The following is a 55448-nucleotide window of genomic DNA, read 5'->3' as shown; positions in this document are numbered from 1 at the left end:
TGTTTTTGCACCAGCTTCATGTGTCCCGCCGTCTTTCGTTCTAACATTGTTAACAAAAGATAAGATGGTTTCAGAATATCCGTCATTAAATTGAAAAGCGAAATCTATCTCAATCCCGTTTTGAGCACCTTCAAAAGAAACGACATTGTGAAGCGAATCCTTCTCCTCATTAAGGTAAGTGACGAATGCTTCAATGCCGCTTTCATAATGAAATACCTCTTTAACAGAATTCCTTTCATCATTCAGCTCTATTTTTAACCCTTTTAATAAAAAGGCAGATTCACGTAGACGTTCACATAGTGTCTCGAAATTATATGTTGTGGTGCTAAAGATTGTTGTGTCCGGTTTGAAATGAATCGTTGTACCGGTTTGATTAGTTGTACCAATCTTTTCAAGCGTTGTTACTGGCTTGCCGCCATTTTCAAAACGCTGCTCGTAAACAATACCGTCCCGCTTGATTGTTACCGTCAACCATTCGGATAAAGCATTTACGACAGAGGCACCTACACCGTGTAATCCACCACTCGTTTTGTATCCGCCTTGACCAAACTTTCCACCTGCATGTAATACCGTTAAAATTACTTCGGGGGTAGGTTTTCCCATTTTATGCATTCCGGTAGGCATACCTCGGCCTTTATCCTTCACGCTTATGCTATTATCTTTGTGTATCGTCACAATGATATGGTCCCCGTAACCGCCTAAGGCTTCGTCGACGGAATTATCAAGGATTTCGTATACAAGGTGATGAAGACCTCTGCTGTCCGTACTTCCAATATACATACCAGGACGTTTACGTACAGCCTCGAGACCTTCTAATACCTGTATCGCATCATCGTTATATTCAAACGTATTTTTTGCCACCAAAAACATACCCCTTTCACTACTACTACCAATAAATCACGTTATGTATGAATTTCCTTTTATCTACACGGATTTGTTGTTTGTTCACAACAAATATTCGTTTATATATTATCATACATTTGAAACTTGTCTATGTTCTATTGTATAGGGTTCTTAGACTTTAGCCAATATAATCTGGCGCAAATTGTCATTAAATGAATAAAAATCCTTGTTTTTTTATAAAAACAAGGACGCGTCTGACCTATTTTGTTAAAGCGTGTTCCACTTTAATGCAACGATCCATAATGACAGTATAGCCCTTTTCTTTCAACAGTTCGTAGGTTTTTTCATCAGCAAGTCCAAGTTGTGCCCAATAAACGTCTGCATCTACTTGTAAAAATTCCTCTGCAACTCCATATAAATGCTCAGAACGACGGAATACATTGACAATATCAATATGCCCTTCCACTTCTTTTAAAGTGGGAACAGCCTTCACGCCTAAGACTTCATTTACAGTAGGATTAACTGGAATAATCTCGTATCCTGCATCTTGCATTGCTTTTGATACCATATAGGATGTACGTGCAGGGTTATCAGATAATCCAACTACAGCAATCCGCTTGCTCTTTTTCAATATCTTTCCGATTTCTTCTCTGCTAGGTATTTCAATATTCATTTTTTGTCCCCTTCCTTTTCTAAAAAAGTTAATTCTTACTGTTATACCCGTTTAGCCTAGTTTTAACAACGTATAACAACCTGATATTAGTACTTACTCATAAAAAATTCGCGATAACTTGCAATAAACCCTTTGCTTCCTGTTAAATTTAACATATATTAAAGATAGGGATTATTACATAAAGGGGTTTAATGAATGACTGAACTATTAATTATTATACTTGCATACCTCATCGGTTCCATTCCTTTTGCACTTGTAGTGGGTAAAGTAGGTTATGGAATTGACATCCGTGAACACGGAAGTGGGAATTTAGGTGGTACTAACACGTTCCGTACATTAGGTGTAAAGGCAGGAATGATTGTAACGATATGCGACATCTTAAAAGGGACACTCGCTGCCTCGTTGCCTTTCTTACTTGGAGCTGACATTCATCCGCTTCTTGCTGGCGCCTGTGCCGTAGTCGGACATGTTTATCCTATTTTTGCGAAATTTAAAGGCGGTAAAGCAGTAGCAACCTCAGGTGGAGTTCTATTGTTCGCCAGTCCGCTTCTGTTCGGCTTAATGTTATTTTGCTTCTTTCTTTTCTTGTTTTTAACGAAATATGTATCTTTATCTTCTATGTTGACCGGAGTGGTAACCACCATTTATAGCATTGCTTTTGGAGACCTTCCACTTATTATTGCGGTGTCATTACTGACAGCATTTGTCATCTTTAAACACCGGGAAAATATTGGTAGAATCATCCAGAAGACAGAGCCGAAAATCACTTGGTTAAGTTTAAAAAAGAAGAAGGCATCTTAGAGCATTCGATTTTTTCTCGGATGCTTTTTTATATGTCATTAATGCTTTGTTACCACTTCTTTTACAGCATTTTGGACCTCATCATCCCAAACTACATGTTTCTCAAAAGTTCCCTCTTCAAAAAATAAGGGAAACCTTTTTTTGAACCAATCTTGCATGGGGAGTTCAAGGGCTTCGGATATTGCCACCCATTTTAACTCTCCTTCTGGTGGAGATGTTAAAAGTTGTCCACTAAAAGTATATGTTAGATAATTAAACACCATATATCTTTCATCTTCCAACTCGTTTACATATTCATCTAGACCCTTATAGATTAAGTTACTTACCTCCAAGCCAGTTTCTTCACGAACTTCTCGAATAGCGCCTTCTGTTAGACTTTCAGGGAAATCCACTTTCCCGCCCGGTCCTATGAAGCCAGGAAATCCTTTATCTTTCGGCCTATTAATTAAGAGAACTTTATCTCCATCCACTACAAGACACATCGTATACATGTTAATCTTAGTCATCTCATCTATCCTTTTTTTCTAACAATTCTATGATTCTTTTATTCTGCTTTACCAATTGTCCAAGGTAGGAAATGATGGTTCCTATCCCAATAGCAATTCCTATAAGTAATACTGTATGAAACATTGTTTTTCCTCCTTTGGAATCTTTATATTCAAGGAGCCACAAGCTCTACTTTAATCCGGTCAGGATCTTCAAAAAATGCCGCATAATAGTTTTCCCCGCCAGCATATGGATGTTTGTCAGCATAAAGCATATTTACTCCACGAGTCTTTAGTTTTACACTTAATTCGTCAACATGATCCCGTGATGCTGCATGAAAAGCAAGATGATTTAGGCCTACCCTGCACCGATGATAAGGAACATCGAGAAATCTTTCTTCCGTTTGCACAAAAACTATGTATGTATTTTCTATTTTCCAACTCTGTCCGCTTTCCCATTCTTGATAGGGCTCATATCCCAATTCTTCGAGCAGCCAACCCCAGAATTCTTTCGTTTTCTTCAGGTCCGACACATACAATTCTATATGATGAAGCATTCCTGTCATAAATTTACACCTTCCACATGTAAAATAGTGATATTCGGCCATATTGCCTGCCAATTTTTCTGTTTCAAGCGAGTTTCATAAATGCTGGCATGTTCTGCTGTCTTTTTATAAAGAGGTGTAGGCTTTACCTCTAAGTTTATAAGATCTTGAATTCCGCAAGGAGCAGCTAATTGCAATTGATTGTCTCGGTCTAATTTAACTCCTAATGCCGTGGCAGTTTCTGGAAACTTAGACATTGCTTCCGTGGAATTAGCATATGGCGGCAAATTATTAATGACGTGCATCCTTGCTTGGTTTTTAACGGACCATGGTTCAACGGGGCATAGTTCTAGCAGTCTTTTTTCAAGCTGCTTTTCCTTTTCCTCTGTTATATCATTTTTATCATAATAAATAACATCTATGTCCGGCAAAGGAGTCCTACTATTATGTCCGTGTAATGTATCCCACACCTTTGTTCTGACAAATCCAGCACATACCCACCAATCAGGTAGATTAAGGGCTTTTGCCGCTCTCAATATATCCATCATCCATTCATCCGATTCAATAAGATTCAGTACATCATTTTCAGTATGTAACAAGAAAAATGCCTCCTTTTACGGTATACGAACATATATTCCTATTATACAAACGAAGCACTATTTTAGCAAGACTTTCCAACTAGACGTTTTCTACTTGCCTCCAAGATGCTTCGTGCAATTATATAGTTCGCATTCCCACAGTCCTTCACGAACTTTGACAGTGGAAACAGAGGTATTCTCAAGATGATCTTCCATTTTAAGGTCTTTCACCAATTCTCTTAAAACATGTCTTATATAGGACCCATGACTAACCACTAGTACATTCTGGTCTTTATGTTTTTCAGTTACCTCTTCAATGAATGAAAGGGCTCGTTTTATTACCATTTCCCTTGATTCTATCCCCAAGTCCAAATCACGCCAATTTTCTCCCCATTTTTCAATTCGTTCAGGTTCTGTCGTGCCTTCAATTTGACCACCGTTCACTTCTTGGAGTCTGGAGTCTAAGAACACCTCGTCAACTTGCAAATTCCTTGCCACAATTTCAGCAGTTTGCATTGCTCTTACTAGATCACTAGAATAGATAACATTCCAATCTTCATTTTTTATCCTATCTGCTAGACTTTCTGCATCCCTAATACCATCTTGATCAAGTGGAATATTAGAACTTCCTTGTGCTCTTCGTTCCTTATTCCAAGCAGTACTTCCGTGTCGGATAAATCCTAGTTTCGTCATTACAACACGCCCCTTTAAAATAAATTGAATGAATTTTTAGTTTAATTTATATTATATGAAATAACAACTTTTTTCACACAAGAAAGAACACCCTAGAAAAGGTGTCCTTATTTAAAATATATTCTTAGCAATAACGGCGTATGGTACTGTCTAATTGCTCTTTAAAGCCAGGAAGGTCCTGGGTTGTTACACGCATTTTTACAAACGTCTCATCCATTTCCAGTGCTTCCGATAGAAAACTGCCAAGACCTCTAACTTTACGATCTACTTGCAGAACCAGCTCTACTGAATTTCCAGTATTATTTGAAAAGATCATTTCAATTTCATCCAACTTTCCTCTGAAAGATCCGGAAGTTGGAACAAATTCGAACTCTTGAATGAATGGATAATGAGTTTTCCATCTATAAGGAGCAGCTTCACATTCTACTTTTCTTAAACGAAAACCTAATTGCTCAGCGGCACTCATGATTGTTGAGACTAGGGGAGATGGTTGAACATGGACCACATCTTTATCTGACGGATCCACTGCATTTTTAATATCCAACCCTGTTTGTAACCACACTTTAGTGTTGCCCATACTTACAGGTGTTTCATATGGCAATGTCAATGTAAAAGGAATTTCTTTCTTTTCATTAACACCAATCACAAACGAATCCACGATTTTCTTTTTTTCTAGTACTGCTTGTTTATGAACCTTGGTATCATTTGATTCTTTAATATAGTTAGTTAATAAAGTTAAGTAAATTTCATCAATCTTTTGCTCTATAGAACCACCAGTGATTTCTACTATCCCTTTAATTTCCTCACCAGCTACAAAACTTGATTCAGCCAATTTAGTATCTACCTTTGCTGCTCCAATTCCTACACTAGCTAATGCCTTGTTAAAAAAAGACATCCCTACTCCTCCATTCAACATGAAATTTTATTAGACGTTAATACTACGATTGAAAAAAGGAAAAGGTTTCAAAAAGAAAGATTATTTAATTTTCAGAATAAAAGATATACACTCACCACTTTTATCATGTAAAATTACACTAACTTATATAAAAGGAGGCCACTAATTTGAAAAGATTTATGCTAATAACTTGGAATGTAGTGACTGGTTTATTTGTGTTATTACTTACCTTCTGGTTGGCAGGGCCAGGAATATCAGAAACAGAAACTTCACAATACAATCTTTGGTATTTACTTATACTTGGAATATGGCTTATCGGACTGGGCTTGCAATTTAAGCATAAGTATAAGACCATGGGTGTTATCGTAACTCTATTCCCCTTGATGTTTTATCTTGTCATTACCTTTAGAGCTATAGTTTACTAGGGTTGAGCATTAATGTAAGAATAGAGATTGTTATTCAAGATTAGTTAGTACGTTCCATCAACCAACAATCTCTATAATCTCCTTCATGTAAAATATGTTCACGTAATATTTTTATCTTTTTGAACCCACATTTTTCATAGCATTTAATGGCTCTTTCATTAGATGTCATCGGGTCCATAACTATCCTTGTGGCCCCTTTTTGTGTTATTAAGTAATTTACCATGGAGGAAATGAGCTGGGTTCCTATTCCTTTATTCCAGTAATCTGAATCACCTATAAACTGATCTAAGCCATAAACCCTCTCCATTTCAAAGTATTCTGCTAATGTGCTAGTAACCTTATTAATTGGATAATATTGAATATAACCAATGTTATTTCCTTGATAAACGGCAATACACCTAAGGACTTCATCGTCTCTATTGAAGAATTTCCTTAGGATATCTTCCATGTTAAATATTACATTTCGCCCCTCATAGAACTCCAACACTTTTGGATTGGACAACCATTTTAATAAATATTTTTCATCCTTGCCTTGTTGCAGCTCTCTTATAAATAATTCTTCTTTTTGATCAATCAATACTATAACACCTACCCTTAGCAATAAGTTTTTCGGAACCAGTAATGAATTTCATGTTCTAAGCATTCCAGCAGTTCCTGATCAGGATTCATTAGCTTCAACCGAAAATAAAGAGTCTTCATGAAATTGGTCACGTTAATCTTACTCCGGTAAAAAGGCAGTGATTGCCCACTCTTTTCCTGTTCCTTGATTAAAATTGATGAGAGGGATTTTATTCAGTTAATAAACAGCTTTTTCTCCATCCCTTTTTCTAACAGTGCCTCTATAGCAAAAATAAGCCGCTCGTCTTCCTCATCTTGGTACACGACATCCTTTAGAAGGCAAGTTTCTATTGCTTTTAGCACATCAGAAAGTAGACTTATATGAAAATGCTCGTGACTTACCAGAGCAGACAACATATCTGCTCCATGTGCGATACTGTGCGCCCATCCCTTATCTTTTACGAATCCACGGGTATCTTGTTCTTTATCTAGATATACAAAAATTGCTATCTTTATTTCCTGCACCTTCTTAGCATCAAGAAGTGTCCCATCATCGTTCGCTAAAATTAGTGCAACAACCAAAGAAGAGAAGGATCGGGTAAAAACAGAGTCCCCTTTTTCTTCCCCGATTTTATAAAAAAGATGCTCCTCATCCAAGCATATTTCTAACATTTTAAGCAACTTACATTGCGGGATTATTCCACCATTAATCAATTTAGCAAAGGTAGTGTAAATCAAATCATCACGAAGAGTCGGGTCAGTTGTGCCGATGTGCTTCATCATGGAATCTATCAATTTGTCTCTATAAGTTGTATCTTCTAGTATCTTTTTATCCTCAATTGTTAAAAGCACATGCTTGAGGGTTTCTACTTCAATAACCATGATATCTGCCTTCCTTCTCATTTATGTATTTGACAATAGCAGGCAAACAACCGAGATCTTCTATAATAATGTCTGCATCCACTTCATCCCAATAGGAATCCTTTTTCCAAACTGTCGTCATGCCAACAGCTTTAGCAGCAGTAACATCATTCTCGGGATGATCCCCAACAAAAAGGCACTCCTTCATCGATACTTGAAGAAACTCTGCAGATCTTCGAAAAATTTCAGGATTAGGTTTCTTTATCCCTTCCCGCTCCGAAACAAGAATGGATTGAAAAAAGTGTCCAATACCAAGTGCTTTTAGGTTGTTCATCTGGAAAACTTCTAAACCGTTCGTTATCATTCCCAATGAAAGGTTATCTTTAGAAAGTTGCTGAAGTGTGTTTTCTGCATTATCAAAAGGGGTACAGTGAAACGGAAAGTGATGGATATAATCATCCAAAAGTTCTTTCCAAGTCAGTTCCTCAATTAGAAATTCATCAATAAGCTGCTGATAGACTTTATCTTTCCAGACATACCCACGTGCATCCAACTCGATAAATCTATCAATATAGGTATTTTTGTTAATGTGAATGAAAGCTTGGTTACACCTTTCATACTGATCAACAACGAACTTATTTAAAGAAACTTCCCTATCCAAAAGCGTGCCATCAAGGTCAAATATTACCGCCCTAATCAAATTTTTTCTCTAGGGGTTGATTCAATCTCTAGTACCTTTTCATTGATTAGTTTTGCCAAAATATCATAACCTGCTTCCCCAAAATGCAACCCATCATTTAAAATGCCAACCAAGAGTTCCTTATAATTTTGTCTATTGTACATTTCTGTGTAGAAGTCAATCAAATAACTGCCGGTTCCATCTGAAACACGTTTTACTGCATCTGCATATTTAGCCAGTTCGCTATTTTTCCTGTTTGGTTGTAACTTTTCATCTACTGGAGGAGGAGTGATGAGTATCGTTTTATCTGGTCCAATTAATTGGGTAATCTTTAATAAGTTCTCTTCATATGTGTTTAAAGCTACCTTTTTATGTACTGCAGCATCATTCGAGCCAAATAATACCGTCACTAAATCTGGTCTATGAGTTAATACATCCTTTTCAATCCTTCTTAATGCGTCCTTGGTGGTATTAGCAGATATCCCTGCGTTTAAAACCCTGAATGTAGGGAGTTTAAAAGAAAGTTTTTCAGTAAGTCTGGGGTTGTCCTTTCCTTCGTGCCTTGCAGTCAAACTATCACCGAAACAGATGAGTGTTTTCATATGTATTATTACCACCCTTAGAAATTTATTAATAGTTTTATGTTACCATATAATAGAAAAAACAAAAGTGGAGGGTATAATGGATAATGATATAATTAGTAATCTATCAATGGAAAGCCTGATGATCAATGTAATTATTGGTATTGTGGTTGGATTAATCATGAGTTTTACTTTGAACAGGGTTTACAAAAAAAAGAAAAAAGTCGATAAAGGATTTGTGCTAAGCTATTACAAACTTAGTTATAGACGAAAACTGATTCGAAACCTCTGGCAACTCCCACCTTCTTTAATAGTATTGATTGCTATCATTATTATCTTTGATATCCCCAATACTGCTTCTGTTTTATTAATGTCCCTGTTTATCTTAGCTGGTCTTATTCACTGCCTTCTTCTGTATAGAAAGTGGAAACAAGAAGAAAGGAACACTAAAATTAAGTAATCAAATTAGACTGTTGAATAATTTCCTTTTTAAAATAAATTCCATCATCGACATTCCTACATTCTCCCCTCAATTATGAAAAATAAGAATATATACCCAACTCCCAAAATTGATTATATGCTCATTATTATTAAATAAAAATCCTTTTTTGGAAAATACTTCTTGAGACGTAGAATGGGCTACGTCTAGAGCGCCATAACAAGTTGAACAAAAAATAGGATCCGGAGTTTAAACCCGAATCCTAAGAAAATGCCTATGAAAATTTAGATATGTTTTTCTAAAAAGTTCAGGATTGCCCTGAAAACTTTAATTTCATTTTCCTTCTTAGAGAAGCCGTGTCCTTCATCATCAAGAACAAGATACTCCACTTCTCTGCCTTTTTCCTTTAAAGCATCCACAATCTGATCGGATTCTTTCTTGACCACTCGCGGATCGTTTGCACCTTGGATAATTAACATTGGTTTTGTCATGGTATCAAGGTAGGTGATTGGAGAATCAATTGTCAGTCGTTCTTTATCCTCTACAGGATCTCCTACCCATTGTTTCATGATCGGTTTCCAGTGTTCCGGCACAGAGTCAATGAAGGAAAACAGGTTACTGACACCAAATATATCAATGACAGCTTTAAAATATTCTGGATGTCGCCCATGAAGAAGTAACGCCATGTATCCACCATAGCTGCCGCCCATAAGGAATATTTTTTCTCTTTCTGCATAGCCTTTTTCAATTATCCATTCTAATCCATGGATGTTATCTAGCCGAGGTCCGTGCCCCCAGTCTCCCTCTACCATCTTCATATAGGCTAATCCGTAGTTGGAGGAACCGCGGAAATTTGGTGCAAAAATACTATACCCTTGATTTACAAGGAATTGGAAATAAGAACGGAAGAATTTTCGTTCAGATGCCTGTGGACCACCATGCGGCCAAAGGATCACATGACCATTTGACATCTCTTCTTTTGCCTTAAAGAATAAAGCCTCAATCTCTAATCCATCAAAGGATGGATAAGAAAGGATTTCAGGTTCACAAAGATCTTCATCCGCTACTGCTGGCACACGATTATTGGTTAAAGGGATCCACCCTTCATGTTCCATTTTAAATATGTTTGCTGGCTTTGAAGCAGTCTTCCCTAGTAAATAGACCGATCCACTTTTACTGATTACCACTTTATCAATAATGGAGACTGGTATGTTTACTTCGTTCCAAACTTTCTTCTCCAAACAATAGGTATAGAGCTTGTCCTCCACTCCTTTTGCGGAAACAAGATATAACTTATTTCCTGACTTGTCTAGATACATGTTGTTAAAATGCATCTCACTATCCGATACTCTTGTAAACTTCTTAGTTTCAAGATTGAAGTGCGCGAGGTATCCATTATCATCCTCATAATCAGTAACAAGATAAATGGAGTCGGATTCAGTAAATATAGCGCTGTCCACCGTATGATGGCTATCTGTTTCCGGAGTTAATTTAGTGGCTGTTTCTCCTTGATGTAAATATGCCTGTGTATGAGTGTTGGCATAATGTCTTAGGGTAATGAAGCTTTCTTCATCTTCTGAGACGGCTATTAAGTAAGTCGACGCATCGGTCCCCTCTACCAATAACTTTTCCACTTTTGTCTCTAAGTCATAGCAATAACAATTTAAGTATGTCTGATTTCCTTTTGTGCTCGTATAATAAATTCGTTTTCCGTCTTTGGAGAAACTAGGGTTCATATGTCGGTGCTCTTTCTCCACTCTTACATCCTGCAATTCCCCGCCGCTGCTAGGTAGTGCATAAAGCTGTGTCAACTCATTCCCATCTTGATCAAAACTAGCTAATATGTATTTTCCATTGGGATCGTACTTTAACCCATGGCAGCTTTGGTCATTAAATGTAAGCGGGTATGGATATTGATTAGGCAGGTCCATCGCCCATACATTATAATGTCCCGTCAGATTCGTACTGTAAACTAACTGTTTCTCATCAGGACTCAAAGTGAAATCTTCAATATTAAAAACTTTAAAGAACTGTTCTACTTCCGGTTTTTTGAACGTAAGCAAATTGATTTCCCCCTTTTTATATGTATTCTTATACTATTTCGAGATACAAAACAAAATTCCTTTAATTTTTTGAACTTTCGACATATTTTGATGAAATTCGCGAAAACTATGTTATATGGTGAAAGAAGAAAAAGATATAAGGGGTTAGTTCAATGAATGAAAAAGCAAAGTATTTAGTCCCCATCCTTATTATATTAATCTTGGGGACAGTTTTTTCTGTTTTATCGTTTAAACACTTCAGCAATTTCAACGGGAGTGAGAATCAAGAAGAAACCATTGCAAAATCGGTTAAGCTACACCAGGCTACAAAGGAAGTAAAAACAGAAAAGGGTTTCCGAACTGAAGCAACCATTTCAGCTGTTGGGGATTTACTCATCCATAGCACCGTGTATAATGCAGCGAAAACCAGAGAAAGCAGCTATGATTTCAATCCAATGCTAGATAGGGTCAAATCATACCTACTTGAAACCGATATCTCCATTGCAAATCAAGAGACCGTCATCGGAGGGACTGAAATAGGATTATCCAACTACCCTAGCTTTAACAGTCCATTTGAAGTTGCTGATGCCCTTCAAGAAGCTGGCGTTGATATTGTGAGCATCGCCAACAACCATACATTGGACCGTGGAGAAAAGGCAATCATGAATGCCATTAATCATTATGAAACAATTGGGATGGAATATGTCGGTGGTTATAAGAGCAATGAAGATAAAGCCCGATTACGGACTATGTCTAAAAATGGCATTGAATTCTCATTCTTGTCATACACTTACGGAACAAACGGGATTCCCGTTCCGGAAGGGAAAGAGTTCTTCGTTAACCTGATTGATCGTGAGGCAATAAAAAAAGATGTGGAAGAAGCCAAACAAAATTCTGATGTGGTTGTAGTTGCAATGCATTGGGGAGTAGAATATATTCTTTTTCCTAACTCCGAACAAGAAGCACTTGCAGACTTTTTATCTGAAATTGGGGTCGACATTGTAATTGGACATCATCCCCATGTATTGCAGCCAATGAAGTTCATGGACAGACCCGATGGCGGTAAAATGTTTGTTGTCTATTCATTAGGTAATTTCTTGTCTGGCCAAAAAGATGACTATAAAGATATAGGTGGAATCCTTCAACTTCATGTCGAAAAGACGTTGGATGGTAAGGAGAGCAAAATCGATATTAAAGTGGATAATTTTATCCCTACGTATGTTTCCCAAATCAATCCCACTAAATATCATGTAGTTCCATTGAAGGACGCAGCTTCCTACGGATTTCCCCAAGCAGAGGTTAAAAATGAGGAAATGATGCAGCATATGTATCAATGGTTAGAAGAAGATGAAATAAATAACTGATTCCACAAGCATCGATTCTATATAATAGGGTCGGTGTTTTTTCATTTTCTCTTAAAGTGGTTTCGTTTGGTTGCATTCGTGGAATTCAGGTATAATAAGGTTGTATATACATATTGCGTTTATGCGAAAGCATCTTTCCTTTTTTCAAGGCAACGTAATACAATCAAAGAGACAAAAGGAGTTGCTGTTATGAATATTCATATGTCAGATCAAGCATTAGAATGGTATAAAAAAGAGCTGCACTTAGAAAATGGCGACAACATAAAATTCCAAGTTCGCTATGGAGGATGCAGTACCGTGCAAAAGGGGTTTTCTTTAGGGATTGTAAAAGAAGATCCAGATCAGCCTGTTGCAACCATTGAGAAAGATGGAATTACGTTCTTTGTGGAAGAAAAAGATGCATGGTATTTTGACAGCCATGACCTTCACATTAAGTTTGATGAAGAATTGAATGAACCTAAATTTGACTACGAATGAACATAAAAAAGAATTAGGGCTATATAAGTCCTAATTCTTTATTTATGCTCGAAGAATCGAAGAACTTGTGTCCATTGACCTTCTTTTTTCAAAATCTCCAGCTGGGTATCTCCGATTAAATCAAAATGAGGATACTCTTCCCTTTTATGTATCCATTCTTCCTTCAAGCCATATTTCCGCCCCCAATTGATGAGCTTTTTCACATCACAACAACCGGCTTTTGTTACTGTGGTAATGCCCTCAAAACGAGGATGAATCCAATAGTGTGTTAGGAAGGCAATCTCCCCTCTTTTTACTTTTTCTTTCCATTCTTGAAGCTCCCCACGTTTAATTCCGAAAGCCATGTTTTACTCTCCTTGTTTTTTAGCGTTTTCGTATGCAGCATGCCACTCCGGATATTTCTTGCGAATAATAATAGGTTTAAAATTTTCCTTTCTCACACACACATGTGAGGAACTTCCCAAGAGTGCGATTTCCTCTTGTGGTCTAAGTATTTTATATCCATAGACCACGCGAAAGCCATCATATGTTTCAATCCAAGTATGTATTGTAGCAACCTCACCATAACGAAGCGGCTTTTTATATGTAACATTTATATCAATAACAGGCGAAATAACTCCGTCCTGCTCCATATGTGCGTAGGAAAAGCCTAAATCTTTGATTAGCTGTGTTCTGCCTAGTTCCATCCAAACAAGGTAATTAGCATGATACACAACCCCCATTTGATCTGTCTCCGCATAACGTACTTCAATCTCTTTTTTAGAAATTAGCATCTCTACTCCCCCATTTACTTGGCTTTACTTGATAATGATAACATAAAAGAATTTTTTTCCACATCAAAAGGCTAAAAAAAGACGGGCATAATGCTGCCCGTCCTTTCTTCTTTACTTAAGACCGTTTTCGCGAGCACTCGCTTCGTCTTTAATTTCAGACCTAAAAGCAGCAATGCTTTCTTCACGACGGTGGTTTTTTGCTTCAATGCGAGCTCTTTCCTCCGCATTGGCAAATTGCATGGAATCATGTGCTTCTTCAATATTTTCAATTGTGTTCTGCACCATGCTTTGTAGTTTTTCTACATTATCACTGCGATCATCCGGGTTTGCACGATGTTGTTTGAATTGGTCCATAACAAAACGCCTCCCTTTATCGAATGAATGGTACTACAAGCTATATTCTTTACTCTGAAAGCATAAATAACACTTGAAAAAGTTGGATGTGTTATTCACCCTTTGTTTGAATTACTTGAGCGTGTTTACCTGATGTATCTTGCATTTGGTTGCCTTTATTTCCGCCAGCCTCACGTGATTTTGTACCAATATGTGTTGGTTCCATCCGTTTGCTGACTCTTTTTGGATTACTCATTAAAACATCCCTCCTACCTTTACTATCTCAAGGTAGAGGGATATTCATAACAAGAAATATTTGAAAGTTATTCAGCGGCTTTGTTTAGCATTTTTTCTTCTAGGCGGTCTTCAATTTTTCGGAGTGCCTCTTCATCTTTTAATAACAGCTGCTTGTTTTCTAAAACAAGTTCTTCAAATGAACGTTTACGGATTCTTCTCATCGTCTCACCTACTTATTTATTATTGTAATAGTATTAATGTCCAAAATACTCTAAAATTATGATAACTTTCTGCGAAATTAATTAGAATTTCATGAAAATTTGAAGAGGTCATTCTTTAGAAAGTAGTTATGGAGGATAGTTAGTAGTTATATAACCGAATTCAGAAAATTAAAAACTGGTATAAATGCCTATTTAGTTCAGTCGAATATATGTTCTTGTTACTTTAATGTATTTACGGTACAATTTAAAGAGAGAATATTTTGAAAAGTGAGGGTTATGGATGAAAATGACAACTTCTATTTATGAAGCTTATCAATACAATATGGAGTTTTTCTGTTCATTTGCAATGAAGGCCGAGACTGAATTAATCAAACCTGTTTCAAAAGGCAAGTGGTCAATAAAAGAAATCATCGGACATATTTACTTCTGGGATTTATTTCTTTTGGAAAACATGGTACCTGAAATGAAAGACAACGGTGTTTTACCAGACTTTCCAGACCATGATTCTTACAATGAAAAAGCTATGGAATCGATTAAATCCTTTAAAGACACTAATTCACTTATAGAGGCATTTGTGATCACAAGAAATAAGTTAATGGACAAAATGGAGAGTTTGGACCAAGAAGTTACTTTCACCATCGGGAAGAATAAGCGCAATTATACTCCCGAATCGTTCCTGCGTATGTTTGTGGAACACGATATGCACCATATAAAACAAATTAAAAGTCTTGCAGACTGACTTGGAGGTGAGACATGAAAAAGAAAGCGTGGATGATTATCGCATGTATCCTTACCTTCCTTTTCTGCTTTACCTTACTATTTAAAGAAGGCATCATTTTGGACTATTTAGGAATCAATGTGTCTCTTCCTTTTACTAAAACGTTAGATATCCCTTCCACTTTATCTGAAACTGATCAAAATGAAAACAGCATACCAGATCAGTTAGACATTGTTTATACTGCAAGAAAAGAGGTAGAGCAGCGTACACCATATAAAAGTGTGTATTATGACGGAGGTTATCCACCAGATACAGAAGGTGTTTGTACGGACGTTGTTTGGCGAGGCTTGATGGGGGCAGGAATAAATTTAAAAGACCTTATGGATAAAGACATTGCCGAGTATACGGACTTGTATCCAAGGGTCGGTGGTACTCCTGACCCGAATATTGATTTTAGACGTGTTCCAAATCAATCTGTATTTTTTGAAAGACATGCACGGTCTTTGACGACGGAAGTTATTAAGGGGGATATTGACAATCTAGAGCAATGGCAAGCTGGAGACATTGTCGTTTTTCTTGGTGGAGATTTTGATCATGTTGGCATCGTTTCTGATAAACGAACGAAAGATGGTATTCCATACATTATTCATAATACGTATCCCTTTGCTTCTGAAATTAAGTTAACAGCTTTTAAATCGCCGATAACCGGTCATTTTCGCTGGAATTATTAAAAAGAGGTTGCACAGATTTTTCTCTGTCCAACCTCTCTCATTAATTCATTTTCGCAACCTGTTCTTCCATCAATTCATATGTCATGGGTCCTAAGTGCATGTAGGAAATGACACCCTCTGAATCGATAAAGAAAGTAGAAGGCATAGTCAAGACTTGATAGTGCCTAAAGATATCTTCCTCATCAAGAAGAATTGGAAAAGTATATCCCCCCTCTTCTACATATTTCTTAACTGAATCTATACTCGGCTCACTGGTAGTCAAGTTAACAGCAAGCATCACGACATCCTCATTTTCTGTATGGAACTTTTGCATTTCTGGCATTTCAGCTCGACACGGTCCACACCACGTAGCCCAGAAGTTCACAATGACTTTTTTTCCTTCATAATCAGAAAGTTGAGCTGTTTTTCCTTCTAGTGTACTAAGTTCAAAGTCCATTGCTTTGTCCCCTGGTTGAGTGCCAGTAGCCGGATCTTTTTCTCCAAAAACCTGAAAGATAGCGTAGCCAATTAATGCAACAAGAAAGGCAATTGCTATTATTTTTTTTACCATCTACATTCCCACCTTTATAAAATTGCCATTATGCTGTAATAGCTAGAAATGATAATGAAAATACTTGGAATCAGAATAATTACAGAAGTTTTGATATGTATATTTGATTGATGTAGTTTCCAAAATAAGAAAACTATTGTGATAATCATTGCTAGATAAAATCCCCTAGTCCCCCCTGTAAAAAACAGCAGTCCATAGGGATTTGTCCAAATGATGGACGGCCTGAATATAATAATACTGAATTTAAAAATAAGGATCCAAATGAGCAACCCCGTTGTTAGATGATTTTCCACCGTTTTAACGATTTCCGGTTTCTTTCTAAGGTAGATAGCAATATAAAGATATGCTACCAGACACGAAAAAAGAAGAACCAGATACGACTTCTTTATTAACAGCGGACCTAATTGAATAGCATCCATTTCTTACTCCTCTACATTGTATTACTATCATTTAATCATACGTAATGATGTAATTTCCATTAACCTATGTCAATTTTATAACATTTAAATCAAAAGAAAAAGCTGGCCTCGGTTAAGAGACCAGCTTATAAATTGAATTACGCTTTTAGCTTGTCGCGCAATACCATACGCAGGATACCACCGTGACGGTAGTAGTCGATTTCTACTTCGCTATCGAAACGAACAAGTGCTTCAAATTCTTTCTTGTTGCCTTCTTCGTCTGTAGCAGTAACTTTTACAAAGTCACGTGGTTTAACTGTTTCATCAACAGCTACTTCAAACGTTTCTTTACCAGTCAAGCCAAGTACTTCTGCACTTTCGCCATCTTTGAACTGTAAAGGTAGAACTCCCATTAGAACAAGGTTACTACGGTGGATTCTTTCGAAGCTTTCCGCGATAACTGTTTTAATTCCAAGTAGGTTTGTTCCTTTAGCAGCCCAGTCACGGGAGCTTCCCATACCATAGTCTTTTCCAGCAATGACCATAAGGCCAGTGCCTTCTTCTTTGTACTTCATGCAAGCATCATAAATGCTCATTACATCGCCAGTTGGCCAGTAAGTCGTCCAGCCGCCTTCAGTGCCAGGAGCGATTTGGTTACGGATACGGATGTTTGCAAACGTACCACGCATCATCACTTCATGGTTACCACGACGGGAACCATAAGAGTTAAACTCACGAGGAGTAACACCGTTTGCTTGTAGGTATTTACCTGCAGGTGTATCTTTACCGATGGAACCAGCTGGAGAGATGTGGTCAGTTGTTACAGAATCTGCAAACTTTCCAACTACACGTAGGCCAGAAAGTGGCTCTACAGTACCTGCTTCAGCAGTTAACCCTTCAAAGAATGGTGGGTTTTGAATGTAAGTGGAATCATTATCCCATGAGTACAATGCTTCATCAGAAGTCTGGATTTCATTCCAGCGCTTGTTGTCATCAAATACATGCTCATATTCTCTACGGAATAGCTCTGGAGTTACCGTTGATTTAACAACTTCTTTTACTTCTGTCATAGAAGGCCAGATATCCTTGAAGAATACATCGTTTCCATCTTTGTCTTTTCCGATTACATCATTTTGAAGATCAACATCCACATTACCAGCAAGCGCATATGCCACAACTAGTGGTGGAGATGCAAGGTAGTTACCTTTTACAAGCGGGTGGATACGTCCTTCAAAGTTACGGTTACCAGAAAGTACAGAAGTAACAAGCAAGTCATTTTCTGCTACTGCTTCTTCGATTTCGTCCGCCAATGGACCGGAGTTTCCGATACATGTCGCACAACCGTAACCTACGATGTTAAAACCTAATTGATCTAGATACGGTTGAAGTCCGGAATCGTGAAGATAACCTGTAACAACCTTGGAACCAGGTGCTAAAGATGTTTTCACGAAGCTTGGAACTTCTAATCCTAATTCCACCGCTTTTTTCGCAACTAAACCAGCAGCGATCAAAACGTATGGGTTGGATGTATTTGTACAGGAAGTAATGGATGCAATCGCAATAGATCCTGTTTTCATTGTCGTTTTCTCACCGGAAGCTAATGTTACTTCTACTTCTTTAGCGATGTCAGTAGGAGTTAGACCATAGCCTTGGTTCCCTTGTGGAGCTACTAATGCGTTACGGAAAGTTTCTTGCATCATGGATAGTGGCACAAGGTCTTGTGGACGTTTAGGTCCGGAAAGGTTTGGTTCGATTTCCCCAAGGTCAATGTCTACTACGTCTGTGTAGATAGGATCAGCGTCAGGGCTGAAGAACAATCCGTTTGCTTTGGAATACTCTTCTACCAATTTGATTTGCTCTTCACTGCGTCCTGTTAGGCGCATGTAATCAAGAGACTCTTCATCAACTGGGAAGAATCCACAAGTTGCACCGTATTCAGGTGCCATGTTGGCAATTGTTGCACGGTCTGCAAGTGGTAATTCAGAAACACCAGGTCCGAAGAACTCAACGAACTTACCAACCACACCATGTTTACGCAATACTTGTGTTACTTTTAATGCTAAGTCAGTTGCAGTAGTTCCGTTAGGTAGTGCACCTGTCAATTTAACCCCAACAACCTCAGGAACAGGGAAGTATGAAGGTTGGCCAAGCATTCCTGCTTCTGCTTCGATACCACCTACACCCCATCCAAGAACACCGATACCATTAATCATCGTTGTATGAGAGTCAGTACCAACAAGCGTGTCAGGGAAGGCTACGAACTCGCCGTTTTCTTCCACAGCATGAACAACGTTAGCCAAGTATTCTAAGTTAACTTGGTGAACGATACCAGTTGCTGGTGGAACTGCACGGTAGTTGTCAAATGATTTCTTTGCCCAGCTTAGGAACTTGTAACGCTCTGCATTACGTTCGAACTCAAGCTTCATGTTGAAGTCTAGAGAATCAGCCGTACCAGCTTTATCCACTTGTACAGAGTGGTCAATTACAAGGTCAACCGGGATTTCAGGATTAATTTTCTGAGGATCTCCACCAACATCAGCCATTGCTTTACGTAAAGAAGCAAGGTCAACCACCGCTGGAACTCCTGTAAAGTCTTGAAGAATGACACGAGAAGGTTTGAATGGTACATCCACGTCCTTCTGCTCGTCTGTTCCCCATTTTGCTAAGTTTTCAACGTGCTCTTTTGTGATAACACGGCCGTCTACTTGGCGTAGGACGGATTCTAATAATACTTTAATGGAGTATGGTAAACGTGACACGTTACCAATGTTTGCTTTTTCAAGCGCTTGCAAAGAATAGTAATGATACGTTTTCCCGTTAACATCAAAAGACGTGCGGGCATTAAAAACATCTTGCTTCGTCATATGTATTACCCCCTGCTACTCATAGTTTAATAGGACCTCGCTATGAACAATTAATAGGCATTGAAAAACAAGCTTTCTTTTAGTGGAAAGCGTTTGCGAATGTTTTTCTTTGAGACAATTTTCGAGTTGTTTCTCCCACCGAATAGTCCTTACAATATTATCTTAATACAACATTTCTCATAAGTAAATATCAATAAAGTTATCAAATCACATAAGTTACTCTTATCTTTCATAATATTCCACAAATACATGCTGTTGAAACCTCAGGAGAAACTATAAATGGAGGTGAAGCAAAATGGCAAAAAGAAAATCGAATCATGTCATCGAAGGTATGAATAGCGCTAGCGGACAGGGCAAAGGTGCCGGGTACAATGAGGAACTTTCCAATGAGCCTTTGACAGAAGCTCAGAAGCAGAATAATAAAAAACGTAAGAAGAATCAGTAATAGTACTTATTTGAAATCAACTCCAATTTGGTGGGGTTGATTTTTTAATTATTGGTTTTGGTATCATTGGTTGATATCATTCTTACGAAGCAGTAAAGAAGATGACTTGGTATAGTTCTTTTAGTAATTACAGGTCCAAATGTAAATGTCCGAAGATTTTCGTTTTTTGACCGAAGTTTTCTCAAAAGTGACCGAAGATTCTGCAAAGTTGGCTGAAGATTAGCCAAAAGTGACCGAACCAAATTTCAAAGTGGCCGAACTCCCCTTTAAACTGTCCAAACACCTCTAAATTCTATTGTATTTTGACCGAAGATTGATTAAAAATGACCGAACGATTTTTTACAATGAAAAATGAGCCTGTTTTTCTCTTAAAATCATTATTTCACCGCTATTTTCACACTAAAGATCACAAGTCTTGTCTCTTGTCTGGTTAAAACATATATTCACCTCTTTAAAACTAAAAAAGCCAATCTAAAACCCTACTCCCGGTTCTAGATTGGCCCACCTAGCCTAACCTTGCCAAACAACTCTCTACTCCAACGTATTCCCTTCGCCTTGCTGCATCAGGCGTTGAAGGTCTGCCTGAAATTGCATTAACTGCGGGCGTTGTGTTTCAGAAGCTACCTCTAATGCATTGTTGATCTGTTCCATTGCTTCGTTTACTTCATTTTCTAATCGTTTGAAATCATGCCCGTAATTTGGGTCATTTCTGACAATCGCTTCGTACACATCTCTCGCTTGTTCTGTTCCTTGTTGCGCTGCTTGGAAAGCTTGCTGTTTATCTTTATGATATGGCATATCTTTTCGCTCCTTTAGTTCGATGTAAATAATAGCTCTACCTATACTGCCCGTTTAAATGAAAAATATACCTCAGACAATTGAGCATAAACCTGTCCTTTTTTCAAAAACTATAAGCAAAGGAGGAGATATATCATGAACAAAAACAGCCACAAAGATATGGTCAGAAACCAGCCTAAAGATAATCAATCAGGTCAACCCGCACCTTTAAGCGGATCACATAAAGTAAAAAACCGTCAGCATACCCGCCAAAAGCATAATTCTAGTCACGATATGTAAGCTCGATTTTACGAAAAGCTTCCACAATCTTAGGTATTTCCCCTTGTGTGATAGTTCGGAAATCCAAAATCACGTGCTGATCTTGGAGCCGAACCACCACACTTGGGGTTCCCTTTCTTAATTCGTCCGCCAAAGTTTGAGACGAAAGTATATCTGCTTGCACCCTAATAGCGATGGATGGTATTTTCACTTCTGGCATCGTCCCACCGCCTACCATGGAATCCACTTCCACCAGCTCCCAATGAAACATTTCCAGTGAGGTAGCAGAATCAAGAAAAACCATGGCCCTTTCTCTAACCTCTTCAATCGTTAATAACATATCTCTTACCACTGGAATATCTTTTGCTTTATTGTTTGCATATGCTTGTAATGTTCCTTCTAGCGCAGCAAAGCTCATTTTATCCACTCGAAGAACTCTGGCTAGTTGATGCTTTTTTAACTTATCGATATATTGTTTTTTTCCGGCTATGATACCTGCTTGTGGTCCGCCTAACAGTTTATCACCGCTAAACGATACGATGTCCACGCCAGTTTCTAACACTTTTTGTACAACTGGTTCCTCTCCGATACCCTCCTCTGTAAAATCAAAAAGGACTCCACTTCCCAGATCTTCGTAGACAATCAAATTTTCTTGAAACTTCTTTAATTCAACGAGTTGTTGTGTTGATACGTCCTGAGTAAAGCCAACTATTTTAAAATTGCTTGTATGTACTTTTAACACCATGGCAGTTTCATCAGATAGAGCTTCCTCATAATCTTTCGAGTGGGTTTTGTTAGTGGTTCCTACCTCGACAAGCACTGCACCGCTCTCTTCCATTATGGAACTGATTCGAAAAGAACCTCCAATCTCCACAAGCTGGCCTCGTGAAACAATTACTTCTTTTCCTTTTCCAAATGCATTCAAGATAAAAAACACTGCTGCTGCGTTATTATTTACTACCATGGCAGCTTCCGCACCTGTTACCTCTTTAATTAAATCCTCGACAATATCGTGCCTTGAGCCCCGTTTTCCTGAATCAATATTAAATTCTAGATTGGAGTAATTGGAAGCCACTTCAACAACTCGGTCTATCGCCTCTCTGCTCAACCTTGCTCGTCCCAAATTTGTATGTAATATTGTACCTGTTGCATTAATTACAGATAGGAGTCGTGGTCTACATTTTCTTTTCACCATTTGATCTATTTCATCCCAAATGTAAGAATTAATATCTTTTTCTATCTGCTGACCGCTAATTACTTTATTCCTAACCGCATCTAAGGCCTGTCTAATTATAGAAGTAAGTAATGTCTCATCAAGATTGTATTTTTTGCATAAAAAGTAAAATGTTTTATGTTTTTGCAATTCATGAACTGGAGGGATATTACGTAATAAGTCTTTCAATTTATTCACCTTTTCCGTTAAATCATATTCTTATTATACCGTATTAAAAAAGTAAAAGAGAAGGGTTCCCCCTCCTCTCTTACTTGCCTTCCAATTGAGCGATGATGTCTTCCGCTTTCGGAAACACACCTGTTTCTTTTTTAGAATAAATTGTTTCTCCATTTACCGTCACTTCAAATTTTCCACCAGAGCTTGGAATTAGCTCCATAGAAGAGATATCCGTTCGGAAATGGGAAAATAACGATTCCGCGAAACTCGCGGCTTTTGGCGCGTAGTTTCACTGCATGCAAAATTCGATAGATACTTTGAAATTGCTCATGAGTTTTCCTCCTATGCAAGTTTTACTACGATGACCAAGATATTCCTTCTTGGTCACTATTATTATCATAGTACATCTACTATCTTTTCGCAAAATTCAAATCTTTATCACTGGTAAACCACTCATTAGACGAATATACTTAGTACTAGACAGGAGGTGCCATAATGAGTGAACACGAAAAAATTCGTTTAACATCACTATCGACGAAAGCTGGTTGAGGATGCAAACTTGGTCCTAGCGACCTCGCGCAAGTTTTGCGCGATTTACCTGCAAATAACCACGATCCAAATTTGTTAGTAGGCTTTAGCACTTCTGATGATGCAGGCGTATATAAAATTACGGATGAGATTGCCATGATTCAGACGCTCGATTATTTTACACCGGTTGTGGATGACCCTTACATGTTTGGACAAATAGCTGCCGCGAATGCATTGAGTGACGTTTATGCGATGGGTGGCACCCCAAAAACAGCACTTAATATTGTCGGATATCCCATTAAGAAACTGGGGCCCGAAATTCTTCACTCCATCCTATCTGGGGCATTGGATAAAGTGAAGGAAGCAGGTGCCGTTATTGTTGGGGGACATTCCATTGATGACCAGGAACCAAAATTCGGCTTATCAGTTACAGGGTTTGCCCATCCAAACCGTATCTGGAAAAATACCGGTGCACGCCCAGGGGATGTACTTGTCTTAACAAAGCCTATTGGGGTAGGGATCATTACTACCGCCATTAAACGAGGAAAAGCTACAGATGAACAAGTTTCTCTCGTGACGCAGACAATGGCTTCTCTAAACAAACATGCTGCAGAAACATTAACAGAATTCAATCCGAATGCCGTGACAGACGTTACTGGTTTTGGACTTCTCGGACATGCAAGTGAAATAGCACGCGGAAGCGGCATAAGCTTACATATCGATCTGAAGAAAGTTCCTGTTTTATCGGGAACATATGAGTTGGCTGAAGCTGGAGTAGTCCCTGGTGGATCTAAGTCCAACCATCAATGGTTAGATAATGAGGTTTATTACCATGATTCCATCTCTTTTCATGAGCAGCTGGTGTTGTGCGATGCCATCACATCCGGAGGCTTGCTTGTCAGCATGCCTGAGGCGAAAGCGTATCAGTATGTAAGGAAGCTAAAAGAGAACGATGTGCAGGCTGCTATTATAGGAACTGTCACAGAAAAAAGAGAAAAATGCATTTATGTAAACAAAAACGGTGCCAACTGATTACATTCAGTAGCACCGTTTTTCATTATAACCAATACCTCACAGAGTCTTCTCTTTTCGTAATCTGTAAACCGTCTAACAATTCCATATAAGGAATCAAATACTTACGGGACAATCCAAGTTCCTCTTTTACTTCGCTCAGCTCTATTTCCTTTGAAAATTTCTTCTTTAGTTTAGAGATAGAACTTTCTATGCTTTGTACACTCACTAAATGCTTTTCATCCAACTCGTACACTTTTTTCCTCCTGATTAAATAATGCTGAAGGTCGCGCAGTTCTTTTTCAGGAAGACCCGCCTCTCGTCCATATTGCTCATAAGGTTTAGGAGTAAGACCGTCCTTCTCAATACCAGTTAAGACCTGTTCCATTCTTTTTTTCCAAGAAGCTGGAAAGTGGGGTTCAAATCCAGCATCATACAATAAACTTTCATCTCGTATTAATTTGCCGACATCTTGTAGTGTTTGAAGGACATGTTCTACTAAATTCTTAGGTATCGAATTTGAAAAGTTAGAAAGTATTTCCGCTTTTGACACTCCTGCTTTTAATGGATTGGCCACATGGAAAGAATGGATGTAGCTGGTTACTTGATGCAAAGTGGCATTTACATTTTCTAAACCTGTATAATATTTATCCTTGATCTTAATCAGTTTCCCAGATTCCAATAAAGAATCCAACTCCTTATTGCTCAATCCTGTTTCTTCCTGTAAATCTTTAGATTCTAACAGTTTGTTTTTGCTTAGAGCTTGAGTGACCCTTTCTTCTGGGCTCCCTTCTTTCACTTTTTGCAGTGTTCGTATTGTGTTTTCTCCAAACTTATATCTGGAGCCTTTTGCTTGAATAACCCAGCCTCCGCCAACAGTTTCTACTGGGGTAGGTCTTCTGACAATGAGCTTGTCGCCTCTTTTTGCCGTTACTTCTTCTTCTAAACGCAACTGGCATAGCACTTCTTCATTTGAATCTTGATATTCATTTCGATCAAAAAAGATGATCTTCCCCATTACTTCAGCTGTACCGATATGTACTTTTAATACACTTCTTTGTTTTATCGGATATTGCAGCTTCTTAATGAATGTTAAACTAACATCAATGGTATCTGTTGTTTCGTAAGTCTGGGAAAGAACGAGGACATCCCCTCTGTTGATTTCCTCAGCACTGATATTTGGAAGATTAACCGCAACCCGTTGGCCAGCCTTTGCCAAATCAACCATTTTATTATGTACTTGCAACTGCCTTGCTTTTACTGGTACTCCTGAAGGAAGAAGCTGTAGCTCATCTTCTGTTTGAACCATCCCCTCCATAATCGTTCCGCGGACAATCGTCCCTTGTCCTTTAATGGTAAACACCTGATCAATTGGCAATCGGAAATCTCCAGATTCTTGCTTATGTTGTAAGTTTTTTAACTGACCAAGGAGTGTTTCCTTCAACTCATCAATGCCTTTATTTTTTGTACTATCCAAAAAGACTACTGGTGCATGATGAAAAACAGTTCCTTCTAGCTCATCAAGTATCTCTTCTTTTACCAGTTCCAATAATTCTTCTTCCACTTTGTCTTTTTTTGTTATGGCGATTATTCCTTTTTGTATCTGCAGAAACTTAACAATTTCTAAATGTTCTTTTGTCTGAGGCATTACCCCTTCATCTGCAGCGACGACCAAAATGACTAGGTCGATTCCTGATACCCCTGCAATCATCTGACGAATGAACCGTTCATGGCCAGGAACATCAATTATAGATATAAGTGACCCATCATCCATCTTCAACGGTGCATACCCGAGTTCGATAGATATCTGTCTCTCCTTCTCTTCTTTGAGTCTATCCGTATCCACCCCAGTCAGCGCCTTTGTTAAGGTGGTTTTGCCGTGATCAATATGCCCTGCCATTCCAATTGTATAGTGTTTACTACTCAAACCCCTCACCTATTTCGTCATTTATTTCTACTTTCTTCTTACCGCAAACATTCACCACACTAATCTTTGTAAATGTTTTGATGCATTGTCCAAGATTTCCTGATCCAGATCCAGTAACACCTGTTTCCTCTGCTATTGGAGAAGCTTTAAAAATATTTCCGAAGTTTACAACCCCACCATTTACATTCTTAATAACTACTTTGTTAATAAAACAACCCATCATCCGCCACCCCTTTTTGATAAGGTATGACAGCATGCTTGTGCTTGTATAGGTGGACGTCCTATTTTTTATAATGTTGTCTCAAGTATTGTTGCCACTCTTCTTCTGTCCATGATGTATGCTTATTTTCCTGCAAAAACCCCTTTTTCCATTGCCTCTTGATATTTGCCACCTCGTTGGCTTGGATACTGCTTTGATTGAGTGCTTTTGCACGGATATCATCCCAGTCAGGTTTCCGGTCTTCAGGGGGCCTTGATAGAAACGGATCAAAGATAAGCTTTAATGCTAAAAGAAGTAATAGAATGCTCAGAATAAATTTTACCAATGTATGTAACGGAAGGATTAACACAATCAGAGCAAAGAACAATAACACTGCCCAGATTTTTCCGCTCAAATTCTTCATAATTCTCCTACTAACCCGACTGCTGTTTTGCACTTGAGTTTCGTATCTATTTTCTATTTCACAATCCACACAATACGCTTCGATTTCCTGAGTGGCCCTATGATAACGTTCAACTAATGCCTTTTTATGTTTTGTACAATATAAGTCCAAGTTGCTCCTCCAGTAAAATTGTCATTAACCTTGATTATACCAATCAAATTAGGAAACTTGAAATGATTCTACGGTAGAACGCAAAAGAAGCGTCACCAATAGCTGGTACGCTTCTCCCTTCTTGCTTTTCCATTATGTAGGATTGCAAGATCTTTAATTTGAGATTTAGTAGTTTAGTTTTATTGGATTTACTAAAGCTGGTAGTGTTTCAGTTGCATCAGATACATTTACTTCGACCACTTTAAAATCGGTTGCGAAAGTCTCCAGTTTGTACTCTGCAAATTCATTACCGTCTTTTAAAATTAATTCTTTCATTGCTCAAACTCCCTTTACAAATTTTTATCACACAATGGAAAGTATATGCAGTTTGTGAAAAAATGTGACAGGGAAATTGAAAATGGGTTGGTGCCTGTTTTCAATGGAGGAAATTGGGAGATTGAGTTACCGGCAGTAAATTATTTATAAAAATTGCACAAAAACTTGCCACAGCTGCCCAAATTTAACGCTTCAAAAAGAATTCGGTCACTTTCATCCTTCGTTTGGACATTTATGTAGCGATAATGTGGAACGTTTGGACAAGTTAATCCCCTTGTTCGGTCAATAATTTTTCATCTTCGGTCATTTGAAAATTTCGTTCGGTCAATTTCGCGAAATCTTCGGTCAACTCTTTAAAAACTTCGGTCAACTTTTGAAAATCTTTGGTCAAAATCGTAAAATCTTCGGACATTTTCATTTTTAGCTGAAAATTTATAGAAAACTCCAGGATTCACAAAAACCCTGGAGTCTATTACTTAATTATTCTACTTCTGTTTCATCATCTTCAGCTGTTTCTTCCTCTACCGTAATACGTACAGCAGATTGAAGTGCTGCATGTTCTTTCGCTTTTTCGTTAGCATTTTTGCTACCGTTGGCGTTATGTTTGTTGTCAATTGAAGGACTTAACTTTTCAGTAGTTTCTTCTGAAGTTCCCTCTTCTACTTCTTCCGTTGCTTCTTCTGTAGTTTCTTCAGTCTCTTCTTCTGTTACTTCTACCGAAGTTTCCTCAGTCACTTCTTCCGCATTACCGTGTACAGCAGCATTAGGCGCAGCATTCAGTTTCGCTTGTTCATTGGCTTTTTCACTTGCCATAGAACGGCCCTTGTTTGCTTTTTTCTCTTTTTTCTCTTTTTTCTCTTTCTTTTCTTCCACTACTTCAACCGCTTCTTCCGTTACAGGTTCTTCTACTTGTTCTTCCGTGGAATAGTGTACCGCAGAGTTAGCTGACGCATTAGCTTTCGCCTGATCACTAGCATTTTCGCTTGCTTTTGATTTTGCTTTATTTTCAGCAGAAGGATTCACTTTCTCTGCTTTTAAAGATTTCGCTTCAACTTCCACTTTATGCGCTACACTTGGCTTGTTGTCTTTCCCCGCAGCCTCACTCATTCCAACTCCAAATCCTAAAGAAAGTACACCTGCTAAAACTAAAGATTTTACGACTGTTTTACCATTAATAAAGTTAAGTTTCATAATAAGTTCGCTCCCTTTTCCGTATCTTATAGTTTTATATATTAGTAGAAAAAAGAGCATTTTCCGGTGGTGGTGCCGGTGGCGCGTTAACCCACTGGTTCCGATAAATATGTTGCCTCATTACATAAGGTTGCAGAAAATTCACTTGTATTTCCTCTAAAGATCCTGCTATCAGATCAAAAATAGATTTTGATGACACTTTCTGATCAGAAGAATGTCCTTTCGCGTTACTTCCTGAAGGCTTAGTCTGGGATATGAAAATTTCCGGAGACTCTGATTCAGGAAATTTTTGCTCAGGGAGACCTTCAATTGGTAAATCACCATTAGCCTCTACTTTAGCAGTATCGACTTCACTTAAAGTGGGCGACTTTATTACACTATCCGAAGTGTCCGGTAGTTGCTCCTTTCGCACCTTTTTACTAGGCTCGGGACCAACATTCTTTTTAACCACTTCAGACGGCTTTTTTGATTCTGACTCTTTATGTATAGGCTGGTTTGGATTTGATTTCTTAATTTTCTCTGTTTTCTCTAACCTAACTTTTTTTCCTTTCTCATTTGCCTGGGCAGGGAGCTTATTGGACGGTTCAGACTGCTTCACTTTGTGTGGCACAACTACCTCTGGCTTCTTATCAGCATTTGGCAATTCAGCTTTGCTGTTGTTAACCCTAGCATTTTCATTATTAGAGTTTCCAGGTTTACTATTGCCGGTAGTCTCTTCCTTTTTCGAATCCTTTTGTGAATCCATCACATTTTTTTCAGCAGGTTTTCCGTTCCCTTCAGCTTGAATTGCCCCTTTTTCAGCAACTCCAATTGTAGGAAAAAACAGTAAAAACAGTAAGGAAAGTGAAAGAATCAAACTGTGACGCACATTCATCGCTTCACCTCCTTTCCAGTTGTAACGCATACCTACTACATTATTCCTCAAAAGGCATTATTTTTTGTCGGTTCATAAATAAAATTGCAAGAAAATGAAGAATATTCACTCACCCGTTTATTAGTAAAGTTTTTAAATTCTTGAAACATTTTTAAGGGTTGTACCCAAGATCAAACTGCATATGTTAGACTAAATTGGTAATCTTAGGGAGGTGCTTGACTGGAGACTTTCGGTAGAGGTTGTTTATATATCATCATTGGAATCGGAGTATTACTACTTTTGGCTATTGTGACACAGAGTCACATTAACATCCCATTCTTTATCGCAATCCCACTGGTTATACTGGCTTTTTATATTGCAAAAAAGAGAACAGACGAGAAGAACAGATAACCCAGTATGAATGCAAGCTTCATGCTGGGTTTTTATTTGACTATTTTATTTCTTCTACGAAAATTATTTCTTTATTCCAGATTACATTTACATCCTTTGGAATATTGATGTAAATGATGGGACTTCTCGAAGTACTGCTATAACCTTGCTCTTCCCAACGCTCCCTAGTATATTGTGTGAACGGAAACTCCGGGGTCATGAAAGCAATATTTTTTTCAAAAAATGGCGCATTCTCCACTTCTATTATGTTACCAGTATAGTTAACAATCGGAGGTGCTAGTTCATCAGAAAAATCATATCCATTGATTTCAAATTGTCCTTTATAGATCTTAACCTCTATTTTCTCATGTAATTCCTCTGTTTTCCTAAACAATACATTATACTCCGTAAATATCTCATTACTTCTTATTACAAGTTCTTTTTCTTCTAAAGGATAAACATCAACACCTGAAAGATATTTTCTGTCCACTTCTTCTTTATTCATCAGGCTTTCATAAAGCAAGTATCCATCTTGATTTACTTCTTTGTTTTGGACTTCCATAAATTTTTCATCTGGAATCATAATGTAAATAACCATTGAGATAAATTGAATAGCTACGTATCCACCTAAAACAATTATGTTTTTCTTAACGGAAGTGGAGAAATTAATCCTTTTCGCTCCTTTGGAAAAGAATAAATATATGACCACAAAAATCCCGATAAATAGTACGAGGTTTATAAGGCTAACAATACTACTCATTGTCTGACCTCCATTCTGTTGAAAATTGCAACAGAACTTGCGAACAGAACCATTACAGTGAATATAGCTTTGAGAACGAAAGTAATTAGAGAAGATTCAGAGTAGAAAAATTGAACAACTGTAGCAAGACCGCTGACCTCGCTGATCATTCCACCTAAGATTAAATACCCTACAAAAACTACTGGTATCAGGATCTTGATTAGGGAAGACAACCTAACTAGCGTACCCACTAAATATCCTGCGGCTGCACTGATCAAAATATAACAAAACGCTATCACGATTCCCATAAATACAAACCTGCCCATGTTCATCGAAATTGGCGAATAATAGAACATATCGAATTTTGGAAGAAATAACAGAATTGCTTTTATTAGGAACGTTGATAGTAGGGCTGTAATAGTCCCAATCACACTGACAAAAATCACGAACAGTATATTGGATAAATCACTGCTCAACCTATTACTCACAAAAGAAAAGTCCTCATTTCTGTAAACTTTAGATGTTATGACAATGGAAACAATAAACACCCATAACATAGTGAAAATAAAAACTAGATTGCCAGAATAGTAATGTAGACTGTAGCTTATTTGCTCAGATCCTCCTGCAGACATGCCAACACCATTCAAGGAAAAAAGGACAGCGATAAGTTGCAGGAGAATCAAAGATATAAAAACTCCAGAATAGGCACCTATTTTATAAATAAACTGGTTTTTCACTACTTGCTCCAGTGTTACTTTATTTAAAGACATCATCAATCCCTCCCTTTTCCTTCCCAGTGAGATAGATACATATGTCATTGGATGAAACAGGTGAGAGTTCAAATCCAAATTTTTTTGCATCTTGGTTGATTTTTTCGGAGTAGGTGTTTTCAATTACAGCATATATCATGGAAGTACCCATCTCTTTTTTATAAAGCACCTCTTTGTCGTCAAGCCACTCCATAAGTGCACTTGATTTTCCTTTTACGCCAATCGCATATTCTTTTAAATCAGACACGGACAGATGTAATATTTTCTGCCCATTTTTTAGTAGAAGGATATCCTCGAGAAGGTCCTCTATCTCTTCCAGGTGATGACTTGAAATGATGATTGTCCGAGGGTTCGCAATATAATCTTTAAGAAGAGCCCTATAGAAATCTTTGCGAACGGAGGCGTCCATCCCTGTTGTTGGTTCATCAAACATAGTCAGCGCGCATCTGGAAGCCAACCCAACAATCATGTTAAATGTACTTTTCATTCCTTTTGACAGTTCATTATGTCGCTGATTATTCCGAAATGAAAAATAATCAAATAACCTTTTAGCCAATCCCTCATCCCACTTAGGGTAAAATCTTGCAGATGCTTCCAATACTTCTCCCAAATTTAATGCAATCGGAAAGGCCATCTGATCATCTACAAGGATGCTGTTGGCTGAGGCAAACAAGCTATTATATGGGTGTTCATTAAAGACTTTGATTTCTCCTGTTGTTTGCTTCTGAAAACCAGCCATTATTTTTAAAAGAGTCGTTTTTCCTGCACCGTTTCTTCCAATCAATCCTGTTATCTTATTTTCACTAATTTGGAAACTTAGGTCATTAAGTGCCTTTGATTGACCGTATTTTTTAACCAAGCCCTCACAATCCACTACTTTCATAAATTACTCCCCCTTGCTCTGTTTACTTTCCTTTCTTACCATCTCAAGCAGTTCATCCATCCCTACATTTAATTGTTCAGCCTCTGATACCAATTCAGTAACCAGTCTTTTCAACGTATGTTCTCTCCTTTTAGTCAGGATGATAGCTTGTGCTGCTTCTGTAACAAACATGCCGAGCCCCCTTTTCTTGTATAAGACTTCATCTTCCACCAATAAAGTAAGTCCCTTCGCTGCAGTTGCAGGATTTATATTAAAGATTTCAGCTAATTGATACTGGGAATACACTTTTTGATCCTTTAGGAAATTTCCGTTCAGGATCTCTGTCTCAAGCCATTCGGCAATTTGCACATATATCGGTTTTGTACCATCCGTGTTTAAGATCAATGTTCCACCTCCATCCAACCATAGTGCATTAGTGTTGTAATGTAGTATATTATAATTACCAAAATAATGCAACGGCTATCTAGGGAATTTTTCACACAAAAAAACGACACCAGCTAGTGGCATCGTTATATGGTCATCATTTTAATACAACTGGAATAAGGATATCAAAATGTGGATCTTCTAGATCTCTATCAACAGGATATCTCTCATGCTTTATTGGAAGATCATCGAAATATTCTATATCTTTTTCCTTTAAAGGTTGATAGTTACACTCTTTAAACCATTGATAAATTTCCGTATAAGTCGCACCAATATCTTTTCCTTTAGGGTGCGTTACAAATAAATAAGTCATCTCTGGAACATTGATTTCAATCATTCCAGGCAGTAACTCTTGTTGTTGATCCACTTCGAAAACAGAATAATGAACAAAACCATCAGATCGTAGATGATAAGATAATCCTAATTGTGTTTCAGGTTCTTTTACAAAAGTAAACTCTCCAACTCTTTTACTCATCTGCAAAATCACTTCTTTTAATTGCGGCACCTCTGCATAGGCACCTTCCCACTTTACCCCCATCGCCCGATAAGAAGGAATGGTTACTATTTCACCAACTAATGTTTTCAAATCTTTGCCCCCTATTCAACTATAGGAATTAACAATTCTACTATTTCTTCCTCTACATTATCTTCATAATAAAAAACCTCAATTGGCAAAGCTTTCTCTAGACTTTCTTGTCGATATCCATTCTCCTTCATCCAAGAAAAAATCTTTTCATATCCTTTATCAATTGTTTTGTTTGAGCAGCTTATTTTTGCGTAAGTTGTCTTAGGGATATTTAATGCCATCATCCCATTAGGAATATCGTCACATTCCTGTACTTCAACACAGGCAAAATATGTAGCAACTAGATTGTTTGCCATGTACGGGCTATAAATCACATCACGATCTACTACATGCCCTACCTCGTCTCTTCTATTCTCGAAATCTTGTTGCACATTCATCGCAACTTCAGGAAAAGACTGTGGAAAATTACCTGTCGCACATTGACCAACTAACTGAAGGTTTCGTTGAACCACTTCACATTTAAATGTTGCAAAGGAATTTTGAATCATACAAACACTCGCTCCTCTTGGATAAATTCACCATTAATTAATTTCGATATAAAAGCTAAATATCCTTTTCAGATTTTGCATTTAACAACAATAATCAAATGGATGCAAGGGAGGCTGAGCTGTGTATATCCATTGTGGAATCAATGATTGATCCACCCAGTGCCACGCTGCTAATGCTGCTGCACAAGAATCAATGGAGTGGCTTTCATTTTCCACACCATTTGGCAACCCAATAATGTTTTGATGTTCAAACCAGTTCTTAAGATATTTTCGTGATGAAAGATTTTGCTTATATGTAAGAACGTATTCTAATTCTTTTTCCGTTACTCTTGCCCCCATAGCCGCTCCAGGATGCACTTCAACTATAGAAACGGGAAAATTCGTATGGAGTTTCTCAATCTCCCTCGTGAGTTTGATCCCTCTTAACGTTAGATATACCATTCTAGTGTATGTTGGGGGCATAATAGAACCTGGCTTCATTCCTAAGGAAACAATAAATTTTCGTAACAGTTTATCACTTATCCTGTCTCCACCACCATCCTGATAGGATAATGGAGCATCTATTCCAATGACGATTTCATCTAATCTACCTAAGTCTATAATTTCGTTCAATATTCCTTCGTCGCTGATGTTTGAGATCATTTTTTTGAACGTTAAATGATTCTCATTCTGTTTAAAGACGGTAAGCACCGTATCCTTATGATTACTTGGACCAGCCAAGTCCAACCCGATTACAATCATCTTACTACCTCCTTTATCACTCATTCAGGCTGAAACAGATGATATAGCATTCTTTCTCTATCATCAAAGAATTGTTTCATGATGGTAAAGTGTGGAATTTCTTCCAAAGAGGTTTCACACATTCCTTCTTCTGTCAGTTCAAGAATTTTTGCACCAGGATAAGCCATGACAATCGGTGAGTGAGTAGAGATGATGAATTGCGAACCATTTTGAACTAGCTCGTTAATTCTGGCTAGCATGGACATTTGTCTCAGCGGAGATAAAGCTGCTTCGGGCTCGTCAAGTATATATAAACCCTTTCCTTGAAAACGCTCTACAAATGCAGCAAAAAAAGATTCTCCATGCGATTGTTGGTGCAGAGATTTTCCTCCAAAAGAATCAATAATCCTTCTTCCGCCTCCTAGTTCCCGGTCCATTTCCTCAATATTGGTTGCAACATTATAGAAAGTCTCCGCTCTAAAGAAAAAGCTGTCTTCTGGTCTCTCTACCCCTTTTATTACCTGTAAATAGTTGTCTAATTCCGAATGGGAGTCGTAGCTAGTAAAGTTAAAATTCAAGGTTCCACCTTCCGGGTTAAATCCTAGCGCAATAGCTATTCCCTCAAGCAACGTGGATTTACCCATTCCATTTTCTCCGATGATGTAGGTGACATTAGGATGAAGGTGAAGTGTATTCAAGTCTTTTATTACTGGCAGGTTGAAAGGGAAGTGATCAAATGTGGGGATGGTTTCTCTCTTTAAGGTGATTCCTCTTATGTATTGGGTTTCTGTCTCTAATTTCAACTTTTTCTCCCTCCTGTTTGAAAATTGTACTATTATGGTAATTAATGTACCACAATCGAACAAACGTTTCCACTTTTTTAAGCGATATTTCTATTGCATTCTTCTATAGCTATAAGTAAAATGGTACTATCCAATGTATGGGGCTGATTGCAATGCTGGTGCTTGTCTCGGTCTTCAAAACCGCTTGTGAGGCGCGTGCCGTCTCAGGTGGGTTCGATTCCCACGCAGTCCCGCCATACATATTTTTCACAAATCGTCATTTTCCCTTTTCATTTAAGTAAAATAGATGGCGTTATGAAGTTTATTAAAATTATCGATTAGCAGAGACATAAAAAAGAGAATGGCAGGAACAAATCCTGCCATTCTTTTTTTATGGGGTCATGTTTCTTTCCTGTATAGCTATTTTCATAATTACGACCAAACAATATATAGAATGTGGAGATTGGTAAAAAGTCTAAAATATTCATGAAAATATATAGAACACCGTTCACTCCAACTTGAGAATACAACGGTGTTTCTCGATTTACTTCTGTTTATAGTATTCAAACCAACCTACCAATTCTTCTGGCCACTTTTCCTCTTCTATGATCTTTGGTGTAAAGCCGCCCATTTCAATTAACATATACCGTGCAGTAGTCTTTATGATAAAGAAATCTTCCTTTGGAGTTGGAATAATCTTATCTATTTCAACATCATGCTTTTTAAGGAAATCCTTAATATCATCCTCTTCTTTCGTACTCATTGGCTGTGGTGGTGTACTTAGAAGTGTGTCGTTTGAGCTAGACGCCATTTTTCTACGTCTTTTCGGTATGTTCTCGTTAATACCTTCTAAGATACAAATGATTTCAGACAGCCCAATTAACACCATCCCTGTTACAAGTGATCCTAGAAAAGTAGTGACAAAAAATAAAAAACTGTTTGTTTGTGAAGCACCAATTATCCCCAACAATAATCCTAAGGCTATTACTATTCCACCTACTACTTTAAGAACTGCACCAATCTGATTTTGCATACTATCTCCCCTTTTCTCTCTCTCCAATATGTATTCCACTTTCGACAAAAAAATCCTCTTTTTACTAAATATGTTTATTAAAAAAAGCCTTGCCCATATAGGCAAGACTCTTAATGAAGCATAACTATCTAATTTGACCGTTACCAGTCATTTGGAATTTAACCGTTGTTAATGCAGGTAATCCCATAGGACCACGAGCATGAAGTTTTTGTGTGGAGATTCCGATCTCGGCACCAAACCCTAAAGCGCCACCATCTGTGAAACGTGTGGAAGCATTATGATAAACTGCTGCTGCATCAACAAGTTTCATGAACTTGCTGGCAGTTTCTTTGTTTTCTGTGATGATAGCTTCGGAATGCTTTGTACCATAATCATCAATATGGTCGATTGCCTCGTCTATATCAGAAACCGCTTTCACTGCAATATCCAAGCTTAAATACTCGTTTGTCCAATCTTCTTCCCCAGCCTTAACTGCTCCAGGAATTGTTTCCACAACTGTTTCGTCTCCATGAACTGTAATGCCATTTTCTCTAAACATATTAATTAGCGCATCTTTGTTCTTGTGGAACCAAGCCTCATGCACAATCAACGTTTCAGCTGCGTTACAAACGGCCGGACGGTCCGTTTTTGCATTGACAACAATAGATAATGCTTTCTCCGTGTCTGCATCCTTGTCAATATAAAGGTGACAGTTCCCGACACCTGTCTCTAGAACAGGTACTGTAGCATTTTCTACGACTGCATTAATCAGCGATGCTCCTCCACGTGGAATCAAGACATCAATATGCTCTTTCATCGTGAAAAGCTCCTGTGTTGCTTTGCGGTCCGTACTAGCGATGAACTGTACTGCTTCCGCCGGGATGGATGTTGTTTTTAACGCTTTATGAATAACATCTACAATGGCCTGGTTAGAGTTAATGGCAGATGATCCGCCTTTTAACACAATCGCATTACCAGATTTCAACGCAAGTCCAGTTGCATCGACTGTTACGTTTGGACGTGCTTCATAAATCATGCCAATAACTCCAAGTGGAACACGGACTTTTTCGACTTGAAGGCCGTTTTCCAATGTCCAATCTGACAAGATGTCCCCAACAGGATCTTCTAGTTCTGCAACTTCTCTTAGGCCATTAGCAAAGTCTGCGATACGGTCTTCTGATAGTGCCAATCGGTCCATATATGCTTCTGTATAGCCCTTTTCGCGTCCTTTGTCCAAGTCCTTGTTATTGGCTTCTAGAATATGGGATACGTTGCTTTCCAGCGTGTTTGCGATATGCTTTAGAATCTCATTCTTTTCTTCTGTTGATAATAGGCTGACAACCTTTGCCGCTTTCTTCGCTTCTTTTGCTTGTGTTTCTACATTTGTCTCTACTAATAAAGACATCAAATTCCTCCTAGTTTTTATTAAAGTAATGTTTTTAATTGTTCTTGTTTGTATTTATTAAATTCCAACTGGAATGGATGCTTCTAAGTGGCATACTAAGTCGTCATTTTTCACGACTTCTTCTGCGTATTTGTCTTGGGTTTGATCATACTCTCTTAACTGTTCGGAGGAGTAGTTAACCACTCCAAGACCAATTCTGTTTCCTTCAAAATCCAGAATCCTTACGACGGATCCTTCCTGGAAGTAACCTTTCACTTTACTGATGCTGGAAGGCAATAGTCTCTTTTTGCCTAGCATGGAAATGTCCGCACCTTCTGCAAGAACTACTTCTCCCTCTGGACCTGAGTTGAAAGCGATCCATTGCTTTTTGTGGTTCAAGTTTACTGCAGAGTCCTTCGATTCAAAATACGTTCCTGTTGCTTCTTTTTCCACTGCTTGAAGAAGGATGTTTGGTACTCCTGCTTTACCTAAGAACGCAGGGATTCCAGATGCCATAGCAATCTTCACAGCATCAATTTTCGACTTCATTCCGCCAGTACCGACAGAGCTTCCTGGATCTCCTGCTGCCGCTTCAATTTCAGGTGTGATTTCTTCCACTTTTCGTAAAAGCGTGGCATCCGGGTCTTTGCGCGGATCTGCATCATACAACCCATCGATATCAGATAAAATTAACAACATATCTGCATCAACGAGTCCTGCCACTTTAGCGGAAAGTGTATCATTGTCCCCGAATTTCAGACGGTTTACCGTGACGGTGTCATTTTCATTGACGATCGGTACAATACCACGCTCTAAAAGAACATTCGCGGTGTTGCGCGCGTTATTGTAGCGATTTTCATCCGAAAAATCTTCTCTTGTAATAAGGATTTGAGAGGCAACGTACCCGTTAGATAAGAACAGTTCGCTGTATGCCTCCATCAACAAGCCTTGCCCAATGGACGCTGCTGCTTGTTTTTCCGGTAAACTTGTTGGTCTGTTCAGACAGCCTAGCTTTCTATAACCAGCTGCTACTGCGCCTGAAGATACCAATAATACTTCATAGCCTAGGTCTTTCAGTTGAGCAACTTCATCAACAAGCCTTTCTAGCTTTCTTCTGCTGATTTCACCATGTGAACTTGTCAATGAGCTGCTTCCAATTTTTATTACTACCCGTTTTGTCTTATTATCGGGGATCATTCAATCACTCCTGTTATAAACATAGTTGTAAAACTTACTGTAAAACTAATTCTTTTTCTTTTTCAGCACTAATCTCTTTTGAACGTTCTGCTGCACCCTTAATGGCCGCTGATATAGCCTTACCGCCACCATTTTCCCTTAATGCATCTAATCCTGCTGCCGTGGTACCATTTGGAGAAGTCACTTTCTTCCGTAGCGAAGCAGGTTCTTCGTTATTTGTTTGCATCATTTTGGCTGCTCCAAGAATTGTCTGTGCAACTACATCGCGTGTTACTTCTTCATCTAATCCTGCATCTTTCGCTGTTTTCTCCATATGTTCCATTAAATAATAGAAATATGCTGGTCCACTACCAGCTACACCTGTGAAGACGTCCATTTGTTCTTCTTCAATGGTGTATACTTTTCCGATTGTTTCTAAAATAACTTTTGTGTCTACTATATGATCCATTGCAACATGCTTCCCTGCTGAAATCGCTGTAGCCGATTCACCAATCATGCTTGACGTGTTAGGCATTACGCGAATAACAGGCTGTCCGGGATTTAACCCCTCTTCCATATAGCTTGTAGATACGCCTGCTAATACGGAAAGCAATAATTGCGATGAGTTTAGTTGATCTTTTAATGAAGCTAAGGCAGTTTCTATATCTTTAGGTTTCATGGCTAGTACGATAATGTCTAGTTCATTCATGTTTAAATCCTGCTTCATCACGCCACGAACACCGTATTTACCCTCAAGTTCCATTAATCTGTCGATATTAGATCTATTACTTACTACTACATTATTGGCAGGGATAATTTCGCTTGCTACAATTCCTGAAATCATCGCTTCTGCCATCGATCCTGCTCCAATAAATCCAATTACTTTTTCTTTTAGCATCTAATCGCCCCCGTCTGTCCGTTCGTTTTTAACAACGTTTATAATCGTAACATGTAGAGGATCTATATCAAGGGTGTTTGGGCAATTAGTCCGTATGAAAGCCAGATAGTGAGTGTAAACGCTACCAATTATATCGACCTTCGTTTAATTCCAGTAGAAGCGAAATAATCGCTGAAAATGGAGGAATACGGCGAAATATGATGGAGGATAATTGTGGAAATGTAGTACAAAGCCTTCTATGCATTGAGTTTGGGCGGTTTTATTGCGATGAGGACTTCTCTCTTCCTATTTCCAAGTCACTGCGGTCTTCATAGCACCGATGAAGACTTCTCTCTACCAAATTCCCAGCAACCCAGGTCCTCATAGCGGCGATGAGGACTTCTCTCTACCAAATTACTTGCCACTCCGGTCCTCATAGCGGCGATGAAGACTTCTCTCTACCAAATTACTTGCCACTCCGGTCTTCATAGCGCCGATGAAGACTTCTCTCTACCGAATTTCCTGCCACTCCGGTCTTCATAACACCGATGAGGACTTCTCTCTACCGAATTTCCTGCCACTCCGGTCTTCATAACACCGATGAAGACTTCTCTCTACCGAATTTCCTGCCACTCCGGTCTTCATAACACCGATGAAGACTTCTCTCTACCAAATTTCCTGCCACTCCAGTCTTCATAACACCGATGAAGACTTCTCTCTACCGAATTTCCTGCAACTCAGGTCCTCATAACACCGATGAAGACTTCTCTCTACCGAATTTCCTGCCACTCCGGTCTTCATAACACCGATGAGGACTTCTCTCTACCGAATCTTCCTCCACTCAGGTCTTCATACCCCCCCCATAAAAAAACAGTGTACCCAGAAAGGATACACTGCAAAATAGTATTTAACTTGCTTTTTTCCACTGCTTCATCACTTTTCGAATTTCCTCTGCCATCGTCCTGCAGGTTTCTACTTCCGAAGGTGAGAGTTTCATTTCCCCATATCGCACTTTTGCATATAATTTCATAAAGCTTTCATTAAATGAGGTTTCTCGTTTTAACCATTCCTCCAAAGTTTCATTTGGAAGGCGGCCACGGTTCTTTTTCAATGCCAACTGCTCTAAATCAAACATAAGCTTCCTTACTTCATTTTCCGGTGGCTTTTGCTTTCTTCTACCAGCGAAGAATCCACCGCCACTCTTTTTAGTCATAGTAGAAGTAAATTGTTGTTCAGGCTGCATCTCACGTTTTTGATTGTTCACTTTTTTCCTATTTAATAGGAGATAAAGGACAGATAAGAAAACAATGACACCAACTGCCACTACTACAGGATTATCAAATAGGCTTTCTGTGGGTGGTAAGAGCTCAGCGGTTTCCGCTTCTTCCTCCTCCCCCATCTCAATACCTCCCTCATCCTGAGGCCCGCTGCTTTTGGGCGTCCAATCAAGCATTCCAAATAAAGCAAACACAGGCCTTGCCAAAATGTCAAAAATGAAGCTGACACCTAATCCGAATATTGAAAGCCCTGCTGTTATCAGATATTTACCTATTGTGGCAAAGACTGCACTAACAGCGACGATGCCTAATAAAACAGCCGCTGTGGCACCCACCACTCTTTTTTGCATGTACCGGTTCCCGTTTAATTGAATCACAGCATTGCCACTGTACAATAAAATAACAAGTGCCAGCTGCCCGCCAAATAATATCATTAAAGTAAAGTCGTGAGGATAGTCCACTAATGTTCCTGCACCGTATACGAAAGGCATCCAAATGAATGACATAATTAATAACGCAAAGGTTGAAATAAACCTTTCCTCCACAAAATACATGAATGCACGGAAACTGATAATGCCTCCTATTATAAGAGAAAGTCCTATACTATAAGAAGAAAGGTAAGCAAAAAGAGCTAATATCGGTGCCACAAGCATGATTGCAACATAACTACTTGGAAGTTTATTGTTTAAAAAGCCAAAAATAGCAATTGCAAAACCATATGGCAACAAGATACCTGCAAAAGAAGGCAGATTACCAGAATCTAAGTACAAGAGCAAGATGAAAAAATAGAGAATATTGAGCTCGAGCAATAAGTGAATGCTGTTTCTCCAAAGATTACCCATTTGCAGCCTCCCTCCTTGCTTCTGACCGCCATGGTATTAATGTGCAACTATCATCTTTCACATCTAGGAGGTTTACATTAGTCCCAGTAGGCATCCTCCACCCTCTCAAACGCTCTTCCTCGCCACAAAGAATGACATAAGGGGCATGTGCAGCATGTTGAAAGGTTATTCTTTCAAAGGTAGGCATGCCAATTGACACACTATTTCCTTGCAATCTTGCCAACATAGTCAACGCAGTTTGCAAATGGCGTTTCCCTTCCCCATAAGGCAGTTCAAAATAACTTGGTGTCCCAACCCTCTTAATGTTTACAAGTAAGGAATAAGGAATATTGAATTTGGTCGCATGATGTAACAATTGGGTAATCCCTTTTATTCTCTCTTCTAAATTGCCTGATCTAATATCGAAAACAATTAACCAAGAAAATTGAGATGTCTTTTCATACATTTTTGTTTGAAGGCTTGTGACCTTAGCTGAAGCTTTCCAATGTATTCTATTAAATGAATCCCCAGCTGCATAATCACGAGTCCCTATAATCGTGCTAACATCTTCAAAAAGGGACGACCGAGTCGGATAAGTTCCCTGATTCTTCGGAGTGATTCTTTCAAGACCAGTTACAGACATCTGTTCAGAGTAAACGAGCGCTTCAAATTTCGTCAGATCGTTCTTTTGCAGATACACTTTACCAAAATCAATAAAATGGGAGATTTGCAACTCAATATGATGTAATTTAGCCACTCCTCTTTCTATTGCAGTAAAGGGAATGTCAATGACTAATTCACTTTTGCCCATTAAGGAAAATGGCAGATTTATTTGGCTGATCCGCGTTCTTCTGTCTCCGTTTTGAAAAGCAATGTTATTATCTACAACAAGTTGGATTCTTCCAGAGAAAATAGGCAACCTGGATGGTTGTTCGATCTTCAATTTGATGATCCCTGTTTCACCGGGAAAAACTTTCACATGCCCGTCTACTATGGTAAGTTTGAGGCTCTTCCCTACATTGGCTAAATAATAGTAAGAGACAACGAAGTACACAAAATACAAACTACCCATAAAAAATAAAATGGGATGTCCTGTAAAGAAGCCTATTGCCATAATGACAAATGCGCTTGCTCGGAAATAAATATGGTGAGTCAGGTTATCTACTTGTTGATTCCACCTAGTCATTCCTATATTGTCGCCTCCACAGGCACCACTACTCTTGCCAACACTTCTGTCACAACTTGTTTATTGGTCTTTTTTAACGACCCTTCCATTGTAAGGACTAATCGGTGACTTAAAACATATGGAGCCATTTTCTTTACATCTTCCGGTGTGACGTACTCTCTGCCTTTAACAAATGCCGCCCCTTGAGCCGCACGCATTAATGCCAATGTTCCTCGCGGACTTACTCCAAGCTCAATTTCTTCATGATTTCTGGTCATTTGAACTATTTCAAGTATGTAATCTTCTACTACAGAAGAAACGTTCACCTGTTTGACCTGTTCCTGCAATTCCATGACTTCTTCTTTACTAAAGAAAGAAGTCAATTGCTTGATCGGCTCGCCTAAACGATATTTATTCATTATTTCCTTCTCTTCTTCCTTCGTTGGATACCCTAAATCTATTTGAATAAAGAAGCGATCCATCTGTGCTTCCGGCAAAGGAAATGTCCCTTGCTGTGATTCAATAGGATTCTGGGTTGCAAGCACCATAAACGGACCTGGGATAGCTAATGTTTCTCCATCAATGGTTACTTGTCGCTCCTCCATTACCTCAAGTAAACTTGATTGCGTTCTTGGAGTGGCACGGTTAATCTCATCCGCCAAAAGAATATTTGTCATGATAGGGCCTGGTCGTAATTCAAAATTTTGTTCCTTGGGATTAAAAAACTGAATCCCAGTGACATCACTTGGCAACACATCCGGAGTAAACTGAATTCGTTTAAAGCTCGCATCCATTGTCTTGGCAAAACTCTTTGCCAACATCGTTTTACCCGTACCTGGAACACTCTCCAACAATACATGTCCTTTATTAAGTAATGAGATGAATAACAGTTCAACAACCTCGTCTTTTCCTATTATTACTTTTGACAGTTCTTTCTTTAATTGTTCTACTTGTTTCAATATCAGGCACCCCTTTTATATTATTCTTTCTATTTAGAATTATTTTACCATTATTTCACTTGAAAAAATAGACAAATTCCAGCAATCGTTTTGCAATACGAAAAACCCATAGCAATAGTTTGCTATGGGTAATGAAAATAAAAAATTATTATATTAGTCTTTATACATCGTTAAATCTTTGGTTCTAAAACTCTCTGGTGTCACAATGGAAATCAGCTGATTTTGACTCATTTTATTTTTAATTCTGTCTGCAATTCGTTCACCATATCGTTTCGTCAGATCCCCAGGATGGATATTAGATGTAAATACGATACTCTTCCCTTGCCTTTGGTTCAGGATGGAGTATATGGTCTGGTCCACCCATTCACTTACCCTCTCTACTCCAAGATCATCAAGAATAAGAACATCCACTTCCGCGATGGCCTTCATAAACTTGCTCTCCGAATAACCAGAATCATTATCCCAAGAAGCGACAATGGTATCCATCAGTTTCGGCACATCAAAAAACATTGCGGTAATATTATTATCCTTGAAGTATTTATACAAGCCTACTGCTAAATGAGTTTTACCTCTACCAGTTCGACCAAAGTAGTATAAGTTTTCTCTCCCTGTAAACTGGTCGAAAAAGTCTATCGTGCTTGCCAGAGCCTCGCCTTGGCTGGAATAGTCCACTTTGAAGTTTTCGAGAGTAGCATCCTCAAGCTCCTTTGGAATGATACAAAACTGTTCAAAGTACTTATGTTTCCTGCGCTTTTCTGCTTGCATTGTTTCTGCAGCCAATCGACAATCACATTCATTTTCATACTCTTGCCACTGACCTTTATTTTCTCCGCCGATAATTTGCATGCGTACGCGTTTAACTTCTCTATTACATTTCGGGCAGACTCTTTGGGAAAGAATTTCCGTTTTCCCCATGCTGCCAATTACGGCACCAATCTTTTTCATCGTCGCCACCTCCGTCAAAACTTTGTCATTTTTTCTATATCAATTAGGTTGGATTTTTCATTTACTAGTGCAATTATAATAGTTTCGGTTATAATAATACAAGAATGTTAACGAGTTCGGAGGGAAAAAGAACATGTTAACCGGATGGTTTTTATGGTTAATTTTATTTTGGGTCGTTGCAATGGTTGGGTTATTGGCCATTGGCGGATTCTTTATGTTTCGTAAATTTCTTAAAAGGATGCCAAAAGAAGACGGTAAATCGGAATTGGATTGGCAGGATTTCTATTTAGAAAAAACCCGTCATCTCTGGCCGGATGATTTGAAACAGTTACTTGAGGAACTTGTATCACCTGTACCGGAACTTTTCAGAGACATTGCAAGACAAAAGATAGCCGGGAAGATCGGCGAAATTGCCTATAAGGAAAATGCAAAAGAAATAACAAGAGAACATGTCATACGTGGCTATATTCTCGCTACACCTAAACGGGATCATAAGTTCCTGATAAAGAAATTGGAACACCTTAAGATTGATCATACCCCGTATCAACACCTTTTTTAAAGGAAAAACCTCGGTTTTTAGACCGAGGTTTTTATCGTTGGTGGAATGGAACCACTCTCTATTTTCTTGTATTTAACATACATCGCTATTCTCCATGGTACAATCATGCCGAAAGCAAGCAGCCAAAACATCCCTGTCAGTTCACCAATATCAATCTGTGTACTGAGAACTAGCTTCATGACAACTCTTATTGCCAATAATCCCAGCAAGATGAAAACAAACGCCTTTGATCTTTTTAAGTATATATCATTATCCTTCATTTCAAACTTGGAAGTCTTAATCAGAAATATAGAAAATATCGCACCAACTGTTAGGGCCTCCACTATTTGCAAAGAGGAAACGCGAAATTCAGGAAACAAGAACATTAATGCCCCAGTACTCATGAAAATGGGAGGTAATACAATTTTTTTCACTGATGAAGGTTTTTTCGCAGCTTTCATTCGGATAAACAAAACAAGCAATGCCATACAAACTGCAAAAATCGTAGATAGTACTGTATACAAATTAATCATCCTCTGTATTCACAACTTTTAACCTCTTACTATTATACCGAAAAAGAGAAATATTAAAAGCGATATCTAAGCTTTTTGTAAGGCATGATACTTCTTTATGGAAACAATCATCAAAAAAGTAACCAGTGTCAAATAAAGTGTATCTAAAACCCACCAATAGCCCGCTAGCATCGACAAATGGACTATTAGATTACCTACTAAAAATAACAGTGAGAAAATTACTGCTATAGAAAAACTAATGATGTATAGAAGCAACATTCCTTTTTTATAAACCGTATACTCCTTGCCACTTTTTACAAAAAAGAATAGGATAACAGCGCCAATGATAAATAACTGAACAGTACTCCAAATCTCGTCCATCATGATTTCTTCACGCTCATCAACCAATAATAAATTTACATAGTTTTCAATCTGTAAAACGAGATTTATGATGAAAAAGTAAACAAAAACAAAACCTTCTGCCACTCTGGCTAAAATATAAATAAATCTCCCCCCTTAATTTAATAAGAGAAATGGGTAATACCACACGGACCTTTATACCATAAAACATTAGTTAATGGTTGTTCCCCGCTGTTCCTTTCCGCAAATGGCTGCGCTTTGCACAAGTCGACCTTGAGCCTCCTCGGCAAGCCTGCGGGGTCTCAACATTGCCGCTACTTCCCCGTAGGACAAGGAAGGCTTCGACAGCGATACTTCGCACGAAGAAAATGCGTAGCATTTTCGAGGAGTCTCCGCCATTTGCTCCAATACACAGCTATAAATTACGTTAAATAAACCTTATTGGTCTTTCAGTAAGTCCGTTAAATAGGTTTCGACTAAGGTGAATGGATACCCCCTGTCGATTGGAGTGGATGGCGCGCAGACGCCCGCAGGCAAGCGAAGCGCCTGGAATGGAAATCAATATGATTTTAAATTTCTTATATCACGAAAAAAACTACCGTACTGAAATACGATAGTTTTTACATTTATCCTAACACTCTTTTAACAGCTTCCAAAACCCTACCTTCATCAAAAGGCTTTACAATGAAATCTTTTGCCCCTGCTTCAATCGCTTCAACAATCAGGCGTTGTTGCCCCATAGCTGAGCACATGATAATTTTAGCTTTCGGAAAGTCTTTCACTATTTCACGAACAGCTTCAATACCGTTCATTTCAGGCATCGTAATATCCATCGTTACAAGATCAGGCTGGTGATCTCGGTAGAGTGAAACCGCATCTTTTCCATTCTCTGCTTCACCAATAACAGTGTGGTTAGATTTAGTTAAAATGTTCCCAATTGTTAGTCTCATAAACTTTGCATCATCCACTACTAAAACGTTAGCCACCGCAGAGTCCTCCTTATGTCCTATAAAAAAGTTGTAATTTTCCTTTATTCCTAATTTTAACTTTACTCTTTTCGGACAGAAGAATCAACTAAAATATCACACAATTTAAAATCCTTGGAATCCTCCGGTAATGGCAGTGAGCCAGATAATAATTTTAGTCATCCAATTAAAGAAAAGCATGACTCCCATGATGATCATCGCATACCCGCCAATTTTCATAATAAGCGTATGGTTACGTTTAATCCAACCCATCTTTCCAATGAAAAATGAAAGAATAAAGAATGGAATAGCAAAGCCCAATACATAAGCTAACATGTAGTACATACCTGATGAAGGATTATTTATCGACATCGCAATCACTGCCCCAAGAATCGGACCGGAGCAAGGTGTCCAACCTGCAGCAAAAGCCATTCCTATCAAAACAGTCCCAACATAACCTGAAGGACGGTTCTTAAAAGAAAACTTTTTATCTTGCATTAAAAATTTTGGTTGGAAAACTCCCAATATTACCAAACCAAAAAAGATGATTAAGATAGCACCAACTTGCCTAATTAAGTCCTGGTATTGCACAAAAAAATTACCTAAAAAAGTTGTACTAAATCCTAATGCAATAAAAATTAAAGAAAATCCAACTAAAAAGAATAGTGTATGTAAAATACTTCTCTTTTGCAGCATTCCCTTTTCTTCTTTTAATTCTCCTACTGATACCCCTGTAATATAAGAGAGAAAAGCAGGGTAGATTGGCAAGGTACATGGAGATATGAAAGAAAGTACTCCAGCCCCAAAAGCCAAAAATAACGTAAGGTCACCAGACATAAAATCACTTCTCCTACAAAAGTATATATTTAATAGTAACAAAAATTAAGTTAAAACAAACCATATCTTTTTAACATTCTATGTCGAAACCGTGACAGTATTACCTAGTTATTTTTCACTAGTTTAACAATTATTAAAGTACCATTAACTTGAAATTTTTCTTTGTATTGCCTCCTAAATTCTAGTATAATGAGTTTACGAATTGGAAGAAGGAAGGGTACTCAACATTGGCTACTAAACACGAATTGATGGAACTAATTGAAAAAAAACGATCCGAACTGATTGATATTGTCGCAAAGTACGGAATGTCCTCTTCTAAAACATTAAAGCTCAGCCAGGAACTAGATACATTACTAAACAAGTATAACCATATCATCGTACCTAAATAATACATAGATTCTATATGAGCTTTTGACATTTATGAAACCCCTCCTCAAAAATGAGGAGGGGTTCTATTTTGGGATGGTTACAACACTTGCACTTCAAGATGCGTGCCATTGTGATTTGTGGTCAACAAATACGTTGTTTTAATAATTCTTTCTCCGTATTTATGAACCCTAAGTTCATGTTTTGTATCCCCCATGTATGAAGGGGAGTTCACCTGAATACTATGTTCAATGGAGGTGACAATTCATGGATCAAAACCATAATAAGAAGATAGAGGCGGAATTCACCCCTTTTCCCAAGAATGCTACGGAAAAAACAAAAAAAATTAACGAATTAATAAAAGAGAACCTGTCCTGGAAAAGACTGAAGATTGAACAGGAGTGGGCTACGAGAAATGTCCTGAAATGCGTCTCCCTCCCCGTTATCAAACCAGATGACTCGTTTTTTCCTGTTTGGGATTTAAAACGCTATGAATTCCTGTTGAAAGACAAACTTCCTTCATCCGTTAACCCGAAACTATGGTACCAGGGAAAATTAAATTTAAATGCTGGTCTTTTCCAAGTAACAGAAAACATTTACCAGGTTAGAGGATTTGATCTTGCTAACTTAAGTATTATTCGTGGAAATACAGGCTGGATTGTTATCGATTGTCTCACAAGCAGAGAAACAGCAGAGGCAGCTTTTGAATTAATTGACAGCTATTTCGGCAAGATCCCGATTAGTGCGATCATCTTTTCTCATTCCCACGTAGATCATTATGGTGGTGTTGATGGAGTCCTTAATAGCGGAACTACTGATGAAGTGAAAATTTATGCACCTAGTGGATTTTTAAGTGCAGCCTTGGAAGAGAATGTGACCGCTGGTGTTGCCATGTCAAGGCGAGGATTTTACATGTATGGTGAGGTGCTGCCTCGCGGAGAAAAAGGTCAAGTAGACAGCGGTATTGGAAAGTATGTATCCACTGGTGTGGTGACTTTAATCAATTCTGCTGAAGAAATTTCACCTTCCAAGGATGAATCCTATGTCGAGAAAGTTATTGATGGTGTAAGAATGCAATTCCAAATCACCCCGGATACAGAAGCTCCAGCTGAAATGAACATGTTTATCCCTGAAGAAAAAAGCCTTTGTATTGCAGAGAACTGTACAGCTTCGCTTCATAACATCTATACATTACGTGGAGCTGAAGTAAGGGACCCAGTCGCCTGGGCCAAATACATCCAACAGGCCATTGAGTTATTTGGGGAACAATTAACTTCTGTATTTGAAGTGCATAATTGGCCAAGGCATGGTAGAGAATACTGCATCGAATATATGGAAAAACAGCGAGACATGTACCAATATATCAATGATCAGACACTAAGGTTGATAAATCAAGGCTTCACGATCGATCAAGTAGGAAGAATGGTAACCTTTCCTGACAGTTTAAAAGACGAATGGTTTAACGGTTCATTTTATGGAACTGTCAACCATAATTCTAAAGCAGTATACCAAAAATATATGGGATGGTATAACGGAAACCCTGTCGATTTAAACAAACTGCTCCCGGAAGAGTCCTCCAAAAAATATGTGGATTATATGGGAGGAGAGGATGAAGTCATCAAAAAAGCCAAAGAATGCTTTAGAGAAGGTGATTACCAATGGGTAGCTGAAGTCACCAAGCACGTCATCTTCGCAAATCCTTCCAATAGGAAAGCAAAATACCTTTGTGCGGATGCTCTTGAGCAGCTTGGCTACATCGCAGAATCCGGGCCATGGCGTAATGAATATCTGATGGGGGCTCAAGAACTTCGTTACGGAATTATTCCAATACAGCGTTCTACTATTACAACAGAGGTATTAGATATAATGACATTCGAACAAGTGTTGAACATGTTGAGTATCCGTATCAACGGATTGATTGCTGGGGAGTATGACTTCAAATTGAACTTTATTATTCCGGATCGGGAAGAAAAAGCCTTAACGGAGGTCAAGCGTGGAATCTTTCGTTATTTATCTGATGAATTAAAAGAGGATCAAGTTACAGTCATCATGAGTAAAGAATCCTTATATGAGATAGCCACCACCAACAACCGTCCTTCTCCTTCTTCAGTTAAAGTGATTGGAGATATCAAAAAATGGCATCAATTTTTATGGGCACTTGATCAAATAGACACCGACTTTCCTATTATGACGCCTTTGAGAAAAAAAAGAACAAATGATTATTAATCGAGATATTCATACGATGGTTCTTTACCTTGTAATGCAAATAAACGCCGATACGGGTCCATATACACAAGTACAATGCTGTTTCCAAAACTTTAATCTTGAATAAATGTGAAATGTGTATATAATGTAAAGTAATTGCATAAGTAAAATGTTTTCTAGGGTTCCGCAACAAGTTGTTGGTCTGGTCCGAGAGAAAACTCACAGCTCTGCTGTGTCACGGAAGGATAAAAGCCTGGGAGAAACTGTTTTACAGTTATCTCCCAGGCTTTTTTGTATTTTGGGTATTAATAAACTTGGAGGTGTCTTTAGATGAATAAAGACTGGATGAAAGTATTTGTCGCTGCTTTTTTTGAGGTTTTTTGGGTAATTGGATTGAAACACGCTGAGGACTTTTGGACTTGGACTGGAACTGTTATTGCTATCTTCATTAGCTTCTACTTAATGATTATGGCCGGACGAAAACTTCCTGTAGGAACTGTCTATGCAGTTTTTGTTGGTCTAGGTACAGCAGGAACTGTCTTTTCTGAAATCCTATTCTTTGGAGAACCATTTAAAGTTGATAAAGCACTCTTGATTTTATTTTTATTAGTAGGAGTAATTGGATTGAAGTTAGTTACAACAGATAAAGTTAAAGAAGGCGGTGAATTCTAATGGCTTGGATTTCTTTAATCTTAGCAGGCTTATTTGAAATGTTTGGTGTTGCAATGATCAATAAACTTCATAATGATCGAAATTGGAAATCCATTGCTTTATTAGTTCTTGGTTTTGGCGCAAGTTTCATATTCCTAGCTTACGCAATGGAGACCCTACCTATGGGTACAGCTTATGCAATTTGGACAGGTATTGGTGCTTCTGGTGGTGCGTTATTAGGAATGTTTTTATATGGGGAATCCAAGGATTGGAAAAGATTAATTTTTATAGCCATGGTTCTAAGTGCTGCCGTGGGATTAAAACTTGTTTCATAAGATATATTTTATATGTAAAGGGGCATTATAGTTGGAATTTATCTTAATTCTTATCTTAATTTTATTATTTACAAAAATTGCTGGGAAGGATAATTCCTCCGATAGCTACGGCGAATGCTTGCTTCCAATTTTTCTTTAATTGATTTAGATCTGTTTCTAATCCAGCCATGAACATTAGTAATAAGACAGTTCATTACAAACACAAAATAAACGGCAAATTACAATGTAGTAACTTAAATTTTTAGTAGAATCAGAAAACAAATGTTTCAGTTCTATGCTTACAATAACTGAATGTTCGACGATAAGGTCAACCTGATAAGAATATATCTGGTTGACCAATTTATTTCACTAGTATTTTTTCTTTTAAAAATGTAAAAGCATATAAAAGCAAGGCATCAACCATAAACATATACATTAATTGAATTTTTTTCATTTTGACTAAAGAGAATATGTGTAATTTTTGTAGGTAATACCCCAAACCATAAGTAAACATTCCATCCACCATTACATTCAACAGCATATAGCGGAAAAAATCACCATATGTCCATTTTAATATCCACATAGAACCGACTAAAAACGGTCCCCACGTAAATGGAATTACCCAAGTCACCTTAGGAGAAAAGGCTTCATACCACCGCCACCATCTACGCTTTTTGGCGATAAAATTAACAAGCAGTACCACAAAAGAAATAAAAATACCAGATGGGAAGTATCGTTTGAAAGCATGCTTGCCTAACATAGGCACCAGAAACCAGGGAAGAATCATCATGACTAACGACATTGCCTTCGAATACTCTTGTATATCATTTTCACTTCCTCCTATTCCACCCAACAAGAATAATATCCCCAAGAATAGGAAAAATATAAAAATCAATAATCATAAATAACCCTTAATGTTAAGATACAGAAAATAAGAAATGATTTAATCCTTTAACCTCCACTACTTCACCTCAATTAGTTTTAAATGAAAAGCCCTCTTCCCTTAATGCAGCCCTTAGTTTAGGTAAAGAAGCTGGTCCCATACCGTGTAATTGCAATATCTCTTGCTCCGTATATTTAGCTAGTTGCTCTAAAGTCATAATGTCCTTGTTTTCTAAAGCCCGTCTTGCTGGTGCTCCAAGTAGTGAAAGAAAGCCACTGTCGGTTCTACGGCCCTCTTCACAAATTGGACATATTGGACAATCACTACTTTTATAATATTGGTGCCCTTTGTCACAAGTTCGCAAGGATTTTGTAGTTCTCATAAGTACATGCCCCTTCTCTTCAGATAATATTATTAACTATCCATATTTTATCAAATGTATGTTGAATTACACTCCTTAGGTAACAAGGAGTGTTTTTTTGCAAGGAGAGTAAAAATTTCCGCATAGCAAATAATAAAATTGATTTCACTTTCAAACAACAAGGAGTTTTCATAATAATGAAGAAATCAATGCTTTTACTTGCGTCTGTTCTTTTCTCATTAAGTGTACTTACTGCATGTAATATGGGGAATAACGAGCCTGATAATGGACCGGAGGATGTAAACTACCGCCCTGTCCGCTATGACCGTGATCTTGATCGTGATTTGAACAGAGGTCTTGATATAGATACAGACCCAAGAGATGTGAAAGAACCTGGTGAGCGTGATACTCCGTATAACATGGATGAAGAAGAGCCGGACTTGGACGAAGAGCCGTCCGAAGAGCGACGCGGAAGATAATTTTAGAAAAAGCCCCATCAAAAGGGGCTTTTCCATGCAAACCTCTCCAATGTAAATAACTTTTATTTATACTAATGAAAATATCGTAAAGATAAAAAAAGTAGAGCGAGAACCGTACACATTACTTTCTACCTTAAATCTTTATAATAGTCCTTCCTAAATGCTGACCATTTTTAACCGCTTCAATGGTATCAGGTAAGTCATTTAGTGTAATTTCATTCACTAAAGATGTTTTTGAGATGTTCCATTCTTTCGCTATTTTCTCCCAAATATAACCTCGTTTGTGAATAGGCACATTTACTGAATCAATTCCTAGAAGGTTAATACCTCTTAGGATAAACGGCAACACGGTTGAAGTTAGTTTAATACCACCAGCGTTTCCGCACATACTCATGCTTCCGCCATAAGCAATATGCGGAAGCAATCTAGAAGCTACCTCTCCTCCGACTGTATCCAACACAAAATCATACTTTTGTTTATCAAGTGGCTTTTTTTGCTCTCCTAACTCACTTGCAAAAATGACATCTGTAGCGCCTAAAGATTTTGCTACCTCTTCTTGGTGTTCTTTTCGAACCAATGCACTGATATTCTTGTAGCCAATTTTCGAAAGGATTTGGAGTGCAATGCTTCCGACTCCGCCAGTTGAACCCGTGACTAAAATTCTTGGATTATTATTTATATCCATACCGTTCTTTTCTAGAGCCATGATGGAGAGAGCTGCTGTAAAACCTGCTGTACCAAAAACCATCGCATCTCTTAGTGTTAAGTTGTCTGCTAAAGGAACAATCCAATCAGCAGGTACTCTAGCATACTCTGCAAACCCTCCAGTATGACTCATTCCCATTTGAAAACCTGTAACGACAACTTTCTGTCCTTCTGTGTAACGGTTATCGGATGTTTGAACAATCGTACCACTTAAATCAATGCCAGGAATCATTGGATAATTTCTTATAACGCCTCCATTTTTTTGTACAGCAAGCATATCCTTGTAATTGATCGAAGAATATTCGACTTTGATCAAAACCTCACCGTCAGAAAGACTGTTAAGATTAACATTCTCTACACCATAATTTACTTGTTCTTCGTTCTCTTTTACTACAATAGCCTTGAAATTATCCACCACTATCCACTCCCTTTACTTTGCCACAAAATATTTTTGCACCAAAAGTATTTTAAAACAAAAACTAACATGCTATTATAGTAATTGTCAAATGGAGGAGATTATATGGAATTAAAAGATTGCATGAACTTCTTACTCAGTGTAAGCCAGAATAAAGTGTTCAAATATTTTAGCAAGCTCTTAGAGGTACATGGCGTAACCCCTGCTCAATATGGTGTATTAAATTGTTTATGGAAAGAAGGACAATTATCCCCTAAACAAATTGGAGCTATGGTGTATTTGGAAGCCCCTACTATATCGGGAATATTAGACAAAATGCAAAAAGCAAACCTGATAGATCGTACGGTAGATCCAAACAACCGTAGAAATGTTTTAGTAACTGCAACTCCAAAATCATACGAAATGAGAGAAAAAGTAGAAGCTGCAACAAGTGACATGAATAATAAGGTTCTGCAAAACTTTACAGATAAGGAAAAGGACGATCTAAAAAAAGCATTAGAAACCATCATAAAAACTGATTTCTAATCTTCAGGCGTTTACGGTTAAAAGTAATGTTTGAACAATACACGCAAGATAATTTCATTGACTACCTTTTGTACAAGCTATCGATCATTTTTATTTAGTTACACCGCATTTGAGCTATTAATGGATAAGGTTACAGCGACTGGTTCTGACTCTCAGACAAAACTAATGAAATAATCATCCTTATCTAACTTTACAACTTGAGATAAATCTTCCATTCGATTCTGAAGAATCTCTACTTCCAAAATGTCATCTAACATTCTGGGGACATAGTTGTCACAAAGATACATATGTACACAATCTGTATATGTAAATCCCATATTTTCATACATTGGAGTTCCTTCTTCTGTCGCTAATAGAACCGTATAGATTTATTGATTGTTTTAATAACAGGTTAACGATAAGTAATAATACTGCAGTGGCAGAGCCTAAAATGAAAAGTGAACGCTGATCATTGTTGTTCCAAGATCGCGCCATTTTCATGAATAGACAAAATAAATCATTTAAAACTTTATCCCAGTTTTTTCGGTAATATCATCACTAATTATTCCAACGCCTTTTATCTTTCCGTTTTTTACATCTGGTTGAACAGAAGGGTTTAATGGATAAGTTTCCCCATTGAACGTTAACTCTTTATAACTTGGTGTTATACCACCACCTGCAACATACATAATAAGATTTTTCC

The 55448-nt window shown here is 38.0% G+C and carries 73 protein-coding genes, 1 tRNA gene, 2 pseudogenes and 1 riboswitch (2 of these 77 cut by a window edge); of the genes and pseudogenes, 18 read left to right on the top strand and 58 right to left on the bottom strand.

Translation table 11 applies throughout. The features are described from left to right. Together parE and LC091_RS07630 are read right to left on the bottom strand one after the other, a co-directional pair. Positions 1-870 carry the start of a DNA topoisomerase IV subunit B gene (parE, locus tag LC091_RS07635; protein ID WP_226681443.1) on the bottom strand. 1107 nt of this gene lie to the left of the window's left edge, so only the first 870 of its 1977 coding nucleotides appear in the window; the start codon lies at positions 868-870; its stop codon lies beyond the left edge, outside the window. 232 nt (positions 871-1102) lie between these two features. Continuing rightward, on the bottom strand, positions 1103-1516 hold the full coding sequence (locus LC091_RS07630; protein ID WP_226681442.1) for a CoA-binding protein: 414 nt from the start codon (positions 1514-1516) through the stop codon (positions 1103-1105). Positions 1517-1711: 195 nt separating this feature from the next. Between LC091_RS07630 and plsY the strand changes: the two genes are divergently transcribed. Next, on the top strand, positions 1712-2317 hold the full coding sequence (gene plsY / locus LC091_RS07625; protein ID WP_226681441.1) for a glycerol-3-phosphate 1-O-acyltransferase PlsY: 606 nt from the start codon (positions 1712-1714) through the stop codon (positions 2315-2317). A 38-nt stretch (positions 2318-2355) separates the two neighbouring features. Here the strand turns inward: plsY and LC091_RS07620 are convergent, their stop codons facing one another. From LC091_RS07620 to LC091_RS07600, 6 genes are all read right to left on the bottom strand, one after another. After that, the gene (locus tag LC091_RS07620) at positions 2356-2823 is read right to left on the bottom strand and encodes an NUDIX domain-containing protein (protein ID WP_226681440.1); all 468 of its coding nucleotides are present in this window, start codon (positions 2821-2823) and stop codon (positions 2356-2358) included. A 1-nt stretch (position 2824) separates the two neighbouring features. Next, the gene (locus LC091_RS20350; RefSeq protein WP_264179257.1) at positions 2825-2947 is read right to left on the bottom strand and encodes a hypothetical protein; all 123 of its coding nucleotides are present in this window, start codon (positions 2945-2947) and stop codon (positions 2825-2827) included. Between the two features lie 28 nt (positions 2948-2975). Further along, positions 2976-3368, bottom strand: a complete 393-nt coding sequence (locus LC091_RS07615; RefSeq protein WP_226681439.1) for a VOC family protein — start codon at positions 3366-3368, stop codon at positions 2976-2978. Further along, positions 3365-3895 (bottom strand): nucleotidyltransferase family protein, encoded by a 531-nt coding sequence (locus tag LC091_RS07610; protein WP_404819673.1) that lies wholly within the window; start codon positions 3893-3895, stop codon positions 3365-3367. The genes LC091_RS07615 and LC091_RS07610 overlap by 4 nt, the downstream gene beginning before the upstream one ends. A 141-nt stretch (positions 3896-4036) precedes the next feature. After that, positions 4037-4618, bottom strand: coding sequence for a histidine phosphatase family protein (locus LC091_RS07605; protein ID WP_226681437.1), 582 nt, complete (start codon positions 4616-4618; stop codon positions 4037-4039). Between the two features lie 124 nt (positions 4619-4742). Beyond that, on the bottom strand, positions 4743-5513 hold the full coding sequence (locus tag LC091_RS07600; protein ID WP_226681436.1) for a sporulation protein: 771 nt from the start codon (positions 5511-5513) through the stop codon (positions 4743-4745). A 167-nt stretch (positions 5514-5680) separates the two neighbouring features. Between LC091_RS07600 and LC091_RS07595 the strand changes: the two genes are divergently transcribed. Continuing rightward, positions 5681-5938, top strand: a complete 258-nt coding sequence (locus LC091_RS07595) for a hypothetical protein (RefSeq protein WP_226681435.1) — start codon at positions 5681-5683, stop codon at positions 5936-5938. Between the two features lie 40 nt (positions 5939-5978). Here LC091_RS07595 and LC091_RS07590 read toward each other — a convergent pair whose 3' ends face one another. From LC091_RS07590 to LC091_RS07575, 4 genes are all read right to left on the bottom strand, one after another. Further along, a complete protein-coding gene (locus tag LC091_RS07590; protein ID WP_226681434.1) occupies positions 5979-6515 on the bottom strand; it encodes a GNAT family N-acetyltransferase in 537 nt (178 codons plus the stop codon). A 215-nt stretch (positions 6516-6730) separates the two neighbouring features. Then, complete coding sequence (locus LC091_RS07585) at positions 6731-7378, bottom strand: DUF2785 domain-containing protein (protein WP_226681433.1); 648 nt, start codon at positions 7376-7378, stop codon at positions 6731-6733. After that, the gene (locus LC091_RS07580; protein WP_226681432.1) at positions 7368-8057 is read right to left on the bottom strand and encodes an HAD family hydrolase; all 690 of its coding nucleotides are present in this window, start codon (positions 8055-8057) and stop codon (positions 7368-7370) included. The genes LC091_RS07585 and LC091_RS07580 overlap by 11 nt, the downstream gene beginning before the upstream one ends. Further along, positions 8054-8638, bottom strand: coding sequence for a GDSL-type esterase/lipase family protein (locus LC091_RS07575; RefSeq protein ID WP_226681431.1), 585 nt, complete (start codon positions 8636-8638; stop codon positions 8054-8056). The genes LC091_RS07580 and LC091_RS07575 overlap by 4 nt, the downstream gene beginning before the upstream one ends. A 109-nt stretch (positions 8639-8747) precedes the next feature. Here LC091_RS07575 and LC091_RS07570 point away from each other — a divergent pair, with 109 nt between their 5' ends. After that, positions 8748-9077, top strand: coding sequence for a hypothetical protein (locus LC091_RS07570; protein WP_226681430.1), 330 nt, complete (start codon positions 8748-8750; stop codon positions 9075-9077). A gap of 263 nt (positions 9078-9340) precedes the next feature. On the opposite strand, the gene LC091_RS07565 is transcribed toward LC091_RS07570, so the two are convergent. Beyond that, positions 9341-11119, bottom strand: coding sequence for a S9 family peptidase (locus LC091_RS07565; RefSeq protein WP_226681429.1), 1779 nt, complete (start codon positions 11117-11119; stop codon positions 9341-9343). A gap of 152 nt (positions 11120-11271) precedes the next feature. Here LC091_RS07565 and LC091_RS07560 point away from each other — a divergent pair, with 152 nt between their 5' ends. After that, positions 11272-12462, top strand: coding sequence for a CapA family protein (locus LC091_RS07560; protein WP_226681428.1), 1191 nt, complete (start codon positions 11272-11274; stop codon positions 12460-12462). A 189-nt stretch (positions 12463-12651) separates the two neighbouring features. Then, on the top strand, positions 12652-12939 hold the full coding sequence (locus tag LC091_RS07555) for a HesB/YadR/YfhF family protein (RefSeq protein WP_010193550.1): 288 nt from the start codon (positions 12652-12654) through the stop codon (positions 12937-12939). 38 nt (positions 12940-12977) lie between these two features. Here the strand turns inward: LC091_RS07555 and LC091_RS07550 are convergent, their stop codons facing one another. From LC091_RS07550 to LC091_RS07530, 5 genes are all read right to left on the bottom strand, one after another. After that, the gene (locus tag LC091_RS07550) at positions 12978-13283 is read right to left on the bottom strand and encodes a hypothetical protein (RefSeq protein WP_226681427.1); all 306 of its coding nucleotides are present in this window, start codon (positions 13281-13283) and stop codon (positions 12978-12980) included. 3 nt (positions 13284-13286) lie between these two features. Continuing rightward, positions 13287-13712, bottom strand: coding sequence for a YbgC/FadM family acyl-CoA thioesterase (locus LC091_RS07545; protein ID WP_226681426.1), 426 nt, complete (start codon positions 13710-13712; stop codon positions 13287-13289). Between the two features lie 111 nt (positions 13713-13823). Continuing rightward, complete coding sequence (gene tlp / locus LC091_RS07540) at positions 13824-14066, bottom strand: small acid-soluble spore protein Tlp (RefSeq protein ID WP_226681425.1); 243 nt, start codon at positions 14064-14066, stop codon at positions 13824-13826. Positions 14067-14157: 91 nt separating this feature from the next. Further along, the gene (locus LC091_RS07535) at positions 14158-14301 is read right to left on the bottom strand and encodes an acid-soluble spore protein N (protein ID WP_226681424.1); all 144 of its coding nucleotides are present in this window, start codon (positions 14299-14301) and stop codon (positions 14158-14160) included. A 67-nt stretch (positions 14302-14368) separates the two neighbouring features. Further along, positions 14369-14503: an FbpB family small basic protein gene (locus LC091_RS07530; RefSeq protein ID WP_082153446.1), complete on the bottom strand. Its 135-nt coding sequence runs from the start codon at positions 14501-14503 to the stop codon at positions 14369-14371. 280 nt (positions 14504-14783) lie between these two features. On the opposite strand from LC091_RS07530, the gene LC091_RS07525 reads away from it, so the two are divergent. Next, on the top strand, positions 14784-15242 hold the full coding sequence (locus LC091_RS07525) for a DinB family protein (RefSeq protein ID WP_226681423.1): 459 nt from the start codon (positions 14784-14786) through the stop codon (positions 15240-15242). A 14-nt stretch (positions 15243-15256) separates the two neighbouring features. Continuing rightward, a complete protein-coding gene (locus LC091_RS07520) occupies positions 15257-15952 on the top strand; it encodes a DUF1287 domain-containing protein (protein ID WP_226681422.1) in 696 nt (231 codons plus the stop codon). A 40-nt stretch (positions 15953-15992) separates the two neighbouring features. Here LC091_RS07520 and LC091_RS07515 read toward each other — a convergent pair whose 3' ends face one another. The 3 genes from LC091_RS07515 to acnA all read right to left on the bottom strand — a co-directional run bounded on the left by LC091_RS07515 (position 15993) and on the right by acnA (position 19764). Then, a complete protein-coding gene (locus tag LC091_RS07515; protein ID WP_226681421.1) occupies positions 15993-16502 on the bottom strand; it encodes a TlpA family protein disulfide reductase in 510 nt (169 codons plus the stop codon). A 14-nt stretch (positions 16503-16516) separates the two neighbouring features. Beyond that, on the bottom strand, positions 16517-16921 hold the full coding sequence (locus tag LC091_RS07510; protein ID WP_226681420.1) for a hypothetical protein: 405 nt from the start codon (positions 16919-16921) through the stop codon (positions 16517-16519). A gap of 137 nt (positions 16922-17058) precedes the next feature. Continuing rightward, complete coding sequence (gene acnA / locus LC091_RS07505; RefSeq protein WP_226681419.1) at positions 17059-19764, bottom strand: aconitate hydratase AcnA; 2706 nt, start codon at positions 19762-19764, stop codon at positions 17059-17061. A 295-nt stretch (positions 19765-20059) separates the two neighbouring features. Here acnA and sspO point away from each other — a divergent pair, with 295 nt between their 5' ends. After that, on the top strand, positions 20060-20209 hold the full coding sequence (gene sspO / locus LC091_RS07500) for a small acid-soluble spore protein O (protein WP_010193533.1): 150 nt from the start codon (positions 20060-20062) through the stop codon (positions 20207-20209). Between the two features lie 531 nt (positions 20210-20740). Here sspO and LC091_RS07495 read toward each other — a convergent pair. Continuing rightward, positions 20741-21007, bottom strand: a complete 267-nt coding sequence (locus tag LC091_RS07495; protein WP_063561001.1) for a hypothetical protein — start codon at positions 21005-21007, stop codon at positions 20741-20743. A gap of 132 nt (positions 21008-21139) precedes the next feature. Between LC091_RS07495 and LC091_RS07490 the strand changes: the two genes are divergently transcribed. After that, the gene (locus tag LC091_RS07490; RefSeq protein ID WP_064100995.1) at positions 21140-21286 is read left to right on the top strand and encodes a small acid-soluble spore protein P; all 147 of its coding nucleotides are present in this window, start codon (positions 21140-21142) and stop codon (positions 21284-21286) included. Here the strand turns inward: LC091_RS07490 and selA are convergent. Beyond that, on the bottom strand, positions 21270-22667 hold the full coding sequence (gene selA / locus LC091_RS07485; protein WP_226681418.1) for an L-seryl-tRNA(Sec) selenium transferase: 1398 nt from the start codon (positions 22665-22667) through the stop codon (positions 21270-21272). The genes LC091_RS07490 and selA overlap by 17 nt on opposite strands. Before the next feature lie 79 nt (positions 22668-22746). Next, positions 22747-22932, bottom strand: a pseudogene (locus tag LC091_RS07480) (Rdx family protein); the annotation flags it as partial. 218 nt (positions 22933-23150) lie between these two features. On the opposite strand from LC091_RS07480, the gene selD reads away from it, so the two are divergent. After that, the gene (gene selD, locus LC091_RS07475) at positions 23151-24215 is read left to right on the top strand and encodes a selenide, water dikinase SelD (RefSeq protein WP_226681417.1); all 1065 of its coding nucleotides are present in this window, start codon (positions 23151-23153) and stop codon (positions 24213-24215) included. A 25-nt stretch (positions 24216-24240) separates the two neighbouring features. Here the strand turns inward: selD and selB are convergent, their stop codons facing one another. From selB to LC091_RS07405, 15 genes are all read right to left on the bottom strand, one after another. Continuing rightward, complete coding sequence (gene selB / locus LC091_RS07470) at positions 24241-26130, bottom strand: selenocysteine-specific translation elongation factor (RefSeq protein WP_319003644.1); 1890 nt, start codon at positions 26128-26130, stop codon at positions 24241-24243. Then, complete coding sequence (locus tag LC091_RS07465) at positions 26114-26344, bottom strand: spore germination protein (protein WP_226681415.1); 231 nt, start codon at positions 26342-26344, stop codon at positions 26114-26116. The genes selB and LC091_RS07465 overlap by 17 nt, the downstream gene beginning before the upstream one ends. Positions 26345-26402: 58 nt before the next feature. After that, positions 26403-26894 (bottom strand): hypothetical protein, encoded by a 492-nt coding sequence (locus tag LC091_RS07460; RefSeq protein ID WP_226681414.1) that lies wholly within the window; start codon positions 26892-26894, stop codon positions 26403-26405. A gap of 165 nt (positions 26895-27059) precedes the next feature. Then, on the bottom strand, positions 27060-27209 hold the full coding sequence (locus LC091_RS07455; protein WP_226681413.1) for a hypothetical protein: 150 nt from the start codon (positions 27207-27209) through the stop codon (positions 27060-27062). Positions 27210-27474: 265 nt separating this feature from the next. Next, positions 27475-27600, bottom strand: coding sequence for a hypothetical protein (locus tag LC091_RS20345; RefSeq protein ID WP_264179256.1), 126 nt, complete (start codon positions 27598-27600; stop codon positions 27475-27477). 89 nt (positions 27601-27689) lie between these two features. Next, on the bottom strand, positions 27690-28400 hold the full coding sequence (locus tag LC091_RS07450; protein WP_226681412.1) for a hypothetical protein: 711 nt from the start codon (positions 28398-28400) through the stop codon (positions 27690-27692). 34 nt (positions 28401-28434) lie between these two features. Further along, positions 28435-29274, bottom strand: a complete 840-nt coding sequence (locus LC091_RS07445) for a hypothetical protein (protein ID WP_226681411.1) — start codon at positions 29272-29274, stop codon at positions 28435-28437. A 430-nt stretch (positions 29275-29704) separates the two neighbouring features. After that, positions 29705-30403 carry a hypothetical protein gene (locus tag LC091_RS07440; RefSeq protein WP_226681410.1) on the bottom strand — a complete coding sequence of 233 codons (699 nt, stop codon included), beginning with the start codon at positions 30401-30403 and terminating at the stop codon, positions 29705-29707. Continuing rightward, complete coding sequence (locus tag LC091_RS07435) at positions 30400-31155, bottom strand: hypothetical protein (RefSeq protein WP_226681409.1); 756 nt, start codon at positions 31153-31155, stop codon at positions 30400-30402. The genes LC091_RS07440 and LC091_RS07435 overlap by 4 nt, the downstream gene beginning before the upstream one ends. Further along, positions 31139-32035 (bottom strand): ATP-binding cassette domain-containing protein, encoded by an 897-nt coding sequence (locus LC091_RS07430; protein ID WP_226681408.1) that lies wholly within the window; start codon positions 32033-32035, stop codon positions 31139-31141. Before LC091_RS07430 ends, LC091_RS07435 begins: the two co-directional genes overlap by 17 nt. 3 nt (positions 32036-32038) lie before the next feature. Next, positions 32039-32419 carry a GntR family transcriptional regulator gene (locus LC091_RS07425; protein ID WP_226681407.1) on the bottom strand — a complete coding sequence of 127 codons (381 nt, stop codon included), beginning with the start codon at positions 32417-32419 and terminating at the stop codon, positions 32039-32041. A gap of 136 nt (positions 32420-32555) precedes the next feature. Continuing rightward, complete coding sequence (locus LC091_RS07420; protein WP_226681406.1) at positions 32556-33044, bottom strand: GyrI-like domain-containing protein; 489 nt, start codon at positions 33042-33044, stop codon at positions 32556-32558. An 11-nt stretch (positions 33045-33055) separates the two neighbouring features. Further along, positions 33056-33532 (bottom strand): GyrI-like domain-containing protein, encoded by a 477-nt coding sequence (locus LC091_RS07415; RefSeq protein ID WP_226681405.1) that lies wholly within the window; start codon positions 33530-33532, stop codon positions 33056-33058. An 81-nt stretch (positions 33533-33613) separates the two neighbouring features. Continuing rightward, positions 33614-34297 carry a DUF429 domain-containing protein gene (locus LC091_RS07410; protein ID WP_226681404.1) on the bottom strand — a complete coding sequence of 228 codons (684 nt, stop codon included), beginning with the start codon at positions 34295-34297 and terminating at the stop codon, positions 33614-33616. After that, on the bottom strand, positions 34294-35055 hold the full coding sequence (locus LC091_RS07405; protein ID WP_226681403.1) for an AAA family ATPase: 762 nt from the start codon (positions 35053-35055) through the stop codon (positions 34294-34296). The genes LC091_RS07410 and LC091_RS07405 overlap by 4 nt, the downstream gene beginning before the upstream one ends. Positions 35056-35194: 139 nt before the next feature. Here LC091_RS07405 and LC091_RS07400 point away from each other — a divergent pair. Beyond that, positions 35195-35291 (top strand) — tRNA-Sec (locus LC091_RS07400). A 287-nt stretch (positions 35292-35578) separates the two neighbouring features. Here the strand turns inward: LC091_RS07400 and LC091_RS07395 are convergent. From LC091_RS07395 to LC091_RS07360, 8 genes are all read right to left on the bottom strand, one after another. Beyond that, positions 35579-36067: a hypothetical protein gene (locus LC091_RS07395; RefSeq protein ID WP_226681402.1), complete on the bottom strand. Its 489-nt coding sequence runs from the start codon at positions 36065-36067 to the stop codon at positions 35579-35581. A gap of 124 nt (positions 36068-36191) precedes the next feature. Further along, the gene (locus tag LC091_RS07390) at positions 36192-37451 is read right to left on the bottom strand and encodes a glutamate-5-semialdehyde dehydrogenase (protein WP_226681401.1); all 1260 of its coding nucleotides are present in this window, start codon (positions 37449-37451) and stop codon (positions 36192-36194) included. Between the two features lie 57 nt (positions 37452-37508). Continuing rightward, positions 37509-38627, bottom strand: a complete 1119-nt coding sequence (proB, locus tag LC091_RS07385; protein ID WP_226681400.1) for a glutamate 5-kinase — start codon at positions 38625-38627, stop codon at positions 37509-37511. A 34-nt stretch (positions 38628-38661) separates the two neighbouring features. After that, positions 38662-39504, bottom strand: a complete 843-nt coding sequence (gene proC / locus LC091_RS07380; protein WP_226681399.1) for a pyrroline-5-carboxylate reductase — start codon at positions 39502-39504, stop codon at positions 38662-38664. Between the two features lie 886 nt (positions 39505-40390). Next, a complete protein-coding gene (locus tag LC091_RS07375) occupies positions 40391-41602 on the bottom strand; it encodes a hypothetical protein (RefSeq protein ID WP_226681398.1) in 1212 nt (403 codons plus the stop codon). Beyond that, on the bottom strand, positions 41595-42767 hold the full coding sequence (locus tag LC091_RS07370; protein WP_226681397.1) for a DUF58 domain-containing protein: 1173 nt from the start codon (positions 42765-42767) through the stop codon (positions 41595-41597). Before LC091_RS07370 ends, LC091_RS07375 begins: the two co-directional genes overlap by 8 nt. 2 nt (positions 42768-42769) lie before the next feature. After that, a complete protein-coding gene (locus tag LC091_RS07365) occupies positions 42770-43708 on the bottom strand; it encodes an AAA family ATPase (RefSeq protein ID WP_226681684.1) in 939 nt (312 codons plus the stop codon). Between the two features lie 150 nt (positions 43709-43858). Beyond that, entirely contained in the window at positions 43859-44650 is a 792-nt protein-coding gene (locus LC091_RS07360; protein WP_226681396.1) for an ATP-binding protein, read from the bottom strand. Positions 44651-44783: 133 nt separating this feature from the next. Here LC091_RS07360 and LC091_RS07355 point away from each other — a divergent pair, with 133 nt between their 5' ends. Beyond that, positions 44784-45209, top strand: coding sequence for a DUF2621 domain-containing protein (locus LC091_RS07355; RefSeq protein ID WP_226681395.1), 426 nt, complete (start codon positions 44784-44786; stop codon positions 45207-45209). A gap of 17 nt (positions 45210-45226) precedes the next feature. On the opposite strand, the gene LC091_RS07350 is transcribed toward LC091_RS07355, so the two are convergent. From LC091_RS07350 to LC091_RS07335, 4 genes are all read right to left on the bottom strand, one after another. Further along, on the bottom strand, positions 45227-45721 hold the full coding sequence (locus LC091_RS07350) for a CcdC family protein (RefSeq protein ID WP_226681394.1): 495 nt from the start codon (positions 45719-45721) through the stop codon (positions 45227-45229). 66 nt (positions 45722-45787) lie between these two features. Further along, complete coding sequence (locus tag LC091_RS07345; protein ID WP_226681393.1) at positions 45788-46186, bottom strand: hypothetical protein; 399 nt, start codon at positions 46184-46186, stop codon at positions 45788-45790. Positions 46187-46686: 500 nt separating this feature from the next. Continuing rightward, a complete protein-coding gene (locus LC091_RS07340) occupies positions 46687-47046 on the bottom strand; it encodes a response regulator (protein ID WP_226681392.1) in 360 nt (119 codons plus the stop codon). 105 nt (positions 47047-47151) lie between these two features. After that, positions 47152-47862, bottom strand: a complete 711-nt coding sequence (locus LC091_RS07335) for a cytochrome c biogenesis CcdA family protein (protein ID WP_226681391.1) — start codon at positions 47860-47862, stop codon at positions 47152-47154. A 248-nt stretch (positions 47863-48110) separates the two neighbouring features. Here LC091_RS07335 and LC091_RS07330 point away from each other — a divergent pair, with 248 nt between their 5' ends. The 4 genes from LC091_RS07330 to LC091_RS07315 all read left to right on the top strand — a co-directional run bounded on the left by LC091_RS07330 (position 48111) and on the right by LC091_RS07315 (position 51419). After that, positions 48111-48251, top strand: a complete 141-nt coding sequence (locus LC091_RS07330) for an aspartyl-phosphate phosphatase Spo0E family protein (RefSeq protein WP_148986961.1) — start codon at positions 48111-48113, stop codon at positions 48249-48251. Positions 48252-48495: 244 nt separating this feature from the next. Further along, the gene (locus tag LC091_RS07325) at positions 48496-50454 is read left to right on the top strand and encodes an alkyl/aryl-sulfatase (RefSeq protein WP_226681390.1); all 1959 of its coding nucleotides are present in this window, start codon (positions 48496-48498) and stop codon (positions 50452-50454) included. 144 nt (positions 50455-50598) lie between these two features. Further along, positions 50599-50695: riboswitch (guanidine-I (ykkC/yxkD leader) on the top strand. A gap of 68 nt (positions 50696-50763) precedes the next feature. Then, positions 50764-51105 (top strand): DMT family transporter, encoded by a 342-nt coding sequence (locus tag LC091_RS07320; RefSeq protein WP_226681389.1) that lies wholly within the window; start codon positions 50764-50766, stop codon positions 51103-51105. After that, entirely contained in the window at positions 51105-51419 is a 315-nt protein-coding gene (locus tag LC091_RS07315; RefSeq protein WP_226681388.1) for a DMT family transporter, read from the top strand. The genes LC091_RS07320 and LC091_RS07315 overlap by 1 nt, the downstream gene beginning before the upstream one ends. 82 nt (positions 51420-51501) lie before the next feature. Here the strand turns inward: LC091_RS07315 and LC091_RS07310 are convergent. From LC091_RS07310 to LC091_RS07300, 3 genes and pseudogenes are all read right to left on the bottom strand, one after another. Beyond that, positions 51502-51606 (bottom strand): annotated as a pseudogene (locus LC091_RS07310) (cation:proton antiporter domain-containing protein); the annotation flags it as partial. A 153-nt stretch (positions 51607-51759) separates the two neighbouring features. Further along, positions 51760-52254: a hypothetical protein gene (locus LC091_RS07305; RefSeq protein WP_226681387.1), complete on the bottom strand. Its 495-nt coding sequence runs from the start codon at positions 52252-52254 to the stop codon at positions 51760-51762. A 115-nt stretch (positions 52255-52369) separates the two neighbouring features. Continuing rightward, the gene (locus tag LC091_RS07300; protein WP_226681386.1) at positions 52370-52663 is read right to left on the bottom strand and encodes an RNA polymerase alpha subunit C-terminal domain-containing protein; all 294 of its coding nucleotides are present in this window, start codon (positions 52661-52663) and stop codon (positions 52370-52372) included. Positions 52664-52839: 176 nt separating this feature from the next. Between LC091_RS07300 and LC091_RS07295 the strand changes: the two genes are divergently transcribed. Next, entirely contained in the window at positions 52840-53121 is a 282-nt protein-coding gene (locus LC091_RS07295) for a hypothetical protein (protein WP_168865873.1), read from the top strand. A gap of 133 nt (positions 53122-53254) precedes the next feature. Here LC091_RS07295 and LC091_RS07290 read toward each other — a convergent pair whose 3' ends face one another. Next, the gene (locus LC091_RS07290; RefSeq protein ID WP_226681385.1) at positions 53255-54241 is read right to left on the bottom strand and encodes a YhdH/YhfP family quinone oxidoreductase; all 987 of its coding nucleotides are present in this window, start codon (positions 54239-54241) and stop codon (positions 53255-53257) included. Between the two features lie 105 nt (positions 54242-54346). Here LC091_RS07290 and LC091_RS07285 point away from each other — a divergent pair, with 105 nt between their 5' ends. Then, entirely contained in the window at positions 54347-54766 is a 420-nt protein-coding gene (locus LC091_RS07285; protein WP_226681384.1) for a MarR family winged helix-turn-helix transcriptional regulator, read from the top strand. Positions 54767-54918: 152 nt separating this feature from the next. On the opposite strand, the gene LC091_RS07280 is transcribed toward LC091_RS07285, so the two are convergent. The 3 genes in view from LC091_RS07280 to LC091_RS07270 are tightly spaced (at most 26 nt apart) and all read right to left on the bottom strand, a layout consistent with a single transcriptional unit that may run on beyond the window. After that, positions 54919-55083 carry a hypothetical protein gene (locus tag LC091_RS07280; RefSeq protein WP_226681383.1) on the bottom strand — a complete coding sequence of 55 codons (165 nt, stop codon included), beginning with the start codon at positions 55081-55083 and terminating at the stop codon, positions 54919-54921. Between the two features lie 4 nt (positions 55084-55087). Next, positions 55088-55240 carry a hypothetical protein gene (locus LC091_RS07275; RefSeq protein ID WP_226681382.1) on the bottom strand — a complete coding sequence of 51 codons (153 nt, stop codon included), beginning with the start codon at positions 55238-55240 and terminating at the stop codon, positions 55088-55090. Positions 55241-55266: 26 nt separating this feature from the next. Then, positions 55267-55448: the final stretch of a hypothetical protein gene (locus LC091_RS07270; protein ID WP_226681381.1), read on the bottom strand. The gene runs 424 nt beyond the window's last position; 182 of the gene's 606 nt are visible here — the last part of the coding sequence; its start codon lies beyond the right edge, outside the window; the stop codon is at positions 55267-55269.

The sequence above is a fragment of the Sutcliffiella horikoshii genome (assembly GCF_020524325.1).
GTDB classification, from domain to species: domain Bacteria; phylum Bacillota; class Bacilli; order Bacillales; family Bacillaceae_I; genus Sutcliffiella_A; species Sutcliffiella_A horikoshii_D.
Note: the sequence above shows the minus strand (reverse complement) of the source record. Positions and strands in the feature narration are given on the sequence as shown.

What these genes read in the sequence shown, in the direction of transcription:
- LC091_RS07630 (WP_226681442.1), bottom strand. Translation starts at nt 1,516, where the DNA reads ATGAATATTGAAATACCTAGCAGAGAAGAAATCGGAAAGATATTGAAA.
- plsY (WP_226681441.1), top strand. Translation starts at nt 1,712, where the DNA reads ATGACTGAACTATTAATTATTATACTTGCATACCTCATCGGTTCCATT.
- LC091_RS07620 (WP_226681440.1), bottom strand. Translation starts at nt 2,823, where the DNA reads ATGACTAAGATTAACATGTATACGATGTGTCTTGTAGTGGATGGAGAT.
- LC091_RS20350 (WP_264179257.1), bottom strand. Translation starts at nt 2,947, where the DNA reads ATGTTTCATACAGTATTACTTATAGGAATTGCTATTGGGATAGGAACC.
- LC091_RS07615 (WP_226681439.1), bottom strand. Translation starts at nt 3,368, where the DNA reads ATGACAGGAATGCTTCATCATATAGAATTGTATGTGTCGGACCTGAAG.
- LC091_RS07610 (WP_404819673.1), bottom strand. Translation starts at nt 3,895, where the DNA reads ATGATGGATATATTGAGAGCGGCAAAAGCCCTTAATCTACCTGATTGG.
- LC091_RS07605 (WP_226681437.1), bottom strand. Translation starts at nt 4,618, where the DNA reads ATGACGAAACTAGGATTTATCCGACACGGAAGTACTGCTTGGAATAAG.
- LC091_RS07600 (WP_226681436.1), bottom strand. Translation starts at nt 5,513, where the DNA reads ATGTCTTTTTTTAACAAGGCATTAGCTAGTGTAGGAATTGGAGCAGCA.
- LC091_RS07585 (WP_226681433.1), bottom strand. Translation starts at nt 7,378, where the DNA reads ATGGTTATTGAAGTAGAAACCCTCAAGCATGTGCTTTTAACAATTGAG.
- LC091_RS07575 (WP_226681431.1), bottom strand. Translation starts at nt 8,638, where the DNA reads ATGAAAACACTCATCTGTTTCGGTGATAGTTTGACTGCAAGGCACGAA.
- LC091_RS07570 (WP_226681430.1), top strand. Translation starts at nt 8,748, where the DNA reads ATGGAAAGCCTGATGATCAATGTAATTATTGGTATTGTGGTTGGATTA.
- LC091_RS07560 (WP_226681428.1), top strand. Translation starts at nt 11,272, where the DNA reads ATGAATGAAAAAGCAAAGTATTTAGTCCCCATCCTTATTATATTAATC.
- LC091_RS07555 (WP_010193550.1), top strand. Translation starts at nt 12,652, where the DNA reads ATGAATATTCATATGTCAGATCAAGCATTAGAATGGTATAAAAAAGAG.
- LC091_RS07550 (WP_226681427.1), bottom strand. Translation starts at nt 13,283, where the DNA reads ATGGCTTTCGGAATTAAACGTGGGGAGCTTCAAGAATGGAAAGAAAAA.
- LC091_RS07545 (WP_226681426.1), bottom strand. Translation starts at nt 13,712, where the DNA reads ATGCTAATTTCTAAAAAAGAGATTGAAGTACGTTATGCGGAGACAGAT.
- tlp (WP_226681425.1), bottom strand. Translation starts at nt 14,066, where the DNA reads ATGGACCAATTCAAACAACATCGTGCAAACCCGGATGATCGCAGTGAT.
- LC091_RS07535 (WP_226681424.1), bottom strand. Translation starts at nt 14,301, where the DNA reads ATGAGTAATCCAAAAAGAGTCAGCAAACGGATGGAACCAACACATATT.
- LC091_RS07530 (WP_082153446.1), bottom strand. Translation starts at nt 14,503, where the DNA reads ATGAGAAGAATCCGTAAACGTTCATTTGAAGAACTTGTTTTAGAAAAC.
- LC091_RS07525 (WP_226681423.1), top strand. Translation starts at nt 14,784, where the DNA reads ATGAAAATGACAACTTCTATTTATGAAGCTTATCAATACAATATGGAG.
- LC091_RS07520 (WP_226681422.1), top strand. Translation starts at nt 15,257, where the DNA reads ATGAAAAAGAAAGCGTGGATGATTATCGCATGTATCCTTACCTTCCTT.
- LC091_RS07515 (WP_226681421.1), bottom strand. Translation starts at nt 16,502, where the DNA reads ATGGTAAAAAAAATAATAGCAATTGCCTTTCTTGTTGCATTAATTGGC.
- LC091_RS07510 (WP_226681420.1), bottom strand. Translation starts at nt 16,921, where the DNA reads ATGGATGCTATTCAATTAGGTCCGCTGTTAATAAAGAAGTCGTATCTG.
- acnA (WP_226681419.1), bottom strand. Translation starts at nt 19,764, where the DNA reads ATGACGAAGCAAGATGTTTTTAATGCCCGCACGTCTTTTGATGTTAAC.
- sspO (WP_010193533.1), top strand. Translation starts at nt 20,060, where the DNA reads ATGGCAAAAAGAAAATCGAATCATGTCATCGAAGGTATGAATAGCGCT.
- LC091_RS07495 (WP_063561001.1), bottom strand. Translation starts at nt 21,007, where the DNA reads ATGCCATATCATAAAGATAAACAGCAAGCTTTCCAAGCAGCGCAACAA.
- LC091_RS07465 (WP_226681415.1), bottom strand. Translation starts at nt 26,344, where the DNA reads ATGATGGGTTGTTTTATTAACAAAGTAGTTATTAAGAATGTAAATGGT.
- LC091_RS07455 (WP_226681413.1), bottom strand. Translation starts at nt 27,209, where the DNA reads ATGAAAGAATTAATTTTAAAAGACGGTAATGAATTTGCAGAGTACAAA.
- LC091_RS07450 (WP_226681412.1), bottom strand. Translation starts at nt 28,400, where the DNA reads ATGAAACTTAACTTTATTAATGGTAAAACAGTCGTAAAATCTTTAGTT.
- LC091_RS07445 (WP_226681411.1), bottom strand. Translation starts at nt 29,274, where the DNA reads ATGAATGTGCGTCACAGTTTGATTCTTTCACTTTCCTTACTGTTTTTA.
- LC091_RS07440 (WP_226681410.1), bottom strand. Translation starts at nt 30,403, where the DNA reads ATGAGTAGTATTGTTAGCCTTATAAACCTCGTACTATTTATCGGGATT.
- LC091_RS07435 (WP_226681409.1), bottom strand. Translation starts at nt 31,155, where the DNA reads ATGATGTCTTTAAATAAAGTAACACTGGAGCAAGTAGTGAAAAACCAG.
- LC091_RS07430 (WP_226681408.1), bottom strand. Translation starts at nt 32,035, where the DNA reads ATGAAAGTAGTGGATTGTGAGGGCTTGGTTAAAAAATACGGTCAATCA.
- LC091_RS07415 (WP_226681405.1), bottom strand. Translation starts at nt 33,532, where the DNA reads ATGATTCAAAATTCCTTTGCAACATTTAAATGTGAAGTGGTTCAACGA.
- LC091_RS07410 (WP_226681404.1), bottom strand. Translation starts at nt 34,297, where the DNA reads ATGAGTGATAAAGGAGGTAGTAAGATGATTGTAATCGGGTTGGACTTG.
- LC091_RS07395 (WP_226681402.1), bottom strand. Translation starts at nt 36,067, where the DNA reads ATGCAAAATCAGATTGGTGCAGTTCTTAAAGTAGTAGGTGGAATAGTA.
- LC091_RS07390 (WP_226681401.1), bottom strand. Translation starts at nt 37,451, where the DNA reads ATGTCTTTATTAGTAGAGACAAATGTAGAAACACAAGCAAAAGAAGCG.
- proB (WP_226681400.1), bottom strand. Translation starts at nt 38,627, where the DNA reads ATGATCCCCGATAATAAGACAAAACGGGTAGTAATAAAAATTGGAAGC.
- proC (WP_226681399.1), bottom strand. Translation starts at nt 39,504, where the DNA reads ATGCTAAAAGAAAAAGTAATTGGATTTATTGGAGCAGGATCGATGGCA.
- LC091_RS07375 (WP_226681398.1), bottom strand. Translation starts at nt 41,602, where the DNA reads ATGGGTAATCTTTGGAGAAACAGCATTCACTTATTGCTCGAGCTCAAT.
- LC091_RS07370 (WP_226681397.1), bottom strand. Translation starts at nt 42,767, where the DNA reads ATGACTAGGTGGAATCAACAAGTAGATAACCTGACTCACCATATTTAT.
- LC091_RS07360 (WP_226681396.1), bottom strand. Translation starts at nt 44,650, where the DNA reads ATGAAAAAGATTGGTGCCGTAATTGGCAGCATGGGGAAAACGGAAATT.
- LC091_RS07355 (WP_226681395.1), top strand. Translation starts at nt 44,784, where the DNA reads ATGTTAACCGGATGGTTTTTATGGTTAATTTTATTTTGGGTCGTTGCA.
- LC091_RS07350 (WP_226681394.1), bottom strand. Translation starts at nt 45,721, where the DNA reads ATGATTAATTTGTATACAGTACTATCTACGATTTTTGCAGTTTGTATG.
- LC091_RS07335 (WP_226681391.1), bottom strand. Translation starts at nt 47,862, where the DNA reads ATGTCTGGTGACCTTACGTTATTTTTGGCTTTTGGGGCTGGAGTACTT.
- LC091_RS07330 (WP_148986961.1), top strand. Translation starts at nt 48,111, where the DNA reads ATGGAACTAATTGAAAAAAAACGATCCGAACTGATTGATATTGTCGCA.
- LC091_RS07325 (WP_226681390.1), top strand. Translation starts at nt 48,496, where the DNA reads ATGGATCAAAACCATAATAAGAAGATAGAGGCGGAATTCACCCCTTTT.
- LC091_RS07320 (WP_226681389.1), top strand. Translation starts at nt 50,764, where the DNA reads ATGAATAAAGACTGGATGAAAGTATTTGTCGCTGCTTTTTTTGAGGTT.
- LC091_RS07315 (WP_226681388.1), top strand. Translation starts at nt 51,105, where the DNA reads ATGGCTTGGATTTCTTTAATCTTAGCAGGCTTATTTGAAATGTTTGGT.
- LC091_RS07300 (WP_226681386.1), bottom strand. Translation starts at nt 52,663, where the DNA reads ATGAGAACTACAAAATCCTTGCGAACTTGTGACAAAGGGCACCAATAT.
- LC091_RS07295 (WP_168865873.1), top strand. Translation starts at nt 52,840, where the DNA reads ATGAAGAAATCAATGCTTTTACTTGCGTCTGTTCTTTTCTCATTAAGT.
- LC091_RS07285 (WP_226681384.1), top strand. Translation starts at nt 54,347, where the DNA reads ATGGAATTAAAAGATTGCATGAACTTCTTACTCAGTGTAAGCCAGAAT.
- LC091_RS07280 (WP_226681383.1), bottom strand. Translation starts at nt 55,083, where the DNA reads ATGGGATTTACATATACAGATTGTGTACATATGTATCTTTGTGACAAC.
- LC091_RS07275 (WP_226681382.1), bottom strand. Translation starts at nt 55,240, where the DNA reads ATGGCGCGATCTTGGAACAACAATGATCAGCGTTCACTTTTCATTTTA.